This window comes from Saccharibacillus deserti, assembly GCF_013618475.1.
GTDB classification, from domain to species: domain Bacteria; phylum Bacillota; class Bacilli; order Paenibacillales; family Paenibacillaceae; genus Saccharibacillus; species Saccharibacillus deserti.
The window spans coordinates 57672-115342 of record NZ_JABJVN010000006.1; the positions used below are offsets into that span (position 1 = coordinate 57672).

A 57671-nucleotide genomic window follows, 5' to 3' on the forward strand; every position below is an offset into this window, starting at 1 on the left:
GATGGCCGTCGTAGAGAATGGCTTTTTCCGCTTTGTCCGGTGGCCTTCCTGGTTCAGCTCGTTGGCGATCGACTTGAGGCCCCGGCCGCCAGCATACATTTCGAAGATACGACGCACAAGGCTTGCCTCTTCCTCGACAACGACTACTTTTGTATCGCGACCATAAGGATTACCGTGTTCGTCGACTTTCTGGATCTTGTACCCGAGCGGAACCTGCCCGTTGTGCTTGCCGGTCTTGGCGCGCTGCTTGTGGCCCATCTTTACGTTCTCTACGATCGTATTGCGCTCGAGTTCGCCAACGGCTCCCATCATCTGGAGCGCGAAGCGGCCCATCGGAGTGCCGGTCTCGAAGTTTTCCGAGAACGAGCGGAACGCCACGTTGTTCTTCTCCAGCAGATCGACAATGTGAAGCAGGTCGATGTTCTTGCGCGCCAAGCGGTTGAACTTCCAGACGACCACCTCGCTAAAGCGGCGCTCCTTGGCGTCGCTTAGCATTCGCTGAAGTTCGAAGCGGCCGTCCATGCTCTTGCCGCTGACCCCGCGATCCACGTACTCGTCGAAGATGACCTTGTCGTAGAGCTTGCAGTAGTTTCTGAGCGTGTCGAGTTGGGCGTCGATCGAGTAGCCGTGCTCGGCCTGCTCCTCTGTGCTGACGCGGGCGTAGATCGCTACGCCGGCTGTGTTTTCCATACGGACTCACTTCCTTTCTCCGGAATACCTGCGACATTGAGGTTAGCAATCGCGGCCGTTCCGTATAGGGTGGAATTTTTGATCTGGCGATCACTGGGTACCACAATCTTCTCGATTATGGTTTTCAGCAATTGCTTCTGCTGCTCGGGCATGGCTTGGCGGAAAAGAGACCGGAACCGACTCAGCGCGGTTTTTACTTCTTCCAGGTTAGGGCCATCTGAGCGGAGGGAGGAGGTTTGTCGCTCCAGCTCGGCCTTTCGCAATATCAGCGGCTCGGAAGCCTCATCCAGACTGTGCAATTTTTCTTGAAGATCCTCTTTGCTGAGGTAGTCCTCTTCGAACAGCTCGAAGCAGCGCGTTTTTCGCTGTCGAAGTGTTTTCAGCTCCTTCTCCAACTCGGACAGCTCGCGCAGAAGATCGGAAAGATTTTTCTGGTTGTTTTTACCGCGAATCGCTGAGCAGAGCTGGCTTGTGATCTCTTCGCCGGAAACCAGCCTTTCGATCTGCAGGACTACCCAGCGTTCTATTTCGTCCGCCGGAACGTGATTGGCTTTGCAAGCCGCAGCGCCTCGGTTATGGTATCGTCCGCATACATAGTAGTGCCTGACGAGCAGCGCTCCGCTTTGTCGCTGCCGTTTGCTATGGATGGGGATCATTCCGCTGCCGCAGCTCGGACACTTGAGCAGGCCGGGCAGAAGATACACCCGCTCCGTCTTTTTGACCGACGGCTTGGAGCGCTTTTTCAGCTGGAGTTGAACTTGATTCCACAGCTTGTCGGAAATGATAGGAGGGTGTTCGCCTGCTACAACGTGCTCTGTAAGCTTCCCCTTAGATTTTCCCGGCTCCTGAGTTCTGTACTTGATCTGTCCAATGTAGTTCACGTTTCGCAGAATATTGCGTACGCCGTTCACGCTGAACAGCCGACTTTTCTTAGTCCGGGTTCCGGACTTGTTGAGCTTGTTGGTAATGGCCTTGAAGCCGAGTCCCGCAGCGTACCACTCAAAAACCTGCCTGACGACCGAAGCCTCTGCAGGCACGATTTCTGCTCTGGCATTATTTGAGCGGCTACCGACGGCTTCCCAGCGGTAGCCGAGCACGAGGTTGCCGCAGTTCCACTTCCCCTGCTTGCTGCGATGACGTAGACCCAGGCGCACATTCTCCGCCGTCTGCTCGCGCTCGAACTGGTCAGCCGCCCCGCGCATCTGGAGCAGAAAAGTGCCGATCGGCGTATCCGGCGGCATTTCCTCGGTCAGGCTGTGCATCCGAATGCCGAGAGACTGGAACAGTTCGGCCATCTGGAGGAAGTCCTGCAGGTTCCGCGACAAGCGGTTCATCCGCAAGAAGATGATCTGACCAAACGCTCCCTGCTTGGCGTGGTGAAGGAGATCCTGCAGCGCCGGGCGTCCCGTAATCGACTTGCCGGAGATCCCTTCGTCGGCGTACAGCTTGTAGACGGGGATGGCGTGGAGCGTGCAGTATCGGAGCAGCTCCTCGCGCTGAGCCTCCAGGCTGAACCCCTTGACCTGTTCCTCGGAAGATACCCGGATGTACAGTGCGGCGGGAGGCTTGGCTTTCATCGCGTTGTCCATCTAAGCTGCCCTATCGTCGACATCCTCGCTGGAAAGCGTCTCGGGATTGGCCTCGATATACTGGCAGACCATATCGGAGAGAATGTCGACGAAATGGGAAAACTCTGCGTTTGCGGTAGGTGTGTCCATAGGTTGTCTCCTCCTGAGTGGATAGTTTTTTTCTTTACGGTCACATCAAGCCTCGTTCTTTCATGCTGGCAAAGCGGTTCTCGCCGAGTACAAGGTGGTCAAGCAGTTCGATGCCCATCAGCGATCCAGCATCCCGAATCCGCTCGGTCAGCTCGACGTCTTCGCGGCTCGGATCGGGGAGGCCGGACGGATGGTTGTGGCAGGCGATGATTGACGCGGCATTCGCCATGATGGCCAGCTTGAACGTCTCTCTCGGGTGCACGAGGGAAGCGTTCAGCGTTCCCCGTGACACCTCATGCAGAGCGGTGGGCTGGTTCTTGGTATCCAGCGTCATGATGCAGAAGACTTTTCGATCAGAGTCGCCGATGAACTGTCGGAACAGCTCGGCGGCTTCTCTCGGACTGCTGATCTTTCGCTGAGGATACAGAATCGACGGTTTCTCTCGTACCATTTTCAGGCTGAGGCACTGGATGCGCTTGGCGGGTGGTTTCTTAGGGTTGGGCATGTATACTCCTCCGTTTGCTGATCGAATAGGCAGCCGGTTACTCGGGCTGTACGTAGGTATAATATGAGTCCGACTTTTCGTTCAGTTCCTGGAGGAGTCGTGTCACTTATCGGGGCGCTTAGGGTACGAGCGACACCGTATATTTCCTTGAGTTATCTGGGCTCTCCGTCTTTCGGGTCGCTGTGGCGCTTTCTTCGAATCTTTTTTGGCACACTAGGGGGGGAGGGGTTCTCTCTATCTCTTTTTCTATCTTTTTCTTCGAAATAAGTGTCCCAAGCGCCACGGGTTAGACAAGATCCCAGGCAGCCGTTGGGGAAATGGAGTGGCACCTATGCTTTTGAAGTGTCCCGCAAGCGTCCCAAGTGTCCCAGAAAGCCAATAGGTAGTAGCAACTTCTTTATGAGGTTATTCAATATCTTTAATATCTGTAATCGTAGTGAATCCTGTCCGCGAATCCGTTGTCTGCTGCGATAGCTGCTTTAGTCTGACTCCCTCCAGCCCGCGAATGCCTCCCGACTTATAGCGGTTTACGGCTATGTTTTGACCTCGAAGGTTATTTTCGATGGCATTGAGGAGACGCTGGTTATTCATTGGATTGGAGATATTGGCACTTGTGCACCAACTCTGGTAGCGGACCGCCATGTCGCGATTCGGTATCCGATCGTCAGGCTTGCCGACCTCGATGTTGTCCTCGATGAAGCGTTCGATCGGATCGAGGTCCTTTCTGTAGTCGTCCAGCGCTTGTCTGGCAGCTCTGGAATTGGAGAATCGGAACTTGTTTTTCTGCAGGCGTCGAAGCCCTCTCAATGCAAAGTTCAGGATGCCGGGAAGCTCTTTGTTCAGCTTAGCGGCGAGATGAGGATCTTGCTCCTCTTCCCTGAATATGCGATTGAAGGGGAGGACGATCAGGCGCCGTGTAAAGCCGTGGCTCTTGTCTCTGGAATAAGGAAGGTTGTTCAGCGCCAGAACCAACTTGCAGAACGGCTGGTAGGAAAATCCTGGCCCGTACTTAACTTCGACTCGAATACTGTCTCCTGCTACGACGGACTTGAAGAACTGCGTGTTCAGGCCTTTTGAGCCGACCTCGTTCTCCGTAGAGAGGAGAAGCGACTTGTCGACGAGTTCCGAGCGCGCAAATGCTTGGTCCAGGTCACTCAGGGTCAGGTTTGTAACGTTCTTCTTGCCGACGAGCTGCTCCAATACGCCAGCCAATATGCTTTTTCCGTTCGCCCCTTGTCCGTAGAGTACGAAAGCCTTCTGAGCCTCAACTCCTGAGGTGAGGCAGTAGCCAAACATCTCTGCGGTAAGGTCGATCAGTTCCTGATCGTTGTTGTAGATTTGTGCCAGAAACTGATCGAAGCGCGGGCAGGCTACCTTCGGATCATAGTGAATCGGAATGCGAATGGTCGAGTGAAATTCTGGCTTATGCCGATAGAGCTTGAAAGGTCTTCTCTCTGGTTCTCTTCGTTTGTTTCTCAAGCTGAGCATTCCGTTCTCTAGATTGAGCAAATTTCGCCGGCTGTCCATTCTGTCTGCGGTTTCGGCCTCCAATTCCAGAGCTTTTAGGTAAGCTTCCTCCGTTATCGGTCTCCAAAAGTTTGCTACGTAGCCGTTCAGGATGTCGCGCAGCTTACGCCGGAGCTGGTTATCGCTAAGGGCGTTCCAGACTCCGTCGTCGTATAGGTAGAAGCGGTCCCCCTGTGTGTGCACGAGCTTGAGGCGATGTTCGACGACGTGTCGGGCAAAGGCGTTCGGGTTGAGCCCCGTTGGTCTTCCGCTGTTAGGATTCAAGATGAACCCTACAGTGGAAAGGTTTACTGAAGGCAGCGGAGCTGCCTTTTTACGGGGAGTAGCAAGAAATTTGGCCGGGCTGTTTGTGATCTGTCCTTTTTCGTTCTTGCGCACATTATTCCGAAAGCAGAGGCCGATCTGCATATCATCGCAGCCTAAAGTCGTGCAGCGCGTACAGCCTTTCGGAGGATTCGCTGTGATCTCGCTTATACGCCGCTCGCTTCCCGCGTCGTGCTTGCCTGAGGCCCGAGAGAAAGCCAGTGCAGCTTGCGGATTACCTGAGGCGGAAAGCAGGGAGATCCATTTGTGCCACCGCTCTTCCGGAAGTCCGCCCTGCTGCTGGATGCTCCAGTCTTTCGCGAAAAGCGAGCAGGAGGATTGCAGGATGCCCAGTTTAGGATCTTCGGCGGGCACTTTCTTACGCCGGTTCTGGTTTCGATCCAAGTAAGCGGGAAGTTCGGCTAAGCCTTTCGTATGAATTGCGGTGGTTTTATCCATTCGTAGTAGCCTCCGTTTCTGTGTTTGGAAGGGGGAAGAACGGTGCAGCTGTGCTCTCCCAGTAAGAGAAGTTCTGAGTGTTGGGCTTCCGGATTCGGATCTGAAATCGCGTATTTTTGAACGGCATAGTCTTTCGGAGCGGCAAAGAGGTAGCGCATCCCCCCGCCGGGGGTGGAGAACTGCCAGGTGTCGGGCAGTTCTCCTTTGCTGAGCTCTTCTAGCTTCCGGCGTCCGAAATCCCCATCCAGGTCAATGGCTACGAATCCTTGCTGTTGTCCGAGCGCCATTCCGATGTTGGCCTGGGGCCACTTTCTGAACCACTTCTCGATTTCAGCGTCCGAAGGAATGCCGGCGTTTTGCCAGCCTCGGATGAGAGGCCGTTTACCGGGAGAGCGGCAAACTTCGATATGTCTAGCGCTCATGCCGGCGTGATCAGCAGGGCACATTGGAATAATATGGAACCCTGCGTGAGCGTAATCTTTGGCTTGTTCTATCATTGAGCTTGCAGCCCTGTCTGAAGGTCAGGGGATTTTTTCAAGCTATACATAACGTTTTCTTCGAGTCCAAAAAGCTCTAGGTTTTGGTGATGTCTGTATCGTTGCTTCACCGCTTCGTCGCCCATAACCGCAATGTCAGTGAGGTAGTAGAAGTCATCTACACGGCCGATAATGCCCGATTCTTCTAGAAGTCGTTGCTTGATACCCTTACGAATTTTTTTGCGTTGTTTTTTTGTGAAATCCTTCAAACTAACTGTATACGCAAGGTCTCTCATAGAGAATATCTCAGTCTCGTAGACCACGTTCTCTGAGTCATACAGGCCATAATGGCTAGCAAAGCTGTTGAAACGAAGACAAGCTTCGACTTGAGCTTCCTCTCTTGCCGTCAAGTTGTCCATATCTTCGAACTTCTGTCCATCAATGCCCGTAAGCTTAAATTCGAGCGCAAAGCTCAGGTCTACATCGGCTGCCGTTTGTTTCTCGAAACGCTCTCTAGCGGCTACTGCCTGTTCTCTGTAAGCCTCGTTCATTTCGTCGCTGAAGCCGCCTCGTTCCACGAATAATTCTTCTTGATCTGGTCCAAGTAAATTTTTCATTTTTATTTCCTCCATGTGTTATGAGATAGGGGGGCGAGAAGGAAAAGCCTCTCGACCACGCCTTCGCTCCTAGACTTAATCCAGAATATCTAAGCCTAAACACTATTTTTTATCGTATGAAAACAATCATGATAGTTTTCATGGATAGGGGAGCAAGTCCTCGCGGATAGCGTTTTTGATAGAAAAAAAGAAAATTTCATATAATTTTCAGAAAGAAAAAACAAGGCATAGATAGGATTCTATGCCTTGTTTTATTAACTTTATGAGGAATATACTGTAATATCATGCTGTCTATTTTTCTTATACTCCTGTAATCAAGAACTTCTACGTTTCGATAACGCAATAAATCCGAGAACGATGATAACTATTGTGATCGACCAAACGGGATGGGTTTTGATAAAATCGAGTGATAGCGATACAACAAGATAAGCGACTGTAAGGCTACCGGCTGCAGTAGCAAGAATCCCGTAGAGTCCGAAATAAGTGATAGAGAATAAGCGATTTAAAAGAATGAAAAAGACAATCCCTAACACGATGGTTGATACAGTTACCATGTATAAAACTTCCTCTCATGTTTCTTAAGTTTGAATTTATTCAATTCGCAGGCTGCAGAAATTCTTTGTCTACATACTTATAAATTTCGACGAGTCCCTGCGATCCGTAGGGAGCGACCAGTTGGTTACCATCGAGCACGATATAAGATTGAGCGCCAGTGGCCAGGTCCTGAGTCATAGGGTCTACTTTCTCTACGTTTGCAACATCGGTGTAAGAGAACACCCATACGGCTTCGTCGATCAGCGAATCTCCGGCGGCCAGAACCAACTCGTCTACGCCGTCGCCATCGAAGTCGTGAAGGGCGGCTTGGATCGCATAGCCCGTATTCAGCTCGCCGTAATCGTCGAACGCGCCGGAATCTTCCGCGCCGGAAAGGTCCAGCGGTCGAGCAATGGAACCGGACGGGAATAGGAGAAGAACTTTCACGCCGTTCGGGCTGTCCTGGCCCAGAATTAGCTCGGCTTCCGTACTACCGAAACGAACAGGCATCGAAACATCCGGATCGCCCGTTCGCCATTCTATATTCGGAAGCATACTTCCGTCGGCGGCTCGGATCAGGTCGTCGCTCTGCGGGGCATCTCCGGCGACTTCGTCTTCATGGTCTTCCATTTCTTGACGGTTCAGTTCTTCGTTCTGAGGAGGCTCTTCCTCTGTTTCGGTTACTGACGAAGCCGCTCCACTGTCTTTAATCGGCTCCGTACCTTCCAGCGCGTTTTCTTTCTCTGTGGAGGACGCTGCTTCTTCAGATGCACCAGCTGACTCAGTCGTCGTAGGCTTTTCGGAATCCGCTTCTTTGAGAGAGCCAGTTCCTTCTTCCATTTCGTTGGTCTTACTTACAGCAGTAGGGGCGCTGTCGACGGGTTCTTCTTTTCCGCAGGCGGAAACTACTGCCAGAGCGAGCACCGTAGGCAGTAGAAAAAGCTTTTTCATTTTGGGTCTTCCCTTCTTGATTGCGAATTTTGATGCTTGGGAACTGGTTACAATCTCCTATTTTCCTAACTCGTTAGGTAGGATATGCCTATTATAATAACTTAAAATTACTATAACAACAGTTTTTTGTAGTTTGGAAATCTGGTTTCCCTTTTCAAATCTTTACTACGCATAGTGGATAAGAGGGGGTGAGACTTGTCGGATTAGCTCAAACTCATCGGGGCACGGATTAAGCAGATTCGTAACGATCGGGGACTGTCCCAGGCTGGGTTGGCGGAGCTTGCAGGCATGCAGGATTCCTACATAGGCGGGGTGGAGCGTGGAACCCGAAACATCTCGATCAACTCGCTGCATAAGATCATGCCGGCGCTGGACGCCGAGCCCATCGACGCATTCAGGTTCGGAGAACTCGAGCATACAGATTGGGAGCTCGAAAAGCAGCAGGTGTTGGGCATTCACTTGGCGATGCTGCAAGAGCGTAGTTTGTCCGAGGTGAAGCTCGTAGAGCGTATGTCGCGGGACATGTTCCGCACGTATGACGAAGAAGAACAAGAATAGAAAATACGAGGCGAGCAGACGGAGTAATGACCGCTGCTCGCTTTTTTGATCTGCTGCGCTCCATGCTCCTACTCGAGCATCTTGCGGAGCAGGCCTTTCAGCAGTCGACGTTTCTCTCCGCTTCGTCGCGTCGGTACAGCCACGGCTATAGAGAGCGAGAAAGAGCTTTTGTGCTCTTTCTTCTTCTCCATACGAACAAGAACGTTGGATGCGCCCGAGTTCTTTAGTTCGATCTCCTTCCATGTGGCTAACGTCCGTTCGAGCTTGGGAATAAGCATTTCCTCTTCGGGCATTTGGCGCTCCTTTCTAATACAAATTTCTATTGGCTAAGATAACTTTCTATCTATGCGAGCGTTCGGGATAAGTCGATGGTACAGGTCAAGCCTCCTTTCTATATCTAGGGTTGATGCTCACGCTTACGTCACTGTATTTCGCGTAGAAGCGCATATCTCTCGTCGCTTGGTTGGCCTGCTGAGTGAAGCTTTCTCTCAGACTGTCATCCTCGAACTCGAAGAAATCTCTTTTCTTCTGCGTTCCGAACATGGCAATCAGAGCGTAGTGGTAGCTGGCGGGGTTGCAGATGTTGCCGGTTCCCAGTGGAAGGGCACCGACTATTTCGCCTACCGTAAGCGTATCGGGAAGCGGTTCTTTTCGATCTAGCGAAAGCAGCAGGCACGCGAAAAGGACGTCGGCATTAGCTTTGCCCGAGATTTGACTGAGGTCGTAGTTCGTGCAGGCAGCGCTCTCCCAATCAAGGTCAGGAAACTCAGGCTCGACTGTCGGCCCCGATCGCCCAATCACGCGAGAGAGCGTATTACGGTTGCCGTAGGCTTTGAGAAAGCGGCCGAGCTGCAGCGGAGCACGTTCCCCTAGGTTGGTCTGGAGCTTGGGGAGGAGCTGGCGGAAAAACTCGGTGTATCGCTCCAGGTGACCGTAGTCGTAGTTTTCGGAAACTTCTTTCTCGTCGTGCTCGATTTCCGCCAGCAGATCGCTCATGGCGCAGAGACGGTGTGTGTCGACGAGCTCGATCGTTCCGGGGCTTAGCAGGTGGCACAAAAAGGCGGCAACGTCGAAGCCGACGCTGCCGCTGTCTCCAAACTTGTCTTTCCAGAAGTCGAAGATACCGGCCGGATTATCGGGAGGGCTTTCGACAAAATTCGACCAGTTCTGTATAGCGATGATTTCGAGCTTTTTGTGAGCGTAAGGCTTGTCTCTTCGCTGCCAAGCTCCGCACTGCCAGGAAAGCGTGGACTTCAAGTTGGCAGCGTCTACCGACTTCGGATCGGCAAAGGCCGTGCGCCATTCGTTCAGGGGTCTTTCGGGAAAGCGGGCGTAGGGGAAAGGCGAAAGCTGTTCGTCGAGTCGCTCCCAGATCAGCCGGGCCAGAAATTTCTTTTGGTTCTCGTTAAGGGAAAAGGACATGGGAAACTCTCCTCAATAAATGTATTTTGGAACAGGAACGGAAAACGGGTGGCATGGTGCACGTGGAATAGGGACGATTACGGAGTGTTAAGGTGGACGCACGGGTGGTGTAGACGCGGAGGCATGGGCCTAATTGGACGTACGGCTATTCGAGAAACGGATCTTCATACTGCACGTGGAAAGGAGCGGCGAGTTCGCTGACCCAATGGATCGCGGAGGGAAGGTCGCCGCCTTGGAAGATGGGAGTGTCGTTGAACGCCTCGTCTTCCCAGAGAAATTCGGCCTGTTCGAGTTCCCGGTTCACTCGGAAGCAGTAGGTGTTGCCGTCGGTGTATTCGTTCGGTCCGTCGATCAAGTTGTTGGTGCGGAGAACGAGTCGGACCAGGTGAGTGGGTGGGAGCAGAGACAGGGAGAACAGGTCGCTATCGAAGTGGATGTCGCGGGCGTAGGCGGGGAGGAGAGCGGTTAGCGTGTCGGGTGTAAAGGGGAGGACCGATACCAGCATGAGCCAGATGTTGTCGCCTCCATTTTCGAAGCCGAGGTCGGTTTCGTCTTGCTCGAAGAGTTCTTTTAGACGCTTTAGGATGAGATCGTTGTCGGTAGGCGCTAGACCGGCTTTTTGGCGCAGCCACTTTTCGATTGTCTCGTCGTGGGAGCCGGCCATTGTGAAGAAGGTGGTCATGTAAGAGTCGTTGTAGGCGACTCCGATCATGTAGGCCGTGCCGGTCTGATCCGGAAGTTCGATGGCTTGGACGTATTCCGGTGTGCAGCCGAGAAGTCCGCCGTTTTCGCGGCTGAGGCTGACGAAGGAGAGGTCGTGGAGGTTGTCACCAGGTTCTAGAATGATAATCGGACCGTAGTGATCGAGAGTAAAGAGAATGTCTTCTTCTGGGCTTTGGTTGGAATAAAGGTGGTTAAAATGGGTTTGGATACGAGGGAGCAGGGTAGGGAAGAGCTCAGTAGTGGAGAGAGTGAGGATGTCTTGTTGAGTTTGGATAATTTTCATCTAAATTTTAGACCTCCTGTAATAAAATTCACCAAATTATAAACGTTGTATATACAACGTTATCTAAAATGGATATATCTAATTCTTTTTTTAATTTAATTTCTTGAAATAAGGCTGAGTCTGTGCAAAGCCTTTCTTTATAGATTGTGTCTTTGCAATGAATAGAAGTAACAACCAGCCAGTCATCTTGAATTGAAATTTTAAAATCCAATCTACAAGTTGTTAATTCGTTCACTAAATTCTGTTTAACATATCTTGCTACCTCATTAATCAATTTGTCGCTCAAAACTGCTTTTACAGCATCTGTAACTTTCATCTTAGAACTAAAACAAAACATAAATAACTCCTTCCAAAATAAAAAGGCAATTGCATGTAAATGCAACCGCCTTTTGCTTATTTCAAAACATTAAGTTTATCCAAGGTATTCATCATCTTATTCATGATTTCAGACATTTCTTCCTTAAAGTTATACATTCGGTTGTAACCTTCAACAATTTGTTTTTGTTTAAGCAGATCTGGCCTTCCTTCCTGATCAACTGGAATTGTAATAGTAATTCTTTTTACCTTTCCGACATGAGCTTCATTCTCTCTATTAAATCCACCTAACCTGATTAGATTCTCTGCTAAGAAGAACCAAAGGTATTCAATGTCTAGCTCTTCATTTAATACTTCAATGATACCGCGGTTTTCAGTCCCATAAAATGGCGAGTCATGTAAACGTACATCTCTTGCGGCATCACCTTTTATATTCCATGTGATAACCCTTTTAGGAGAGGAAGTTATCTCAGGATTTTCAGTTTCCTCTGTTAGTTCATTCTCAAAAAGGATCGGACGAATTTTCTCATCATACATAAATTCCACTGGCCCACTTACTTGTGAAGAATACAATGGATATTTTCCTTTATGTGTTTTTGCATAACGAATTGTTGGCTGAAATTCAGGAGTATAGATCGAAAAGAAATTTTCATTCCCTAATTCAACTTCAATGCTATTATCTAAAGAAAATAGCTCGCCGAGTGTAAGATTTATATTACTGATTTTTTCTTCAAATGTAGATTTAACTTCTTGTAATTCTCCAATACATTCACTAAAGGATAGCGTTTCATCAACATCGTTATTAAAGACATCAAAAAGCTTCGACCAATTTTTAGACGAATTAAAGTCAATTCTGTTTACGAAAGCACATTTTGGGTCTGTTGATTCGCCAGCCAATCTTTGTTCCCAAGCAGCTTCCATGGAAAAAAGATCATTTTGCTCAATAGGGACTCGAAATTGATCTCTTGATACTCCGATTTCGTCAACTTTATAGAGCATAACTTTAGAATACTGATTTTCAGGAACTTTTCTCTGAAAGATGACAAGGGAAGTTTTCCAACTATTATTTTGAAAAGTTCCTATTGGGAGAGAAACGATTGCTAGAACATCGGCTTTTTCTTTAATAATGTCTCTAGTTTTTGTATTAACATTTCGTAGTATTCCGTCTGGAATAATTACAAACCCCATTCCAGGGTTTCCTTTTTCCACCTGACCTAAAATGTATTTCAAAAAACTGCTTTGGATACCCAATCCTGTGTCATTATAAAATCTATCCATTCCCTCTAAGGCTTGAAGGCTTTTGTTAATTTCAGATACTCCACTGCTAAAGAATGGCACGTTAGCGAAAACATAATCTGCTTCGTGCTTAACAACAAAATTTTGAGGATTGTTTCTATCCTTTTCTAATTCAGAAAGTGTTCCTGTACCATTACGATCTGTATACAGAAAAGAACTATTGATTAAGGTGTTTATAGCGTCAATGTTTGCTGGACTTGTATCTGAAGCTATGACATCAAGCAGGTGAAGAACCATGTTTGCTTTTGCTAAGGTAATCATCTCTTTTGATTTATCGATTCCTAGTCCTTGGAAGGTCTGATGAGAAAAATTAAAAGGAAAATTGAGGCCTTCAAGAACGAAGCCACCTACACCGCAGGCGGGATCAATAATTGTTGCAGTTGGAGATGGATTAGCCATTCTCCAAATACTTTGTATTATATTTCTTGGGGTTAAATGTTGACCATTTTTGATCTTACCTTCGCGGTTCGAGGAGCCAAGAAAAGTCTCCATGACTCTTCTTTTAAAATCAGGATCTAGCTGCCTTTGAGCTATATTTCCAAGTGCATCTAAATCTTGCAAAACAGATTTAAATGTTGTTTCTTGAGCACTAAATGCGAATAACTCCATGTTTATAACGCCGGGCTGCCCATTTCTATGGCTAGGGAAAATATTTTCGGCGATATGCCTTCTGACAGTAGTACGATAGGTATTTAAAGATTGCTCAACGTCAGCTTTTTTTAAAGTTTGAAGTTGATAATCTCTTGGCAGTATACTAGCGTCAGAAATCCCTTTATAGACAAGTAACTCCACAAAAGTAGAAAGGCAATTGTGCGCTTGTTCCCCCGTACAAACAAAAATCTTTTGCCAAAGTTTCTTAATGATATTCGCGTTATCATCAAGCGGGTTATGATAATCAGCTGGGGGACTAATTTCAAATTCGTTATTGGTAGGCTGACGTCCTTCCAAGATAGCTCTAGAAAACACCTGGAGGTCTTCTATTACACTTATATTTTCACCCGATACAACACGCGAACCAAAAATTGATACTGGAAACCCATTTTTTAAAGTATTAATTTCTATTAAAAGGTTTCCATCTGTTTTGAAAAATGTCTTAACTCGTTCTCCAGCACGAGCAATGAAAAAGCGGGTTTCTGGTAAAGCACTAATATAATTATCTTTTATTTGCTGGATGGCTGAATCCATCTGACTATCACGATCTTTATCTTCGATTCCAATTAGGATTTTTTTTGGAACATCTCCAACGGTAATAAGTTGATCGGGTTTCTTTTGGCTACTTAAGCAAGAGAAACCTTCTATTTTTAGATTGTGGAATGAAATATCGTTGCATTTGTATAGACGAATAGATTTTGATTCGTCTACTAAAAGACTTGGTATTCCTTGAGAAATGCTTTCAGCCATTTAAAGTCTCCTTTGTATTTTTAATAAGTTATAAAATAAATCACAGGCATTTATCTTTAGCACAATGCTGTGCTATTTTTATTCTAACTGTTTTAATACATTTGTCAAGCAGGGCACATTTTTGTGCCATTTTAAATATCATAAGATTTAATTCGCTCTATAACCGATACGGTGAACCGTATCATAAGTAGTGCGAAATTTGGGACAATCGCTTAGGGCGTGTCTTCAAATTCAAGCTAACCATAAAACAATGGCAGCCAGCGATAAAAAAGCAGAGAATGAAGTCGCCAATTTATCATAATGTGTCGCCAGCCTGCGATAATTTTTCAGCTTGTTAAACAAGCCTTCGACTAAATGTCGTTCCTTGTACATCCACCAGTCGGTATCTCGTTGAATCGTGCGGTGTTTTCGGCTTGGAATCACGGCGATGGCCTGCTTTTGATCCAGCAGGCTTAAAATCCGATCCGTATCGTATCCGCGATTCGCAAGCACGAGTTTGCCTTGCAGATTTGTAGCGGCCAGCATTTCGTAACCGATGGTGCAATCCGCCTGGTTTCCTGGCGTCAATCGAAAACAAAGCGGATTGCCAAGCGCATCGACGAAGGCATGGATCTTAGTGGTCAATCCACCGCGCGATCGTCCGATGGCTTGCTTGAAGCGCCCCCTTTTGCGCCGACTGCATGTTGATGGACTCGCACATGCGTGGCGTCGATCATTCGGCTTTCTTCATCCGGTTCATCGGCGAGGTGTTCCAAAATCCGGTCAAAAAGTCCACGTTCTTGCCAGCGTCTAAAACGCGTATGGACGGATTTCCAAGAGCCATAACAGGCCGGAAGGTCGCGCCACGGAGCGCCGGAACGATTGATCCAGAGCATGGCGTTCACCTTGCTCCGGTTGTCATGAGCCGGTCTTCCTTTCTTCCCGGTTCGCTCGGGTGGCAGCAGCTGGACAATACGTTCCCATTGGTCGTCACGAAGTTCATATCGATTATTAGTTTCCATACTCGAATCTTACCCAAAGTTACGATGCGTTATTTTGAAGACACGCCCTAGTATTTCAATCTTATTATTTATTGAATCGGATTTTCGAATCATCAATCTTCCCCGGCTATCACCCAACCATATGACTAGACATGCTTTTTTCATATGGCAGGAATCCCTTCCCCTCATGTTATACTCATTAGAATAAAAAGCAGAAGGAGAACCACACTATGATCCCTTTCCGACACGACCATGTAGGCAGCTTTTTGCGTCCGGCGAACTTAACGCAGGCGCGCGAACAATATAAATCGGGCAGCATCACGCATGAGGAATTAAAAGCGGTGGAAGATCAGGAAATTATCCGGATCATCGAAAAGCAGAAGGAAAACGGCGTGCTCGCGGTTACGGATGGCGAACTGCGCCGGAGCTGGTGGCATTTCGACTTCTTGGGCGGTCTGGACGGCGTCGAGCTGTACGAGCAAATCGACGGTCCGAAATTCCACAATATGCAGACACGCAAAGGCGGCATTCGCGTGATCGGCCAAGTCGATTTCTCGACGCATCCTTTTGTAGAGGATTTCAAGTTCGTACAGAAGCATGCAGGCGACGCGGTGGCAAAACAGACTATTCCGAGCCCGAACATGCTTGTGTATCGCTTGGAGAATGGCGCCAATATTTATACGGACCGCGAGCAGTTCCTTCAGGACACGATTGAGGCGTACCAAAAAGCGATTCAAGCTTTCTATGACGCGGGCTGCCGCTACCTGCAGTTGGACGATACCGCCTGGGCGGACCTCTTCTCGGAAGCCGGTCATGACAAGCTGCGCGCCAAAGGTCTGGAACCGGCGGAAGAGCTGAAAACGATGCAGCGCATGATCAACGAATCTTTGGCGAACAAACCGGCCGACCTCGTGGTAACCATGCACATTTGCCGCGGCAACTACAAATCCAACTTTTTCTCGACGGGCGGTTACGACTACGCTTCCGAGGTGATCTTCGGCGGCTTGGACGTAGACGGATTGTTCCTGGAATTCGACGACGAACGCTCCGGCAGTTTCGAGTCGTTGAAGCATGTGAATCGCAAAGATCTGAAGATCGTGCTGGGTCTGCTTACTTCCAAAACGGGCGAGTTGGAAAACAAAGAACAGATCAAAGCCCGGATTGCCGAAGCGGCCGCGTATGTCCCTCTGGAGCAGCTGTGCTTGAGCCCGCAGTGCGGATTCTCGTCGACGGAAGAAGGCAATATTCTGACGGAAGACGAGCAGTGGCGGAAGCTGCGTTACGTGAAGGAAATCGCGGAAGAAGTTTGGAGTTAAAATCGTTTCAAATTAATCATAGGATTACGTTCTTCTGAAACGCGCACGGTTCTAGGGCGATTCAGAAGGACGTAACCTTTCAGCTGTTGAAACGATCAATCCATCTAAATCACGGAGGGGATATAAAATGACCATTCAAGCCAACCAAGAGGCCGTTACCATTGAAGCGTTTATTAACGGTCAGCATGTAGAATCCCTTTCCCAGTCCGCCAAAGAGAATCCGACTAACCCAGCTGAGATCGTCGGCTACTTCCCGGTCACGACCAAAGAGCAGGCCGTCGAAGCGATCGAAGCGGCGGCACAAGCTTTTCAAACGTGGAAAAAAACCGATATCGAAGAGCGCGTGACGAGAATGCGCAGAGCGATCGGGAAGATCAGAGCCGCCGAGAACGAAATCGTGCATCTGCTGTCCCGAGAGCACGGCAAGCCGCTGTATGACGCGCACGGCGAAATTTACGTTTCGTTGATGTGGATGGAGTTTGCCTGCAATGAAGCGGCATCGGCTCTTCAAGCCCAGGTCACCGAACATGAGGGCGGCAAAACGATTCTTGCTTACGATCCGATCGGCGTAGTGGCCGCGATCAGCCCGTGGAACTATCCGATTGCGCTGTCTACGATCAAGATCGCTCCGGCTCTGCTGGCAGGCAACACGATCGTGCTGAAGCCAAGTCCGTATGCGCCGCTGGCGGCAGCGAAGGTGGCCGAGATTATCGCGAGCGAGTTCCCGGCGGGCGTGATCAACGTGATTCATGGCGATGCGGACGTGGGCGTTGAACTGACCACGAATCCTCACGTGACCAAAATCGCTTTTACCGGCGGAACCGAAACAGCCAAGCGTATTATCCGGGCGGCTTCGGACACGATCAAGGATATGACGCTTGAGCTTGGCGGCAATGACGCGGCGATTTTCTTGGAGAGCTTTGACGTCAACGATGAGCGCGCCATGCGCCGGATTGTCGTTTCCAATTTCCTGACGACCGGTCAGATCTGCATGATCGCCAAACGCGTGTATGTGCACCGTTCGATTTATGAGGCGTTTGTGGAAAAATATATCGAGGCGGCTAATCGTTGGATTCGTATCGGCGATCCTTTTGATCCCGACACGACGGTAGGTCCGGTCAACAACCTGAAGCAGAAAGATTACGTGCTGGGTTTGGTCGAAGATGCCAAGCAGCGCGGGGCCAAGGTTATTCCTCTCGGCACAATCTTGGATCAGAAGGTGTTCGACCAAGGATACTACCTGCAGCCTACGCTTGTGTTGGGCTGCGATGTACATGATCCGATCGTCGTGGAAGAACAGTTCGGTCCTACGGTTCCGATTCTACCTTTTGACGACGAAGAGCAGGTGGTTCGTCTCCACAATGAAAGCATCTATGGCTTGACGAGTTCCGTCTGGGGGAACGAAGAGAATGCGATCTCCGTGGCGCGTCAGCTCGAAGCCGGAACGACGATGATCAATACGGCTGCCGTGCAGGGGCTGGACGTCCGCTTTCCGTTTGGCGGCTTCAAGCAGTCCGGGATCGGCCGCGAGTACGGCGCGGAAGGCATCCGCACGTATACCGAACAGCATGTGATCAATGTGCCGAAGATGCTGGATCTTCCTTATATCCCGGAATAAACACGGTAGAGGCTGTTTCGGAATCCTGCTTTTGCAATTCACCTCCACGTCATGTAAAATGACTCGATGGGAAAAATAGGAGAGGAGTGGGGATATGAGTTGGAAACGGAAGACTTGCATGCAGTCGACTTGGACAATTTCATATTTCCATTCCATCAGAACACTAAAGCATTTATTGCTTTAGTGTTTTTATTTTATGGGGGTGTAATCATTGTCCAGGTACAAAAGGGTTCTTGTTAAGCTAAGTGGTGGAGCCGTAGCAGGAAGCTCCGAATTTGGTTTTGAGCCGGAACGATTAAACCATATTGCGGATGAAATCATGTCAGTCGTAAACTTGGGCGTTGAAGTATCGTTAGTTATCGGCGGAGGCAACATCTTCAGAGGGAATATGGCGGAGAGCTGGGGAATCGAGAGGGCGGAAGCCGATAACATCGGGACGCTTGCGACTGTAGTAAACAGTTTAATGCTTCGCGGAGTGCTTAAAGCCAAGACCCAAAAAGAAGTACGGGTCATGACGGCAATACCGGCGACTTCAGTTGCAGAACCCTACATCCGTCTAAGAGCCATCCACCATCTGGAAAAAGGGTATATTGTCATTTTCGCAGGAGGGAACGGTCAACCTTATGTGACGACAGACTACCCTTCGGTTCAAAGAGCCATCGAGGTTAATTGCGACGCTTTACTCGTTGCGAAGCAAGGTATCGACGGGGTTCTGAATGCGGATCCCAAATTTGATAAAGAAGCCAGGAAATTTCGTTCGCTTCATTACAACGACGTTTTACTGCACAACTTAAAGGTCATGGACCAATCCGCTTTTATTTTGGCAAGGGACTACAATCTGCCTATGCATGTGTTCAACTTCGATCAACCGGGTTCGATGAAAGAGATTTGCGAAGGCAAAAATAACGGTACGATTATTAGCAGCGAGTCCGTTTTGGAGTTGGAATGAAATCGATACGGAGCGAAAAGAAAATCCTTCTTTGTAATAAACTCGGTGTTACGCCTGCAATCGAGGGCTTAGATATTATCATTCGCGCTGCGGCGTATCTCGGTGAAGGTCGAACCACTGCAGACAAGGAGTACACATGAACAAAGGATTTCAGATCGATACAGAGGGGAATCGGCGTCAGACGCTGAAGGAAGTAAAACAAGCGGCACTTAAAGCTCTGGGGGCATACGAAGTTGACTGGAATTCGATCCACTTCATTCAATTATCCGAACACGGTACTTTTCGTATAGAAGGAAGCAGTGGCGATAAGTTTCTGCTGCGCATTCACCCGGCGAGCAAACCGCGCGAAGAAGCTCTCTCCGAACTGGAATGGTTGTCGGCACTGCAGCGCAAGGGGCTGGCTTTGTCCGACTCCGTACCGAACCGCGAAGGAGCGTTCATCACGGATGTCGCGATGACCGGCAGGCAGACGTTTTATGCGACGCTGTTGAACTGGACAGAAGGAGATCAGCTAGGAAGAGGAGAACATACCGAGGAATCTATCCGGAAAATGGGAACGATGATGGCTCACCTGCATGCGGGAAGTCTTGATTTTAGTCCATCCGCCGGTTTTTCCCGCCCGACTTGGGACCGCCGGAGCTTTCAGAAAGACTGGGCTCATCTGCAGGCGAATCGCAAGCCTTTTATTTCGGATCCGGATTTTAAGAGGTACACCTTGGCATTCGCCAAAGCGGCAGCACATATCGCGACGTTCGCAATACATGAACACAACTATGGGATCATCCATGCCGACTTACATATGGGCAACGTCATTTTTCAGAATAACGAACCTTATCCGATCGATTTCGGCAGATGCGGGTTCGGCTATCATCTATACGACATAACGCAGGCGATTATGGGGCTGCATCCGCCGCAGAGGGCTTTTTTCATTGAAGGATATAGCGTGGTGAGAAAGTTGGAAGACGACGCCGTTTCGAAACTTGAGAGCTTTCTGGTCATCGCGATCATCGAGGCGTACAGCTTCTATGCGGAGAGTGCGTCGGACACGGAAATGTTAATTGAAGATCAGCCTTTCGCACAAGCGATATTGAAGTCTTATTTGGAGGGCGAGCCCTTTCTGTTCTGCTAAGCAAAAAATTCAAAAACCTCAAAACGCTACTGACATGATGTTGTCAGCAGCGTTTGTTTATGATTGAACCTGTTCCCGCACAACTCATCGATAAAAACAAAGTGTGCCACGGTTGTGCCAAACAGCCGAACTTATCCGCAAATCGCAGAAAGGATGATGGTTTATGAATTTCGCATCTGTACGCATCATCACGGACGATGTAGACGGTCTGGCCGAGTTTTATGAAAAGGTCACGGGAATCGCGGCGGAGCGGCCTGCGCCCGTATTCGCCGAAATCGTTATGCCTTCGGGCACGCTGGCTATCGGTCACTCTCAGACCGCGCAGCTATTCGGAGCCGATTCCGCGGTAGCCGCCTCCAATCGCACGGTGATCATCGAGCTTCGCGTAGAAGACATCGAAGCGGAGTATGCGCGTCTCAAGCCGTGGGTCGATCAATGGGTGCAGGAACCGACGACCATGCCGTGGGGGAACCGGTCGATGCTGCTGCGCGATCCGGACGGCAATCTGATTAATCTGTTCGAGCCGGTCAGCGAGGCCGCGATCGAACGGTTCAGAGACCGGTAACCGGATCATCCACAACGACAATCCTTTCGACAAAAAGTCCGACGGTTTGCAGCAATTTCTAACGCAGCGGATGCCGGACATCCTCTTGTCGCCGAGATCCACGATGCCCGGGATATTAGATTAAACGTTCTCTGCACGTTAAAAGGCACCCGGCCGGGTGCCTTTTAATTTGGCGTTTCACGCCCTACCCTGTTCGTTCAACCTTACTTTTATCTGGGTCAAGGTACTCCCATTACTCCGGCTGCATTTTCGCTGACTTGCCGCCTTTACGTCGGTCACCCAGTACCTTTTCCGTAACATGCACATTGAAAAAATGAATGATCGGTCCGAGTCCGAACATGGACACCAGCGTCCCGAGCCCGATAATGCCTCCGAACAGGAAGCAGATCAGCGCGCAGAGAGCGTCCGTGAACATGCGATGCCAGAAATAGCCGACTCGCGGGAAGCGGTCTCTCATGATCAGCGACAGACAATCGTAAGGCGCGATGCCGACGTTGGACGTCTGATACAGGGACACGCCGAAACTGCAGACGACGACGCCAACCGCTACCGTGATTACGCGCTGCCACAGCAGGTGGGGTTCGCCCGGCATGTCGATCCAGATGTTATAAAAAAACGTAACGATGTAGCCCAGAAATACGGCGTTGACCACGGTGCCGATTCCGATAAACCGTCGTCCCGCGATCAGCTGGATCACGAACAAAGACAGGTTGAGCAGGATCAGAAATCGGGCATATTCGATCCCGCTCGTATCCGCAAGGGCCATCACCATGCCGCTGAAAGGATCGTTCCCCAAGCCGGACAGCTTGAAAATGCTAATTCCCATACCCAGAAAAATATTGCCGACCCACATACTCATCAATCGCCTTGGCTCTGCCAGCGTAGTAAGGAAGCTTTTCATATGAACCGTCCTAAAGTCAGATTGTCGTGCATTGTCATGCTGCCTCGCGCAAACGACGCCGTCATTATAGCACAGTTCGCGCAGTCGGGCTGTGCCTTCCTGTGCACGGACCGAACGCTCAAATCCCGATTCTCTTCTCCACAAACGCCAGATATTTCGGATCGTCTTCCATGAAAACGTCAATCCCGCCGCCCATATAAGCCCGGGTCAGCTCGTCGGCTGCTTTTTCCAAGTCCGCCTGCTCGTAGTAGAGCTGTCCCAGCCGAAGATGGATATACGGATTGCCCAATCCTTTCGGACACTGTACGGCATTGAAGAAGCACTTGAACGCCTTGTCGACATTTTGCGTCCGATAGTGGATATCTCCGATCGCGACATAGATCCAGGTGGCCGCTTCCCATTCCCGAGGAGGGTCGGGCAGTAAGCGGAGAGCGGAGATGTAGCTTTGCTTGGCTGCATCCAGATCGCCTGCCTGCCGCAAATCGTCGCCCTGCCGGCATAGATCCTGAATCGCGGAATATACGGAATCCGGGAGCTGCATCGCCATCCTCCTTTTTGGTACAAGATATAAAAAGTTTAACCGGCTTTCACGTCTATTCCTAGATTGAAGGAGGAAGAGAAATGAAGGATAACAATTATTACGATACCATCACGACGCCGAAGGGCGGCACCCTATACCTTCAACCCATTCCTATTCTCCTACAAACCAATTGTACTTCTTCCCTATCAATGGTACTCTGAAGAGTGGTAAACACAATCCCCAGGCTCAGACAGACCTCCCTAAAAATAATCACCACTTCAGCTATCAAGAAAGGTAACACTATGATAAAAGTTGAAAACTTATCGTTCTCTTTTCCGCAAAAAGAGCTGTACAGCAATATCTCGTTCACGCTCGAAGAAGGTCAGCACTGCGCGTTTATCGGGACAAGCGGCAGCGGCAAAAGCACGCTGATCGAGATCCTGATGGACCCGGAAAAACATTTGTTCGAAGGCAAGCTTGAGATCGATCCGGGCTCTACGATCGGGTATGTAAGCCAGTTCTCGCAGGTGGACAAAAGCCGCCCGATGACCGTGTTCGAATATATCGGCGAAGCGTTCATCAAGGTGCAGGACGAAATCACGGCGATTTATGCGGAGATGGCGACGTCGTCGGATCTCGATGCGCTGATGGAAAAATCCCAATCGGCGTTGGATGCTTTTGAAGCGATGGACGGAGACAATTTCGAGAACACGATCAACAAGCAGCTGAATCTGGCCAATCTCATGAAACTTAGAGATGCGGACGTATCGGCGCTCAGCGGCGGCGAATTCAAGCTCGTGCAGGTCATGAAGGAAATGCTTCTTCGTCCGGACCTGCTGATCATGGACGAACCGGACGTCTTCCTGGATTTCGAGAACCTCAATGCGCTCAAGCAGCTGATCAACGCGCACAAAGGCATGCTGCTCGTGGTGACGCACAACCGCTACCTGCTCAATCACTGCTTCAACAAGATCATCCACCTCGAGAACACGGAACTGCAGGAGTTTGACGGGCGTTATATCGACTACAACTTCTACCTGCTTCAGACCAAGATCGAGCTGCAGGAGATCACGGTGGCCGAAGCGGAGGAAATCGCGCGGTATGACGGTATTATCGACAATCTGCGCGAGATCGCCACGTACAATTCGGAAGCTTCGCGCGGCCGGGCGCTCAAAGCGCGGGTTCGGTTCCAGGAGAGACTGGAAGCGCGCCGTCTCAAAGAGCCGTTCGTCGATATCAAGCAGCCGAATATCCGGTTGGGCATGGACGAAGCGCCGGAAGAGACGGTCTTGGTCAACGTGGAAGACTACAGCGTCTCCTTTGACGAGCTGCTGCTCGAACACGTGACCTTCGAGATCAAATCGACGGACAAGATCGCACTGATCGGGCCGAACGGCACCGGCAAGACAACGCTGCTGCGTGATATTTTCCGTAACGCGAACCCGGCGATTCAGGTCAGCGGCGACGCCAAACCGGCCTATCTCTCCCAGCTGCAGGGCGAGACGCTTCAGGATTCCAATACAATTCTGAACGAATTCATCGAAGCCGGCTTCAAGACGTACGACGAGATCCGGGCGCATCTGCTTGAATACGGATTCGAAGGCGAGATTCTGGAGCAGCAGATACAATCGCTGTCGGGCGGCGAGAAGAACATGCTGCAGTTGGCGAAAGCCGCGGGCAGCCATGCCAATCTGCTGCTGCTGGACGAACCGACAAGCCACCTGGACCTCTATTCGCAGATCGCGCTGGATCAGGCCATTCAGGACTACAAAGGCGCGATCCTCATGATCTCCCACGATTTCTATTCGGTCGTTAACGGGATGGATTACGTGCTGATCATTGACGGCAAAACGATTCGTAAAATGACGATGCGCAAATTCAGACAGATGATCTACAAACGTCATTTCGATCGGGGCTATCTGGAAGCGGAGCAAAGCAAGAAGGCGGTTGAGCTGAAGATCGAACTGGCGTTGAAAAACAAAAACTTCGAACTGGCGAAAAGTCTGGTCGACGAACTGGAAGGTATTATTAAGCTGCTTTAGTCCGGTTCGCGAGGCGCCGGCACATTCCCAGGCACGTGCGGACTTCTGCGGCGAAGCAGGGGGCCGCGACCGGAACATATCCGGGAGCGGATTAGCGTTAAAAAACGTAAGGCGGGACCTCTTATAAAAGAGGTCCCGCCTTCAACGTGTCGAGAAAGTCTAATTCAAAGTGAAGCGAATAGGCGGAAGGAGAAATTCGGTGTAGGAACGATAGTGTTCGCCTTTGAAATCGGAGAAACTCTGCTAAAATTCAATCCTTTTCCCCGATTTCAACACGCGACCGGAACGAATTTCTCCTGCAGCCGTTAGGCTTCTAAAGCGAATAGGACTTTCTCGACAGCCTGAAGGCGAGACCTCTTATAAAAGAGGTCTCGCCTTTTTGATTCATTCTCGAATCCGGTTCGTTCGTTTACTCCAGATGGGCCACGGCGCTTACTTCCACCCACTGCTCCGGAAGAGCCAGATACGTTACTCCGATCATGCTCCCTGCCGGACGGTGTTCCGCGACGTATTCTTTGAAAATCTCGATCGCGTGCTCTCCATGCTCTTGTGCATTGGTCAGATAGATTTCGACATAAGCCAGGTTGGATTTGGTTGCTCCGAATTCTTTTAATACCGTATCCAGGTTCTCCAGCGTCTGCCGCATCTGCGCTTGAATATCGCCCGTTCCGACAAATTCGCCTGCCGCGTTATGCGCGAACTGCCCGGAGATGTACAGCGTATTGCCTGCGCGGTAGCCCTGCGAAATCCCGTGATCCCATAGGCTGTGGTTGTATGTTTGAATAGTTGTCATCATGTTCGCCCCTTTACTTGAAAGTAAGGCTAGTATAAACTGGGCGAAAATAAAAGAGTAGTACGCACAAAGAAGTAGGGTACTATCAGAAAGGGTAGTGTAAGCATGAGCATCTCCGACTTGAAAGGGAAGGAAACGGTCATCGGGGACACGCCGTTCGGCTATACGCTGTCCGTGATCGGCGGAAAGTGGAAGATGGCGATTCTCTACGTGCTGGCAGCCAATCAGCCGGTTCGTTTCAACGAGATGCAGCGGCAGCTCGGGTCGGTCACTTATAAAGTCCTCAGCGCGCAGCTCAAAGAATTGGAAGCGGACGGACTGGTGCAGCGCAAAGAGTATCCGCAGGTTCCGCCCAAAGTGGAGTATTCGTTGATGCCGAAAGGACAGACTCTGCTGCCCGTGCTGGAGCAGCTGTGCGAATGGGGCGTGCAGAATCGATAGCTTCGGCGCAGGCCACAAGAAAAAGACACCGAGATGTATGCCTCGGTGTCTTTTTGCTGCGCGGATTGCTTCGGTCAGATTTGGGCCACGCCGCCATCGACGAACAGTTCGATGCCGTTCACGTAGCTGCTTTCCTCCGAAGCCAGGAACATTGCCGCACTGGCAATCTCCTCCGTCGTGCCCAAGCGGCTCATCGGAACGACATCCTGCACCGATGCCGGGACTCCATCCGGCGCTTCGCCAAACAGATCCGTATACGCGGGAGTATGAACGAAGCTGGGGCTCAGCACATTAAGCCGGATGCCCGTGCCTTTCAGATCCGAGATCCAATTCCTCGCCATCTGACGAAGAGCCGCTTTGGTCCCTCCGTAGACGCTGAATCCCGGATCCCCGAGCGTTCCCGCCGTCGAGCCGGTCAAGATGATGCTTCCGGTCTTCTTCCGTACTAAACTTGTTGGATAATCGGTTGAGAAAATGCAGCACTTTGCCGCGCAGATCTCGATTTTCCTATATCCATAACGTCAGCGGAATTTAAAGGATTGATAAAAAGTTGGGCAAAGGGATGGTGAGTTTTGTCTTTTATACTGGGTTTGTGGGGAAGCACCCAATATACGAAGGGAGCGTTTATCTTGAAAAGAAGTGTATTTGCCTTTTTACAAGGGACGGGCCGCTTTTTTTGTAGGAGAGCCGATCTTCGAAGCCGCAAAGTAAAGTATCACGTTTCCTTTTTTACGGCCGGTTTCCACATAGGTCTGGGCATCCGCAAGCTGCTCCAACGGATAGCGGCGATCAATCACCGCGTTCAGGACTCCCTCTTGCGTAAGCTGCATCAGAAACTCCAAATTCGCTTTGTTTTGCATCAGACCGGCGGTCGCGAAAATAACCTTTCTGCCGGGAAAGAGGGCCGTTCGCAGCATATGCAGCAGGGTGGACGGCTTGAGTGCGGTAGTCAGATATAGGCCCCGTTTCGTCAGTACGCGCCGGCATGCGGAGAAAGAGCTTTTGCCTACCGCATCGAAAATAACATCGTAAACGCGGTCCGTTTTCGTGAAGTCTTCCCGGTGATAATCGATCACCAAGTCCGCTCCCGCTTGCCTGACCAGATCCCCGCTGCCGGCCGAGCAGACTCCGGTGACTTGGGCGCCGTAATATTTCGCCAGCTGCACCGCATAGATGCCTACCGCGCCCGAAGCGCCGTTAATCAGTACGCGTTGTCCTTTTTGCAGGCGGGCCTTGTCTCTTAGAAAGATCAGGGCTGTGGCACCCCCGTCGCAGACGCCAACCGCTTCTTCAAAAGAAACGCTGCCCGGGATAAGCGCGACGGAACTTTTTTCGGCCAGACCTTTGTATTCCGCATACGCGCCGAAATTTCGGGGACTTGTTCCGACTACGCGATCTCCGGCTTTGAAGTGTTCGACTTCAAGGCCGACCGCGGCGACCACGCCGGCCAGTTCCGTTCCGCCTACGGCGAATTTGGGCCGCGACCAGCCGTACATCAGTTTGATTATCCACGGGTCGCCTTGACGGAACGCGCAGTTCGCCGGCCCGACCGTGGCAGCCTGCACATGGATCAGAATTTCTTGGTTTCCGGGTTCGGGAACGTCGAGCTCCTCCAGAACGATCACTTCCGGCGAACCGTACGCATGTTGGACCATGGCTCTCATCGGTGTGCCTCCTACGATTCAGTATCTCCGCCCGTGACTTGAAGCGCTGACTGTAGGATAGCCGGAAAAGGAAGGGATGGCATTGACTTTCATCAAGAGAGGAGGGGAGAGTTTCGATTTATCCCTCTTGCTCTCTATATTTGTACGTACATATTCGGATGAATCCCAGAAAAACACCTTGATTTGAGCAGAAAAGAGGGTGAATAGCTTGGTTTTTGTCTGTTTAGCGAATGATATTGACAGATGTACGTACAAGAAAATATACTAGAGGTATCATTTTGAAACCGTATTCTTTTGTGGATCGGAAGACGTGCGTACAGCAAGCCGCGTGAATAAGAGAGGGGATAGTTGTCATTATGAACCAAGTGGACGTGCAAGCGGCGATCACCGGCGGACAGACTTCGCTCGGTATCGAATTCGGATCGACCCGGATCAAGGCGGTCCTGATCGATTCGAAGTTCGAGACGATCGCTTCGGGAAGTTACGAATGGGAGAATCAGTTGAAGGACGGCTATTGGACGTATGACCGCGAGGTTATTCTGACAGGCCTGCAGACCGCTTATCGCGAGATGAAGCAGGAGGTACAGAAGCAGTACGGAGTGACGCTGAATACGGTGGGTGCGATCGGCTTCTCGGCCATGATGCACGGCTATATGGCGTTCGACCAGGCGGGCGATCTGCTGGTACCGTTCCGGACCTGGCGCAACGCGACGACAGGAGTGGCGGCCAAGGAACTGACGGAGCTGTTCCAATTCAATATTCCCGAGCGCTGGAGTATTGCCCATCTGTATCAGGCGATCTTGAACGGGGAATCCCACGTATCGAATATCGATTACGTGACGACGCTCGCCGGCTATATCCACTGGCTGCTGACCGGCGACAAAGTGATCGGAATCGGCGACGCTTCCGGTGTCTTCCCGATCGAAGAATCAAGCCATACCTACCATCCGGCGATGGTGGAACAGTTCGACGAATTGATCGCGGCCAAGAGCTATCCATGGACGCTCTCGCAGGTGCTGCCGCAGGTGCTGCGCTCCGGCGAACAAGCCGGCGCGCTGACCGCGGAAGGCGCGAAGCTGCTCGACCCGGACGGGGATCTGCAGGCCGGTATTCCGCTCTGTCCGCCGGAAGGCGACGCGGGCACGGGCATGGTGGCGACGAACAGCGTGAAGAAGCGGACGGGCAACGTGTCGGTCGGCACTTCGGTGTTTGCGATGATCGTGCTGGAACGGGAATTGTCCAAGCTCTATCCGGAGATCGACATGGTGACGACGCCGGACGGCAGTCCGGTCGGCATGGTGCATGCCAACAACTGTTCCAGCGATCTCAACGCCTGGATGGGACTGTTCCGCGAGTTTGCCGCGGCGATGGGTTACGAAGCGGATTCCGGCAAGCTGTTCGGCGTCCTGCTGAACAAAGCGCTCGAAGCCGATCCGGACGGAGGCGGCCTGCTGAGCTACGGCTATCTGTCGGGCGAGAATATCACGGGGCTTGAGCAGGGCCGCCCGCTGTTCGTACGTTCGCCGGAAAGTAATTTCACGCTGGCGAACTTCATGCGGACGCATCTGTTTACGGCGTTCGGGGCGCTCAAGCTCGGGATGGACATTCTGACGGAAAACGAACAGGTCGCGATCGACAGCATTCTCGGTCACGGCGGATTGTTTAAGACGCCGGTCGTGGGCCAGCGGATGCTGGCCGCCGCGCTCAACGTGCCGATTTCGGTCATGTCGACCGCCGGCGAAGGCGGAGCATGGGGCATGGCGCTGCTCGCTTCCTACATGACGGACCGCGAAGCGGGAGAGAGCCTGGAGCATTTCCTGGGCGAAAAAGTGTTCAAAAACGTCGAAGGCGAAGAAATTTCGCCGGATGCCTCGGATGTCGAAGGGTTCCGGACGTTCATCAAACGCTATCAGGCCGGTCTTGCTATCGAGCAGGCGGCTGTCGACCATCTTAACTAGAACGGGAGTGACTGACCTTGTTGGAGCAGCTTAAACAGGAAGTATACGAAGCGAATCTGGAACTGCCCAAGCACGGCCTCGTAAAATTCACCTGGGGCAACGCCAGTGCCGTCGACCGCGAGAGCAGTCTGTTCGTCATCAAGCCAAGCGGCGTCAGCTACGAAAGTATGAAGCCGAGCGATATGGTCGTGGTCGATTTTGACGGCAATGTGGTCGAAGGCGAGATGAGACCTTCGTCCGATACGGCGACGCACGCCGTGTTGTACAAGCATTATCCGCAGATCGGCGGCATCGTGCATACGCATTCGACCTGGGCGACCATCTGGGCGCAGGCGGGTCTCGACGTGCCGGTGATGGGCACCACGCATGCGGATACCTTCTACGGAGCCGTTCCGTGTGCGCGCTTCCTCACTCAAGACGAGATCGACCGCGGGTACGAAGCGGAGACGGGCCGCGTCATTATCGAGACGTTCGACAAGCTCGGCGTCGACGTGATGGCGATCCCGGCCGTTCTGCTGCAGGGACACGCGCCGTTCACTTGGGGCAAAAACGTCAAGTCGGCGGTCGTGAACAGCGTCGTGCTGGAAGAAGTGTGCAAGATGAACCTGTACGCGCGCCAACTGAACCATTTTGCCAAAGAACTGCCTCAGGGCATTCTGGACAAGCACTACCTGCGCAAACACGGCAAAGACGCCTATTACGGACAAAAATAATCGATTGACGATAAAAATTTCACTATAAAAATCCAACCCTGAAAAGAGGATGATTTCGATGACGGTAACAGCGGAAAAACAATTTTGGTTTGTCGTCGGTTCGCAGCATTTGTACGGAGAAGAAGCGTTGGGCGAAGTCAAAGCGCATGCGCAGCAGATGACGGACGCGCTCAATGCGAGCGGCTTGCTGCCTTACCCGCTCGTGCTGCAGGATCTGGCCGTAACCGCGGACAAGATCACCAACCTTATGAAAGAAGTGAATTACCGCGACGAAGTCGCCGGCGTCATTACCTGGATGCACACGTTCTCGCCTGCGAAAATGTGGATCCGCGGCACCAAAATGCTGCAAAAGCCGCTGCTCCATCTGGCGACGCAGTACAACGAGAGTATCCCCTGGGCGACGATCGACATGGACTTCATGAACCTGAACCAGGCGGCCCACGGCGACCGCGAATACGGCTTCATTAACGCCCGCCTCAAAAAGCAAAATAAAGTCGTCGTCGGTTATTGGGAGCGTCCGGAAGTGCAGCAGCAGATTGCGGACTGGATGGACGTCGCGGTCGCTTACAACGAAAGCTTCAATATCCGCGTAGCCCGTTTCGGCGACAACATGCGCAACGTCGGCGTGACCGAAGGCGACAAAGTCGAAGCCCAGATTCAATTTGGCTGGACGGTGGACTACTACGGTATCGGCGACCTCGTGGAAGTCGTGAACGCCGTGACGGAGCAGGAAATCGACAAGCTGATGGCCGAATACGCCGATCTGTACGAGTTCGAATACGGCGCCAACAGCAAAGAAGCCTGGGAAGCGAGCGTTCGCGTTCAAGCGGGCTATGAAATCGCGCTCAAGCGTTTCCTCGACGAGAAAGGCTACAACGCCTTCACTTCGAACTTCGAAGACCTGCACGGCATGAAGCAGCTTCCGGGTCTGGCCGTGCAGCGTCTGATGGCGCAGGGCTACGGTTTTGCCGGCGAAGGCGACTGGAAAACGGCGGCGCTCGACCGCCTGATGAAAGTCATGAGCCACAATCAGAACACCGGCTTCATGGAAGATTACACGTACGAGATGGCGGCCGGGCAGGAAGCGATCCTGCAGTCCCATATGCTCGAAGTGGATCCTTCCCTCGCCGGCAGCAAGCCGAAAGTCGTCGTGTCCCCGCTCGGAATCGGCGGCAAAGAAGATCCGGCCCGCCTTGTCTTCGACGGCAAAGCCGGCGACGGCGTCGTCGTCTCGATGGTGGACCTGGGCACGCATTACAAGCTGCTCATCAACGAAGTGACCGCATTCGAGCCGACGGAACCGGCTCCGAACCTGCCGGTTGCCCGCGTCCTGTGGAGCGTGAAGCCGAACTTCCAGGACGGCGTCCGCGCCTGGATCGAGAACGGCGGCGGCCACCATACGGTCGTGTCGCTCAACCTGACGACCGATCAGATCGTGACTTACGCGAAGCTGGTTAACCTGGAATACGTCGTCATCAAGTAATCGCCAGGCTTTATAAAAAGCATAAGAACCGTTATCCGATAAATGGCTCGTTCATTTATCGGAGGCGGTTTTTTTGTGTTTTACGGAAATTTCGCTTCAAAAAGGCCAAAACGCCGTGCTTCGGCAATGGTAGCGTTACCAAATCTCCGGAAAAATAAATGCGTTGACAGGCTTCGTCCAATACGGATAATGTATATAGACCGATTGGTATAATTTCTTTGAAGGAAGTGGCTTTTGTTGGGCGAAAAGTCGAATGCCAGAGAGTCGATTGTCAGCACCGCCGCACGGCTCTTTTTTTCCCAAGGCTATCATGCGACCGGGCTGAATCAGATCATCAAAGAGAGCCACACGCCGAAAGGATCGTTGTATCACTATTTCCCGCACGGCAAAGAAGAGCTCGCGCATGTATGCATTCAGAAGACGAATGAGTATATTCTGCAAAAGTTCGAGGAAACGTTCGCGGCGCACGGAAATACGGCGGACGGCATCCAGCAGTTCGTCCATGATATGGCTTACGAGACGGAAGCGGCCGGCTTCACCGGATTTCTGCCATTCAGCTTCTGGGCAGCCGTCGAGACGTCCTGCATCAGTCAAAGTCTGCGCGTCGCCTGCCAGGGCGTGTTCGCCGACTGGCAGAAGATCATCGCGAAGCATCTGGTTCAGGACGGCATGAGCCAAGCGAGAGCAGACGAAACCGCGCTGCTAGTCGTCTCCCTGATGGAAGGCGCGCTGATCATCAGCCTGACGAATCAGGACAAACAGCCGCTGCTCACGGCCGCCGGTTATCTGGCCGCCGTGACAAAGAATGCCGGAGAAACCCGGTAAAAAGAAGCAAGAAGAAGTGAAAAGAAGCAAGAAGAGAAAGTTCGATATGTTCGAGGAGGATGAGATCGTGAGTGGGTCAAAGAAAGCTGATTCGTTACCGAATCAACCAGAAACGCAGCAGTATAAGGTATTTCCGATTCTGTTCGCCATGCTGCTGAGCGGCTTTATCGGCTTGTTCGGAGAAACGGCATTGAACGTGGCGTTGACGCCGCTTATGGCGATGCTGGAAGTCGGACCGACGACGATTCAATGGTTGACGACGGGATACCTGCTCGTCTTGGGCATCCTGGTTCCGGTATCCGGCCTGCTGCTGCAGTGGTTTACGACAAGACAGTTGTTCACGACGTCGTTGATCTTCTCGATCGCCGGGACACTCGTGGCTGCGCTCGCGCCCAATTTCGAAATTCTGTTGGCGGCTCGCGTTCTGCAGGCGGTCGGTACGGCCCTGCTGCTGCCGCTGATGTTTAATACCATCCTTGTGATTTTCCCGATCGAAAAACGCGGTGCCGCCATGGGCCTGATCGGTCTGGTCATCATGTTCGCGCCGGCAAGCGGCCCGAGCATCTCCGGCTTGATTCTCGCCAATCTGAGCTGGCACTGGATCTTCTGGATCTCCCTGCCGTTCTTCGTCATTTCGTTGATCTGCGGTCTGCTGTTCCTGCCGAATATCTCCAAGCTGACCAAGCCCAAGATCGACATCTTGTCGATCGCGCTGTCTACGCTCGGTTTCGGCGGTATCGTATACGGCTTCAGCAGCGCGGGCGGACACGGGGAATCCGGCAGCGGCTGGACGAGTCCGATCGTGGTCGCGACGCTTGCGATCGGCGTCGTTTCCCTGATCTTGTTCAGTATTCGCCAGCTGAGAATGAAGCAGCCGGTGATGGATCTGCGCGCGTTCAAATACCCGATGTTCACGATCGGCCTGATCCTGATCTTCATCTCCATGATGATGATGCTCTCCTCGATGCTGATCCTGCCGATGTATCTGCAGCAGGGCATGGCGGTTACGGCTCTGACGGCCGGACTCGTGCTGCTGCCGGGCAGCCTGCTCAACGGCCTGCTGTCTCCGGTCATGGGCCGGTTGTTTGACAAATTCGGTCCGAAATGGCTGGTCATTATCGGCCTGTCCATCGTAACGGTCGTGCTGTTCCTGTACACGGGAATCACGCCGACGACGACGCTGACCAAGATCATTACGCTGCATATCTTCATGATGGTCGGCATTTCGATGATCATGATGCCGGCGCAGACCAACGGCCTGAACCAGCTGCCGCGCGAGTATTACCCGCACGGCACGGCGATCATGAACACGCTGCAGCAGGTGTCCGGCGCGATCGGAACCGCCGTTGCGGTCAGCATTCTGAGTGCCGGCCAATCCCGCTTCCTGAGCGGGGTGGCGAATCCGGAAACTCCGGAGAACCAACTGGCCGGCTTTACGTCGGGCGTACAGAATGCGTTCGTATTCGCGCTCGTGCTGTCGATTATCGGTCTGATTACCTCGATCTTTATCAAGCGTGTCCGCGTAGGATCGGCTGCGAAAACGCAGGGACCGACGCATTAATTTCCAGGTTCCTTGCGCGTGAATCAAGCCTGTTCTTGCTTGATTCAAGTCTGTTCGAGAGCGATGTCCCCCGGCGGGATGTCGCTCTTTTTTGCGTCCGGCAGGCAAGCTTGTGAAAGAAGTGGAATACATGATAAAATCTAGTCGATTTCTTCGGCTTATGCGTGATCGGCATTGTAAAACGAACGAATCCAAAGAGGAGGGAAGCCGTGTCCGGAACGATCCTGATTATAGGCGGCGGCATTGCGGGACTGTGTGCGGCGATCGCGCTGCGGCACGCCGGGATGCAGGTAAAGGTATACGAAAAAAGCTCGGGGCCGATGCCCGCCGGAGCCGGGATCCTGATTGCGCCCAATGCTTTGCAGGCGCTTCAGCCCTACGGGATCTCCGGCGAGATGATTCGGCGGGGTTATCCGGGCGACGGATTCCGGCTGCTGTCGGACCGGGGCCGGGCTCTTACCCGGCTTGCGATTCCTTCCGGCTATGGCAGCCAGTATTCGATTCATCGCAAAGATCTGCATGATCTGCTGCTGGCCGCGCTTCCTTCGGATACGGTAGAGTGGGGAAAATCTTTTTCGAGTCTGGAGCAGAATGGGAACGGAGTACGAGCTGCCTTCCTAGACGGCAGCCAGGCGGAAGGCGATCTGCTTGTCGCGGCGGACGGCATCTACTCGGGGGTCCGCAGCCAATTGTTCCCCGGGGAACCCTATCGCTATGCCGGTTATACCTGCTGGCGCGGTGTGGTGCCTGCGGACGACCTTGACGGTCTGACGCCCCATTTTATCGAGACCTGGGGGACCAAAGGCCGCTTCGGTATCGTCCCGCTTCCCGGCCGCAGGGTGTATTGGTACGCGCTGGTCAACGCACGCCAAAACGATCCCCGGCTGGCCGATTATTCCGCAGCGGATCTGCATCGTCTGTTTCGGGATTATCATGCGCCGATCCCGGATCTGCTGCTTCGAACGGGCACAGCCGACATGATCCAACGCGATATTGTGGATATGGCGCCCATGAAATGTTTTTACTCGGATAGGGTGGTCTTTATCGGCGATGCGGCTCACGCGATCACCCCCAATATGGGACAGGGAGCCTGCCAGGCGATGGAGGATGTACGCGTGCTGTCCGATTGCCTTCTGGCCTCGCCGGATCATCGGGAAGCTTTTGCCCATTACCAGGCCCGCCGTCAAAAAAGGATCAGGCAAATCTCCGCCCAATCCCGGAAGATCGGCCGGGTTGCCCAGTCGGAAAGCGTCCTGTTCACCCAGTTCCGCAACCGTTTGATGAAGCATGTCCCCGCGCAATTGTCCCGTCGCCAGGCCGAGCAGCTGTATCGTTTTCAAACCTGAGTTTTTAAAAAGGGCAAGACTATCCGCAAACCCAAAGGTGGAGTTGGAAGATGAGAGTGAAATTGGAAGGCATTACGGTTCTGGCACTCGACGTTCCGAGATTGACCCGTTTTTATCGCGATGTGCTCGGGTTTCGGACCGTTGCGGAAGAAGCCCATTATGCGGAATTTGAAAATGAAGGCGTTCGGCTGGCTATTTTCTCGGGGCCTCTTATGGCCGGCAATACGCACGATCATCCTTCCTTTGCGGAAGCGCGCAGAGGCCAGGCTTTCGAGCTTAATTTCGAGTGTGCCTCACCCGAGGAAGTGTATACGGTATACGACGATTATGTAGCCAAAGGAGCCGTAAGCATCGCGGAGCCAAAAGCGGTTGCCTGGGGACATACGACGGGATTTTTCGCGGACCCGGAAGGCAATATCCATTCGCTGTTTGCGGTCAATCCGGTAGAACCGGTCAGCGGCTGAGCGCTTATCGGTACGGCTTCGCCATCTCCAGCAGATACTCCCGAAACTCTTCGACGTAAGCCTGCGGCTCCGCAATCTCCACGTTCGTCCCGAAGCCGGCCAGAAATTGAAAGCCGATCGGACTTTGCGGCACCTGAATCGTGGCCCGGAATTTTCCGGAGACGTGCGGCTGTACGCTCCGGTGACCGTATCGTTCGATAAACCGGTCTTTGACGCCGGGCGTAACCCACGCTTGGACTTCGGCAAGTTCCGGCTGATACCCGGTCTCCGGTGCGGATTCCGGCAGGACTTCGCGGGGGATAAAGGTCTGCTCCCTCGCGTCCAGCCGGTTGATCCGGGAGAGCTTGAATATCCGCTCGGCCCTGCGCCCCAGACAGAACCCTTTGAGGTACCGGCTGTTCTCGCTGAAATGCAGCTGGTCCGGTTCGACCGTTCGGTGGGTGGCTGTCCCGTCTTTGTCGATATAATCGAAGGCCAGCACCTTTTTGCGGGAGATGGCTTCCTGGCAGCTTTTCAGGATATGGCGAAGTTCGGACCGGCCTGCCCAATTGTGAAAAGACAGCTGAATCGTTCCTGCGGAAGCCGATGGGTTCACCATGGCTTCTATTTTTTTGATCGTAATCTGCACTTCTTCGCGGGGCGGAATTTGTTCCAGATCGGCCTGCAGCGATCCGGCAAAGTCCCGTTACGAAGACCCGCATCGCGTTGACCACGCGGCCGGTCCGTCTTCGTCGGAGAACGTCCCGGTCGGGCCGTCCGCACCGAGCATGGCGAGCCGTACCGATCTCTTCCATCGAAGCCACGGTCAGCAGCCCGCTTGTCGCGCCGCCGCTCGGACACGAATTGCCCGGCCCTCCGGCGTGCGAGATGCCTGCGTTGTTGACGGGGACGTCAAGACGTCCGAATTCGCTGCGGATGCGCGCCGCGGCAGCCGCAATGGAGTGCGCGTCCGTTACATCCAGTTGAAGCGCATGCGCTTCCTGTCCGATCTGCCGTGCGGCCGCTTCGCCGTTCTCCAGGCTTCCGGATCCGATAAGTACGGTGAAGCCCTTCTCCGCCAGCTCTTTGGCGATTTGGGCTCCGATTCCTTTGTTGGCTCCGGTGATCAGCGCAGTGGGTTGATTCGACATGGTCGCAACCTCCTTTTCGGTACGGAATACCGTCTGTTTATTTCCCGTTCGTTATAGGATAATGACATTAAATCGCATTAAATAGAAACTTCAAAGTTCCGGAACTTAAAAGTTTCGAAATATAGGTATAGAAGGAGCCTTTTTATGAGCGAAAACAAACGTAAAAAGTCGGTGCCCGAGGATTTGGCCGAAGCGGCGGCCCCGGCGCCGAAAGTCGGACGCAAAAGGGACCCCTCGCGGGATGAGAAAATCCTCGAAGCGGCAATCGATATTTTGGCCGAATCGAGTTTCGACGGAATGACCATGGACAGCGTCGCCTCAAGAGCCAAGGCGGGCAAAGCCACCGTGTACCGCCGCTGGTCTTCCAAATCGGAATTGGTTCGGGACGCCTTGGCCTGGATGAACCGAAGCCATCTGAATCTGGGGCATCTGCCGGATTCGGGCAGTCTGCGCAAAGATCTGCTGCGCCTCGTGAAGCCGCAGTCGATCGCGGAAGAAGAGAAGAAATTCCGCGTGCTGGCCGGATTGGGTTCTTTCCTGCAGCAGCCGGAATTCGCCGGGGTGGGGATGGCACGGATCTTCGATACCTGGGCCGACGCAAACCGCATACTGATGCAGCGGGCCGCCGAACGCGGCGAGATTGCGGCCGGGGCGGATATCGAAACGGCCTGCCAGGTGATCACATCGACGGCCGCTTTCCGCGGCTTGATCCAGCGCCAGGCTTTCGACAAGACGTTCTTCGCGGCGCTGATCGACGGCATTCTGCTGCCGGCTCTGCGGCATCCGTCCGCGGAATCGGCTCCGCACAGCGATACGGATCGGACGCACCGGGAAAAGGGGACGTCCGAATGAAGCTCACCTTGAACTGGATCACCCTCCGGGTGCGCGACCTCGAAGCTTCAATCGCTTTTTACAACGGAGTCCTCGGCCTGCCGATCCATCGCAGATTCGAGAGCCGGGGCCGCCAGATCGCGATGCTGGGCACGCAGGAACAGCCGAAGATCGAGCTTATTCAGGGCGGCGGCGTCACCGTCGAACCGGGCAGCGGCCTATCGGTCGGGTTCGAAGTGGAATCCCTGGACGCGGCCATGGCGGAACTTGCGGCCAAAGGGATTCCGATCGCACGCGGACCGGTCTCGCCGAATCCGCAGCTGAGCTTTTTCTATATTCGGGATCCCGACGGGTTCGAAGTCCAACTGGCGGAACATCACTGAGCTTTTATTTGCCAACCCGGCTATGCCCGCCTCAGAAACTGGTACCTTGACCGATAATGAGGTTAGGTTACGCCCCTCGAAAACCCGCTTGAACCCTGCGTGTTTCCGATGAACGCAAACCTTAGATTTAATTCGGTCAAGGTATAGTTTATGATAAAACTTAAAAAAAGCGGTACGATCAGGGGGATGAAGTTTTGGAATTCAATGACGTCATACACGGACACCGTTCCATTCGGCAGTACGAAGATCGGGAAGTCAGCCAGGAGGTTCTGGATCAGGTCCTGAACGCCGGTATCCGGGCTTCATCCAGCGGCAATATGCAGTCCTATTCCATCGTCGTCACGAGGGACAAAGAGCTGCGCAGGAAGCTGTACACGCCGCATATGGATCAATCGATGGTGCTGGACGCGCCGGTGCTGCTCACGTTCTGCGCCGACTTCAACCGTATGCGCCGCTGGCTGGAACTGAATGAGGCGCCGGTGCATTTCGACAACTTCATGAGCTTCATGATCGGTGCGATCGACGCGACGCTGGCTTCGCAGAACTGCGCGCTGGCCGCGGAGAATGCCGGCCTCGGCATCTGCTACATGGGTTCGACGCTCGCCAACTGCGACCAGATCGGCGAACTGCTGAATCTGCCGCCGAACGTCGTACCCGTTGTCGGCTATTCGCTGGGGTATCCCGCGGAATCTCCTCCGGTACGCGACCGTCTGCCGCAGCAGGGACTCGTTCATTACGAACAATATGAGGATTATACGGACGAGCGGATTCTGGATATCTACGCCGACCGCAACGAGAAAGGTTGGCAGCGGTACATGGATGTGCCGCAGCTCAAAGAAATGACGGAGCGGCTGGGACTCAAGAATCTGGCCCAGATCTATACGATCGCCAAGTATACGAAGGAATCCCATCTCGGCTATTCGCAGACCGTGCTGGATTACCTGGACAAGCAGAACTTTATGCAGAACGGGGATTCACAGTAGGCCCAGACAGGCCCTCGCCGGACCCGTCCAAGGCCCGGAATCCGTCCAGGATAACGGGTCTCTTTTTTTATGAAAAGGAGCGATGAACATGGATCACAGCGCAGCAAACCGGGCAGCCAACGAAATGCCGGAAGGCACGCAGATGCTGTACGCGGACTTTGCCGAAGGCGGCACTTATTACTCCTGCACCTACCATCCCGATGTCGTGTATGCGACTTACGGCGGCGTGGAGAGAAAGCTGCAGATCATCCGGCCGCAGCAGGAAGGCGCCGTATTCCCGCTGGTGATTTTCGTGCAGGGATCGGCCTGGATGAAGCAAAATGTATATACGGGTATTCCCGATCTGTCGCATATCGCGGCCAAAGGTTACGTGATCGCAAGCGTCGAGATCCGGGATACGGAGATTGCCCGGTTCCCGGCGGCACTCGAAGACGTAAAATGCGCTCTGCACTTTATGCGCGAACATGCCGCCGAATACGCCGTCGATCCCAGGCGTGCAGCCGTTTGGGGCGATTCGTCGGGCGGGCATCTCTCGCTCATGACCGGACTTACGATCGGAGCCTACAACAACGATCGGTACAAGGAACAGTCGGACGACGTGCTGGCGGTGATCGACTATTACGGGATCTCCGATCTGCTCACGCTGGGGCGATATAACGATGTGCTCGACCATGACGCCGCCGATTCTCCGGAAGGTCTGCTGATCGGAGGGCGGGTGCAGGCTCACGTCGAACGGGCCCGGCGGGCAAGCCCGATCCATCAGGATCTGGACCGGGAACTGCCGCCTTTTCTGATCGTACACGGAGACCGCGACCGTATTGTCCACGTCAACCAGAGTATCGAGATGTACAAAGCGCTCCGAGCGCACGGGCAGAATGTCCTGTTCTACAAAGTGGCGGGCGCGGATCACGGAACAGGCGTCTGGAGCCCGCAGGTGCTGGAGGTGACGGCGAAGTTCCTGGCGGCCCATTTGAAGCGGCCGTTTGCGGAGCATCTTCCTTTTCAGCACCAGACCGACTAGAGCTTCGGATCCGCGAGGCGAACTTTGTGGGCAGAGGAGACGGCGTATGGAAAAAGAAGAAGTGTTCACGGTTCACGTAGCGATAAACGGAAGTGTCGAAATGAGGAATGCCGAAGGGAACTCCGTCGTGATGATCTCGTTTACGGGGCACGCGTCGGGGCCGTATTTTGAAGGCCGGGTGCTGGAAGGAGGCGTCGATACGCAGATTATCGGACCCTCCGGAACTCCGCACACGCTGTCGGCCCGCTATATGCTTCGGGGCACGGACCGCGCCGGGCAGCCGGGGTGGAGATCAAGATTTGCCGTCTGCACCCCTAAAGCGGGATTAACGAGGCGGTGCAGGCGGTTAATGGGTGGGAAGAGCGGGTTCCCTACCCGGTTCATCACGATTCCACGCCGAAAGAGAGGCCGCTTTGACCAATGCCCAATACACCAGGTACTCCCGAGCCGCAGTCCTTTTTGCCCGTAGGGTCGGACGACGGCTCCGATATCCTGCTTCCCGTTCCGGCCGAGTTCAGTTTCGAACAAAATTACAATCATCTGGCGACCGCGACCGATGAAGTGCTGTATACGCTGCGAGGCGGCAAAATCTACAAAGCGATCGCGGTGGGGCAGCAGGCGGCGGTCGTCGAGATCGCTCCCGAAGGCCGGACGCATCTGCGGATCCGGTTCCTCGAAGAACCCGACGCCGCTTCGCTGCCGCTGCGCGAAGGCGTCGCCGCCTACGTGCACGACTGGTTCGATCTGGGCACGGACCTGCAGCCTTTTTATAAGATGGCCAAGACCGATCCGCTGCTGAAGCAGGCGGTCGAATCGTTCTACGGACTGCGCAATATGGGCATTCCCGACCTGTACGAAGCGATATGCTGGGGGATTCTCGGCCAGCAGATCAATCTGGGCTTTGCCTACACGTTAAAAAGACGCTATGTCGAGCGGTTCGGTCAGGCGTTGGAGCGCGAAGGCGAGGCGTATTGGCTGTTCCCGACCGCCGAGCGGATCGCCGCGCTGACCGCCGAAGACTTGTCAGCCGCCGGGATGACCACGATCAAGAAATGCGAATATCTGGTCGGCACCGCACGCTTGATCGCGGGCGGCGAGCTGACCAAAGAGCAGCTGCTTGCGGCCGGAAGCGTCAAACAGGCGGAGAAAAGACTGGTGCAGATCCGCGGCATCGGGCCCTGGACCGCCCATTACGTGCTGATGCGCTGCCTGCGGATGCCGGATGCTTTTCCGATCGACGATGTCGGGCTGCATCATTCGATCCGGCATGTGCTCGGCCTTGACGCCAAGCCGAGCAAAGAGCGGATTCTTGAGCTGACCGCCGGCTGGACGATGTGGGAATCGTATGCGACGTTTTATTTGTGGAGGCTGCTGTACTAATAAACGTATGGAGGCGAAGCGATGAGAGCCATCGGACAGACCTGGAAAAAAGCGGCCGGAGCGGTATTGGGCCTGGCGCTGACGGTATCGACAGCGGGTTCAGCCGCGGCGTTATCGTCCGAAGCGGAGAAGCGGGAGGCATTTGAAACGGAAGTGATCGTCCGAACGGTGAACCAGTTCAGGAACGCGGAGGATGTTCGGAGCTTTGTCGACAGCGCGGATCGCCGCGGCGTGGATGTCATCAGCATGAACGTCAAGCAGGACGAAGACGACGAAGTACCGTCCGGCGAAGTGTTCTATCAGAGCCGGATTGCTCCGATTGCCGAAGGCTACGAAGAGTTCGATGCCCTGGACGAAGTGCTGACGCAGGCGCATGCCGCAGGGATCAAGGTGCATGCCTGGATTCCCCAGTTTCACGATCAGGCGGCTTTTCGGGCACATCCCAAATGGCGGATGCAGGCGCTGATCGACGGGGTACGCAAGCCGTTCAAAGGCTCGAACGGCAGTGAATATTTCGTCAATCCGCTGCACCTCGAAGTCCAGCGGTACGAGCGTTCGATCGTGCGCGAAGTGGTCGGGAACTATCCGGTCGACGGCGTGGTCTTGGACTGGCTGCGTTTCGACGATTACAACATGGATGTCAGCGACTACACGATCGCTTTGTATAAAAAGCAGTTCGGCTATTCGCCGCTCAAGATCGACTTCGAGCGGGATTCGCCAAGGCGCAAGCAGTGGACCGAGTGGCGCACGGACCGGATCGCGCGGTACGTCGGCGATGTCCGCCAAGACCTTGCCGCGTCGTCCAATCCTCAGGTGCAGCTTGGCGTGTATATACTGCCGCCGGAATTCGCCGAAGTGGGCCAGGATGCGGCCAAATTCAAGAACGAGATCGATTTTGCCGCGCCCATGGCTTATTTCGACGACTGGGGTTATGACAGCGAATGGGTCTACGGGGCGGAATCCGGTATTCTGAAAGACACCCATGACCGGCTCGCCGGTTCGGGAGCGGACGTTGTGCCGACGCTCGACACGGACTGGACCGACGGGCAGTATCGGGAGATCTACCAGGGAATCCGCGAGGATTATCCGAACGTCGAACGGCTGTCTTTCTTCGCCTACGGCGCCTGGACAGAAGCCGAATTGGCTGCGATCGACGAACGAACGGGCTGGTGAATCCCGGCGGGGCGGCCGATCCGCCGCGCGAGAAAAGGCGCTTCCGCGATAAGCGGAAGCGCCTTTTTGAATGTGGCCGCCGCCAGGGCAGCCAGCTGCTCGATCAGGGACACGATCTCCACGTTCCTGGCGAAATTCCCGCCCTGGAACCTGGCGTAATGGCGGCGGTAATCGTCGGCCGGCAGGTCTTCGAACGTCTTGATTTGCCCCGTCAGGAAGTCGCGGCCGAGCGGGCTGTACGGAACGAGAGCAATGCCCAGCTCGCGGAGGTAACGGGAGGAACAGTCAAAACTATTGACTGTTCGATCAAACAGTTGTAAGATGCTTTTATAAACTAACTGTTCGATCAAACAGTATAGATCGGACCGTCCAAAGGAGCTTCCCGTTATGACCGCTACTCCGTCCACGAAACCGGATGAACGCAAACAAGCCATTATGCAGGCCGCTTATACCCTGTTCGGCCAGATTGGCTATGCCAAAGCTTCCATGAAAGAAATTGCCGCCAAAGCCGGCGTAGCTCAGGGCTTGATCGGCTACCATTTCGGCAGCAAAGAAACGCTGCTGGTCGAGGTCGTGCGGGAATGGATGATCAACCGCGGAATGAAAGAAGCTTTTGCCAAGCTCGACATGCGGGCTTCGCCGGAAGTGATTCTCGGCCAGGGCCTTCTCCATGTCGTCGAATTCCGCAAAGCCAACCCCGAATGGTTCACCCTCCTTATCAGTTTGTGGTCGGAGAGCGTGAACAACGAGAAACTGGCTGCGGAATTGGTCGGCATCTACCGGGAAATGAGAGCCGGCGTGGTCCAGGTGATCGACCGCCTGGAACTGCCGCTCGGGCCGGAAGAGAAAGAAAATCTGGCGGGGCTCATTCAAGCCGTATTCGACGGATTGACGCTCCAGGCACCGACTTTGCTGTCCGCCCAGCCGCTGTCGCACGATCAGGTCTCGCAGGGAATCAACTGGATGCTGCAGGGCATCAGAACCGCATCGCGGGAAAAAGGAGAATAACGCCATGACCAAAAAATTGATCCACCTCGAAGGGCTGCTCGCTTTTGTCATGGGGACTTATCTGTATTTTGCAAACGGCTACGGCTGGCTCGCGTTCCTGCTCCTGCTGTTCGTCCCGGATCTCTCCATGATCGGCTACGCCATTAATACGAAATTCGGCGCTTATCTGTACAACGCCGCCCATACCTATGTTCTGCCGTTCCTGTTGATCCTGGCCAGTTTTGCCTTCCCGGCCGATTGGCCGCTTATGATCGGCTTGATCTGGAGCGCGCATATCGGCCTCGACCGGATGATGGGCTACGGACTCAAGTACGAGACCGGCTTCCGGGATACGCATCTGCAGAAGCTGTAACGCTGCGATTTTTCTATAAAAAAGCGTCTTTCGCTCCCGGCCGGTTACGCGGCCGCGGGAACGGAAGACGCTTTTTGCCGCGGAAACTTCGGTACGGCCCGGCCTGCATCCGTCCGCGGTCTACGGCTGAAGCGCATTCGCCTCCGCCAGCACGTCGCGGCCGCCCGCTTCCATAAATTCGCGCACGAATCCTTCGAATTCCGCAAGCGGACGCTCGCCGGTAATGAACGACAGATACGCTTTGTCTTTGAGCCGGATCAGCTCGCCGCCGCTGCGTGCAAGCGACGGCGTCGAGACTTCCAGAGCGTTGTAGATGCCGTCTTTCTCCAATCCGAGCGTCGACGCCCATTGTTCGCGGCGGCCGGTCGGCGGATACGGAACGGACATGCCGAGATTGGCGCCGATCACGTTCAGATAATCGGGCATATCTGCGTAAGGCGGCAGGGTAACGATCTCTTTCTTGGACTCGTCGGCCCAGGTCCAGTGTTTGCCGATCACCCCGTTCTTGAGCGCCGCGCGTTCATCCGGGTCCGGATTGGCGCTGACATCGTCCAGAATCTGCAGGATCTTCTCCAGTTTTCCCGGTTCTTCGGTGACGTTCGCCCCGATTGCGGCGAAGCTCATCAGCCGGTCGTACGCTTTGGAACCGCGCTTGCCTTCGGGTCCGCTGAACGGACGTCCGAACGATACGCGCGCTTCCGGATTTTTGGCGTTCAGTTCTTTGACGTTGTACGTCGGCCCGACCGGAATCTCCCGGCTGCCGCCCCGGCCGTCCACCGTCCAGGCCTGATAGTCGCCTCCGCCGATCCAATGGTAGTAGTTGCCCATGGAGGTCATGCCGATTCTTCCGTTGATAAAAGCATGCGACAAATGTTTGTAGCCGCCTTTGTTCTCTCCCGTAATAAACTCCGGATCGATCACGCCGTCCGCGTACCATTTGCGCAGATAGCGCAGCGCTTCTTCCATCTCCGGTTCCAGCGCCCCCACGACCAACCGCCCGTCTTTTTCCGCAAAATACAGCTGGTCCGCAAACACGATCTGTCCGAACGCGCCGAATACGACGTTCATGCCTTCGCGCGACAGCCCATACGTATCTTTGACCCCGTTGCCGTCCGGATCTTCGTTGGCGAACGCATAGATCACCCGCTCGAATTCGGCCAGCGTCTGCGGGACCTCGAGCCCCAGCTTGTCCAGCCAATCCTGCCGGTAGACGACCGGAATCCGATAAATGTTGGTCGGACTGATCGCGGGGATTCCGTAGATTCGGCCGTCGATCCGTCCGTAATCCGCATAGTCCGGCGCATACCGGCGGATTGCGGCCATCAGGTTGGGCGCGTGCCGATTTAGCGTTTCCTCGGGAATCTCCGCCAGCAGCCCCTGCTGCCGGTACTTCAGCAGATCCTGGGGCTGGCGGATGCGCAGCAGATCCGGAGCGCCTTCGCGGGCCAGCTTCAGATCGAGCAGCGATTCGTAACGGTTGTTCTCGAGGTTCCAGATCTCAAGATCCACGTTGTGTTTCTCTTCCACATACTGCAGCATTTCGGCCTCTTCGGGCACGCTCTGGTTCTGGTGCAGCGTCCAGGAAATTTTGTATTCGGGAGCGAGGGGGACAGAAGCCGGCGCAGCAGCGCCCGAATACGACTCGCAGCCGGCGATTCCCAGAATCGGGGCAGCGGCCAGCACGAGGACGGCCCACCGCCGCTTCAACGTTTTTTTCATCGTACGCCTCCTGCTTCTCTTCACGAAGAATGCGCCTGTTTTGCCTGTTCCCGCAAATAATTGCCGGGTGTACAGCCGTAGGCTTCCTTGAATTTTTTGATAAAATACGCCGGAGTGCCGTAGCCGACCGCGGCCGCGACCTGCTCGATCGTCAGACTGCCGAGTTCGACCAGACTTCTCGCCGTTTCCATCCGCCGGGCGGTCACATATTCGGTGTAGGTGACGCCCAGCTCTTCTTTGAACAGCCGGCTCAAGTATTTGGCACTGATAAACACGCTTGATGATACCGCTTCCAGAGATAAATCGCCGGAGAGATTCTCCGCAATATAACGCTTGGCCGACTCCAGCGTATCCGTGGCCCTTTCGCCGTTTCTTTTCTCCGTTTCGATCAGGAACAGGCTGACCGACTCCATCAGCCAGACGCGGAACTCCAGGATATGCGGCAGTTCGACATATTGGCGGTGCAGATCGGGATGCCCGCCGTTCGGCTGTTTATAGCGGATACTTTTGAGATGGTCGGAGTAGAGGAAGACGATATTGGCGAGCACGAAATGACCGTAATCCGCCGAATACGAGCCGGTTCGGACCGCTTCGATCAGATCGTCGACCGCCGCTTCGATCTCGGCGTGCTGCCGGGCCGCCAGCTTATCACGGAAGCGCGACAGCATGGCCTGCGGGATTTCTTCCGTACTGCGTTCGCGTTCCAGCAGACCGGCATCCTGCAGGATAGAGCGTTCGGGCAGGAAATAAGCGTATTTCAGGCGGCTCTCCGCTTCGCCGAGACTGAGCGGAAGCCGCCCGGGCCGATCGACCGAACGTCCCCAGGCCAGCTGAATCCGCAGATCGAGCCGCTGCCTGCATGCTTCGGCGAACCGCTGCGCGAAATCGGGCATCGTCCGTTCACCCGGATCTTCGCTGCCGAAAAAGTCTTCTCCCGCCTGCGGGCCAGCTTCGCCTGGAGTGTCCGCCAGAATCGCCACGAGGCGCCGGCTGGACAGCTCTTCGGTTACGATGCGGCTGCCCGGAGTGTTTTGGGATTCCAGCAGCGCAGCGATTTCGCCAAGAATGCCGTCCGCCGCTTCGGAATCCGTTCCTGCGGGCAAGCTTCCGATATCCAGCACCAGGCAGCGCAGACGGGAATGTCCGCCGAACCATTCGCCCGGCAGACGGGTTTCCTGGAGCGTCGGTTCGATCGCCTCGCCCCGGAGCAGCTTGAGCAGCGTCTCCCGTTTGACGAGGGGGCGTGCCGCATGCAGCGTTTCTTCGAGACTGACGACCCGGCCGCTCAAATGCTCCAGCGCCGTATCGATCATCCCGTATTCGTTGGCTCCGGCAGCGTCCGACTGGCCCGCCAAATGCCGGATTTTGCCGACCAGCGCCTTGAGCGGACTGTAGATCAGCCGCGTCATCACGCCCGACAGCAGCAGTCCGATCACGATCGCAAGCGCGCACACGCCGAGCATCAGCTTGAGCACCGCCGATGACTGCTCCCGGTACAGACTGTGCGCGGTGGCACTGTAGAGCGTCCAACCGGCCGAAGGAAGCGGTTCACGGAAGACCGTATACGACTCGCTGTCGACCCAGCCGCCGACTTCCCCGCCGTTCGCCGCCGAACCGTCGGTCTCGTCGATCAGCCGGAGCACGGGAGAAAAGGAATCGCCTGCTTGCTCATCCGCTGTTTCCGGACCGAGCATAAGCGAGCCCGAATCGCTTCGCAGCCAGGTCTCTTCGTATTGAAAAGGCAGCATGTTGCGCAGGATGCCCCGAATCGCTTCTTCCTTGATATCGACCGCCAGAATCAGCTGGCTGTCCGCTCCGGTCGACTGGAACGGATAAGTGTGCGCGTAGGTAATCAGCCGCTGCCCGCTCCCGCCCGGAATCTGCGAAAAAGGATCTTTGGGCACGACCCGTGCCGGGGTCCAAAAATGGCGCTCCCCGGACGTCAGCATCCCGTCGATCCAGTCGGAAGGCAGGGACGCGGCCGCTTCCCGGCTTGCGGCGTCCACCAGTCCGTACAGCGAAGACAGCATGGCGCCGCTTGACGGTTCGTACAGATGGATCGCTTCGATCAGCTCGGGGCTGCCGGACACTTCCGACTGCAGCAGCTCCTGGAGTTCGACCAGTTTGGCGGGGTGCGTCTGCCAGGAGCCGCCCCGGAACTGCCGCAGGTCCGTATTTTTGTCCAGAGCCAGCCCGAGAGCGGTCTGCTGCACGCGCTGGAACACTTCGGAATCGAGTGTCCGCGCCGTGTTTTCGAGTGTCATCTTGCTGCGGCTGCGCATTTGGCCTCGGTCGCGGTCGGAATAATACAAATAGAAAACCGAGCAGAGCGAGAGCACGATGACAAGCACGATTGCTATGTAAGACACGGCCAGACGGGCCAGAACGGAATTCCATTTTCGCATGATGTACTCTCCTCCCGCCGGGATTATACAAAGCGCGATCCATTCTTATTCGCGACTTTTGTTAAACATACGTTAAATTCGGAATAATGAACACAATTCGGGCACAAACCTCCCAAAACGATACTAAGGGGAAATCGTTGCATTGCCGAAATTCGCTGCGGGATGCTACATTTTCAGCGATTCGAATCGACAAGCCGTCCCGATCAACATCCATCCAACCCGAAGAGGAGCAACCCTAACGTGAAAAAAAGACCGATGAAACAAATGCTCGCCGCTGCGCTGGGCTTCGCCATTCTGTCGAATACGGCCATGATTCACCCCGCGATTGCCGCACCCGATTCCTATACGATCGAAATGCCGGCCGCGCCGGCATGGGGTTATTTTACCGACAAATACAAGACCAACCAGAACGAATTCACGACCGTTGACACGAATGCGGCTTACGGCACACTGTCCGAGTTCCTCAAGCTGTGGACACCGGGGAGTTCGTGGGACCAGGGCACGAAGCTTCGGCCGGATGTGCTGGACTATAACATTCAATACGTGGTGAACCTCGCCGCTACCCGGACTCCGGCCGACGAAGAAATGGCTTATCTGGTCGACCGCCGCGGACAAACGTACGGCGCGACCGAAGGTCTCGGCGCGCTGGCCGACACGTACCGGACGCTGAGCGGCACGACAACCGTGATCAAAGACGTCGCGGCCGATGCGACGACCGTCAAATACGACGATGTCGGCAGCACGAACAAAGGCGGCGACTCCGACTCGCAGCTCGGCAAAATGGTCGATCTGGTCGGCATCGTGCGCGGCAATTACGCTTCGACCAACCCGTCCAAAAACTTTTTCCAATATATGCGTCCTTACCGTTGGGTGAACCAGCAGGAAAACAGCCAGGCGAACCGGATCGTAGTTCCGACGCTTGTGCCTGCGATCAGCAAGACACCGGCCACGGACGGCGGATTCCCGAGCGGTCACACCAACGCCTCGTACCTGGCTTCGCTGTCGCTGGCTTATGCCGTGCCGGAGCGTTACCAGGAGATGCTGACCCGCGCTTCGGAAATGGGCGACAGCCGGATCGTATCCGGGATGCACTCGCCGCTTGACGTGATGGGCGGGCGCGTTCTGGCAACAGCCCTGGCAGCGGCGGCTTTGTCCGATCCGGCCAACGCCGAGCTGAAGAAGCAGGCGTACGACCAAGCTCATGACATTCTGCTCAAGCAGCCGCTCGGCACTTCGGAAGACCGGTTCGGCAATTACGAGAAGAACAAGGCGGATTACTTCAAACGTCTGACCTACGGCTTCCAGCCGATCGGCGACACCACCAAACAAATGGTTGTACCGAAGAATGCCGAAGTGCTGCTGGAGACCCGTCTGCCGTACCTGAGCGCTTCGCAGCGCCGCGCGGTACTCGCGACGACAGGACTGCCGTCCGGTTATCCGCTGCTGGACGATCCGGAAGGCTGGGGCCGCCTGAATCTGTTCGAAGCGGCTAACGGATATGGCGCATTGGACGGCACCGTGACCGTCGGCATGGATTCGGCACTGGGCGGATTCCATGCGCAAGATCATTGGCGGAATGCGATTTCCGGCACCGGCCGTCTCGTCAAGGAAGGCAGCGGCTGGTTGAAGCTGTCCGGCGCCAACACCTACAGCGGCGGAACGGAAATCAACGGCGGGACGCTCGAAGCCTTGTCGGCTAAGGCTTTCGGCAGCGGCAGCGTAGTGAACAACGGCGGCACCGTGACGGAGAATGTCTACGGCGGCGGTACCGTCACGGCGCAGGTCTACGGAGGAGGCGGAGGCCTTGTGATCGGCGGCGATTTCAAGCAGTCTGCGAACGGTACTCTGGAACTGAATGTTGCCGCACCTGGCGATACGCTTGAAGTTGCGGGAAGCGTGCAGGCCGGCGGGACCCTGAAAGTGAACTTTGCCAACGGTTATGCGCCGACTGCAGGCGACTTCACCGTGATTACCCATGCGGCGGGAACCGCGTCCGGCATGTTCAACAATCTGCAGGTTGACGGTCTGCCTTCGAATTACGGAGCCGTTCTCGGCTACCGCGACGGCCGCATCGTGCTGACACTGGCGGAGACGAATCCGGGCAGCCCGAACCCGGGGACGACCCATCCTCCTTCCGGTGGAGGAGGCTCCGTGACTCCGCCTCCGACAGCCCCGGTTCCGACGACACCGGCTCCGCAGCCGACGACTCCGCCGATTGCCGTACCGGTTACGCCGTCGGCACCGGCTCAGCCGGGTACACCCGGCACGCCGGCTCCGCTGCCGACGAGCCCGTTCCGTTCCGGGATCGTGGACGCTGCCGCGCTGCTTCAATCGCTGACGCAGAAAGCCGCAGCCGCACCGGCTTCCGCCGGAACGTTCTCCGACCTGCCTGCCGGCCACTGGAGCGGCGGCTCCGTATCCAAAGCGGCCAAGCTCGGCATCGTGAGCGGCTACGCAAACGGCACGTTCCGTCCGAATGCGCCGGTGACTCGCGCCGAGTTCAGCGCCATGATCGCGCGTGCCTTCGGTATTGAACCGGCCGTGTCTTCGGCTTCGTTCGGCGATACCCGTTCAAGCTGGGCCGCCGGATATATCGGCGCCCTGTCGGATCTTGGCGTAGTTGCCGGCTACAGCGACAACAGCTTTAAGCCGAACGCGAAGATCTCGCGGGCCGAGATGGCAGTCATGATCGCCCGTGTTATCAATCTGAGCGAACTGCCTGCCGCGGCGGCACCGGCAAGCTTCAGCGATGTGGGCAGCGATCACTGGGCAGCGGGCGTCATTGATCAGGCGGTTTCCGCCGGTCTGCTGAACGGCGCATCCGCATCGTCTTTCGCTCCGGACAAAAACGCCAGCCGCGCCGAAGCGATTACTCTGATTGTGCGCACGCTTGCGAGCGACGCGTCCGTGAAGTCGCTGCTGGAAGGGCTGTAAATCCGGCCAAAAGCCCGTCGGATCGACGGGCTTTATAGGCCTATCTCCACACCCGGTTCTCCAAGCGAGAACCGGGTGTTTTTGTTCGTCAAAGAAGGAAATAGAGACAGAGGGAGGGGCGCTGAGCCTTTAACGGCCTGTCGACCGTTAAAGGCTCAGCGAGTAGGGAGGGCTGTTCAATAGATGCCGTACAGCACCTATTTTGCGAAAAAGGAGACTGGCAGTGAAGATTCGGCCTATTCGCAGCGACCGGTACAGTGTATGCTTCAGATATCCTTCCTGTCCGTTATCGCATTCCACTATTCCCACACAAAAACCCCGGCGTCTCCGCCGGGGTTGAAGTCGTCCAAAAATCTATTGTCAAAATCCGATTTCCCATGCTACGATGGGGGAACCGCCATGATTATTTATGAAAGGATAAAGTTATCGCATCTTATCTACAACTTAATCTTATCATGGGCAGCGGGGGGCTGTCAAACGGTTTTTCGCCAAAGTCGAATTTCCAAATCGAACAAGGGAGTGGTCCGGGAATGATCGAAAGCGAAGAGTTGAAGAAAGAACAAAGCAGGCTGGAAGACGTATCGGGCAAACTGAGTGCCAGAATCGCGGAACTTGAGCCGGAGGTGGAAGGGCTGCAGGAGCAGGCGGCCGATCTTCGCAGACGCTTCTGGGAAGAAGTGAGCGTCAGCACCGCCACCAACGAAGACTTCGAGGAAAGCGTCTACAGCATCGAGCAGCAGGAAGCGCTGCTGTCCGAACGCGAGCGCAGCCACCGGCAGAAGATCATGCAGTATCGCAAACTCAACAAGCTGCTGGAGTCGCCTTATTTCGGCCGAATCGACTTCCGCGAAGACGGGACCAGATTCACGGAATCGATTTATATTGGCGTCTCTTCGTTTGTCGACAAGGACGGTCTCGAGTTCCTGATCTACGACTGGCGGACTCCCCTTGCAAGCCTGTATTACGATCATTCGCCCGGACCGGCCGGGTACGATACGCCAATGGGGCCGATCTCCGGACACATGGAGCTGAAGCGGCAGTACCGGATTCAGGGCGGCGAGATTCTCGGCGTGTTCGATACGAGCGAGACGATCGGGGACGAACTGCTGCAGCAGGTGCTCGGCGGGGGGGCCGACAACCGGATGAAGACCATCGTCTCCACGATTCAAAAAGAGCAGAATGCGATCATCCGCGAAGATAAAAGCGCCATGCTGATCGTCCAGGGCGCGGCCGGCAGCGGCAAGACATCGGCGGCGCTGCAGCGAGTGGCCTATCTGCTGTACAGCAATCGCGACCGGCTCACCGCCGATCAGATCGTTCTTTTTTCGCCCAATCCGATGTTCAACGGCTATGTCTCGACCGTACTGCCGGAGCTGGGCGAAGAGAATATGAAGCAGACCACGTTCCAGGAGTATCTCGACAGCCGCCTCGGCCGGACGTTTGCGCTGGAAGATCCGTTCGATCAGATGGAATACGTCTTGTCGCCGCCGGACGAACCGGGGTACGATGCCAGATTGAGCGGCATCCGGTACAAAGCGTCGGAGCGCTTTCTGGAAGATCTGCAGCACTACGCGCAGAGTCTGGAGCAGGAAGGGATGAAGTTCGCCGATCTGACTTTCCGGGGAAGGAAGCTGATTGCGGCGGAGCGGATGAAGGCGGAATTCTACGGCTATGATTCTTCGCTGCGTATCGCAAACCGTACGGCGAAGCTGCAGGAATGGCTGCTTGGCGAACTTAAACGGCTGGAACGCGAAGAATGCGCAGCGGACTGGGTGGAAGAAGCGATGAATTTCGCCGACGGCGAACTGTACGAAGAAGCGTACCGGGAGCTGCACCAGGACCGGAACGTGTTCGATTTTTCGGAGGAGTATGCGGCTGCGCGTGCCCGGATCGAAGGCCGGCGACGTCCGGACGAAGGCGATTTCGACTTCGGACAGCGGGAAGAAGAATGGATCCGCCGCCGCCTCGTGAGTGAAGCGTTCAAGCCGGTCAAACGCGGCGTGAAGCGCATGTCTTTTGTCGATATGGCGGGACTGTACGCACGGTTCTTCGAGTCGGAACAGCCGCCTTCCGGATACGGCTCCGCGCCGGAGTCACAGCCGGGTCGGGACTGGAACGAGATCGGCCGCCGGACTTGTGCGAGACTCGAGCGGGGCGAACTGTTCTGCGAGGACGCGACGCCGTATCTCTATCTCAAAGAACTAATCGAAGGGCAGCGGAGCCGCCCGGAGATCCGGCATGTGTTTATCGACGAAGGGCAGGATTATTCGGCCTTCCAGTACGCTTTTCTCAAAAAGATGTTCCCGCGCGCCCGCATGACCGTGCTCGGCGATTTCAGTCAGGCGATCTTCACGCAGTCGACCGAGCTGTCCGCTTCCGATTCGCCACTGGTTCGTCTGTACGGCGAAGCCGATACGCGGGTGTTCCGTCTGACGCGCAGCTACCGTTCGACGCGGGAGATCGTCGAGTTTGCCAAGGCGCTGCTGCCGGAAGCCGCCGATATCGAACCGTTCGAACGAAGCGGCGGCAGGCCGCTGCTGATCCGTTCCGAGCGGCCCGAGCATCACGCGGCGGAGATCGCGGCTCATCTGCACCGCCTTCGCGCGGAAGGATTCGAGTCGGTCGGGATCGTCACCCGTACCGCCGCCGAAGCCCGTGAAGCTTTTGAAAGTCTCGCCTCGGCCGGCTGCGCCGGCCTGAAGGAAGTGACCAAGACCACGCCCGAATTCGAGAAAGGCACGCTGGTGCTTCCCGTTTATCTGGCCAAAGGCGTCGAGTTCGACGCCGTGCTGATCTACGACGCTTCCGAACGGGTCTACCGCCGCGAAAGCGAGCGCAAGCTGTTCTACACCGCCTGCACCCGCGCGATGCACCGGCTGGCGCTGTTTTCTCCCGGCGAATGGAGTCCGTTCGTCGCGAATCTCGATACCGCCCTGTACGAAACGGGCGAAAGTTTGGCACAATGAACCGATAGGGGCGCAAGCCGCCTATCCAATCCGGAACCACGGGGAAAAGAGGAATTTGATGCCGACATCGCGACGTGGGCATTCCGGGAACAGCTGAACGAGAACCTGCGGCTTCCGATGCTGTACTTCGGAGAGGACGCTGCCCGGATCTACAAAAGTCTGCCGGCCGAAGAAGCGGATGCGTTCGTCTCGGGTATGCAGCAGCTGGGCACGTACCATGTCCGTATCTATGAATCGAAAGACCGTTTCCATGCATACGGAGAGCTCAACGGAGAGTCGTCCGTCGTCATCACGCCGGAACAGATTGACCGGGTGCTGGCGGGCGAACAGGTCCAGAACAATCCGAACGGGCTGACGGTGACGCTGGTGGGACTGCCTTTTTCGACGGATACGGGCAGAAAAGCCATCTTTGTCGAGCCGATCGGTTCGCCTTCCGCGGTATTTATCGTGAAATGGCTGCTGAGCTTTTCCGCTTACGCGCTGGCCGCCGGCTGTATCGTTATTTTGGTGGCGGCCTTCTTCCTGGTGCGGCCGATTCAGAAGCTGACTACGGCGACGAGGCGTATTGCGGAAGGCAACTTCGACGTCAAACTGGATATCCGGCAAAAAGGCGAACTGGGGACGCTCGCGCGCAGCTTCGAGCAGATGATCCGCGAACTGCGGCAGGCGGAGACGATGCGCAGAGATTTTGTCTCGAACGTCTCGCACGAGGTGCAGTCGCCGCTGACCTCGATCTCCGGCTACGCGGTAGCGCTCAAGCAGGTCAAGCTGAGCGAGGAGCAGCGGGTCCGCTATCTCGACATCATTATCGAAGAAGCGGGGCGTATCTCCAATATGAGCAGCGGGCTGCTGAAACTAAGTGCGCTCGAAGCTCCGTCCCCGCACTTTCGCCGCGAACCGCTCCAGCTCGACGAGCAGATTCGCCGCGTGGCGATCGCACTTCAGCCGCACTGGGCGGCGCGCCGCATCGGATTCGAGCTGGATCTGCCGGATATCCGGCTGACGGGCGACCGGGATCAGCTCGAGCAGGTATGGACGAATCTGATCGGGAACGCGATCAAGTTTTCTCCGGACGGCGGACAGATTGCGGTGCGGATGACAGCGGACGAAGACCATATAACGGTGCGTGTGGAGAATCAGGGAATCGGCATCGCGCCGGAAGACCGGGAACGCGTCTTCGAACGCTTTTTCAAAGCCGACCGTTCCCGCAGCCGCAGGTATGAAGGAAGCGGCTTGGGACTTGCCATCGTCAAGCAGATCGTCACGCTGCAGGGCGGGGAGATCTACGTGGAGAGCGGGCCGGGCCACGGAGCGGCTTTTGTCGTGGGTCTGCCGCGGGAACCGCAAAATTAATTCTCCTGTGCATCCTGCGTTCATATTCCCGTCATGAAGGGTCCATCCTTGCCCGCTATGCTGGGTCTATCGGCAGCTTGAGCGGGCCGGCATACAGAAGCGGAAACGGGAGTGGATCGGCATGCGAAGAAATCGGAACGGGAACAGCGAGGCAGAAGCGGGACCCGTCAAAAAAAAGCGGAAGCCGCTTCGAATCATAAGAAATATTCTGGGCGTTCTCGCCGGCATCATCGTGCTGTTCTTCGCGATTGTGTTCGTGACGGACAAAGTGGCCGGCAGTATGGAAAAAGACCGGATCGAGCCGTACGGCCAGTTCGTCGAAGTGGACGGCAAACAGATGAACGTGCGGATCGACGGGGACGGGGCAGAGACGGTCGTGCTGCTGCCGGGTTACGGAACAGCGGCGCCGGGTCTGGACTTCGAGCCTTTGATCCGGGAGCTGGAAAAGGATTATCGGGTCGTGACCGTCGAGCCTTTCGGCTACGGACTCAGCGACGGGACCGACAAAGAGCGGACAACGGCAAATATCGTCGGCGAAGTGCACGAAGCCGTGCAGCGGTTGGGCTTGAAGCGTTACGTCTTGATGGGCCATTCCATCGCGGGGCTGTACGGCCTGGAATATGCGAATCAATATCCGGACGAAGTGATCGCATTTGCCGGTATCGACACCAGTGTTCCGGCGCAGGGAGGCATGGATCAAGAGCTGCCGGTCGGCACCTTCAAATTCCTGCGCCAGTCGGGCCTGATGCGCCTGTTGACCAAAGTCAGCGGCGCTCCCTATGCGGGCTTGGATTACGATGCGCAGACCAAAGAGCAGATTCGCATGGTTACGAACCGCGGAGGCAATAATGGAACGCTGCTCAACGAGATGAGCCATATCGCTTCCAATTTCAAGCAGGCGCGCGAAGCCGGAGCGGCGTTCCCGCAGAGCCTTCCGCTTGTTCTGTTCATCCGGCAAAACAATGCCGAAGTGCCGGACTGGACGGCCATGCACGAAGAACAGGCCGAACATTCGGCGCACGGCCAGGTGATCCCGATGAACGGCGGGCATTATCTGCACCATGCGCTGTCCCCGGAGATTGCGGCGGACTTTAAGGCCTTCATGAACGGACTTGAAAAGAACTCCTAACTTGCACGCAAAAAACCCCCGATCGTGCGCTGCCGCGCAGACCGGGGGGTTTTTTCTAACCCTTACCCTGGAACCGAGCGGGCTCGAAGCTTAGAGCGCCGCCCTTGTCTCCATATGATGCCGTCCTTTGGGCACCACCATGGGGCTGCCGGAGACGGGATCGTCGATCACTTCGCAGTCCAGACCGAATACGTCTTTGATCCGCCTGCTGGTGATAACTTCGGACGGCGTGCCTTCGGCAACCAAACGTCCTTCCTGCAGCGCGAAGATATGATCGGCGTAGCGCGCCGACAGATTGATATCGTGCAGCACCATGACGATGGTCGTCCCGTGTTTGCGGTTGAGATCGGTCAGCAGGTCGAGGATCTCGACCTGATACGTGATATCGAGAAACGTCGTCGGTTCGTCGAGGAACAGGATATCCGTCTGCTGGGCCATTGCCATGGCAATCCAGACGCGCTGGCGCTGTCCGCCCGACAATTCGTCGATGTTGTGGTTGGCAAACTGCGTGATATCCATCAGCTCCATCGCTTCCGCGACGGCTTCGTAGTCTTTTTTGGACCAGCCGCCGAGCAGCGGCTGGTGCGGGAAGCGTCCGCGGCCGACCAGATCGGCGACCGAGATGCCTTCCGGAACGATCGGGGACTGCGGCAGCAGCCCGATGATCCGGGCCAGCTGTTTGGAAGGATACTTGGCGATCGGTTTGCCGTCGAGCGTAATACGGCCGGAAGTCGGCTTGATCAGCCGGGCCAGCGCTTTGAGCAGCGTGGACTTGCCGCAGCCGTTGGAACCGATAATGACGCTGATCCGGCTGCTCGGGATCGTCAGGTCCACGCCGTTGATGACCGTCTTCTGTTCGTAGCCGGCGACAATCTGCTCGGCTTGGAAGATATGGTTCGGCTTCATCACAATTCCCCCTTCTGGTTCATGCGGATTAACAGGAAGATCAAATACGGCGCTCCGAGCAACCCGGTAATGACCCCCACGGGGTATCGGTGAACGAAAGCGAACTGTCCGATCAGATCGGCGGCTAATACGAGGTTGATCCCGACGAGACCTGCCGGAATAAGGCTGTGAAATCCGGTGCCGACCAGTCTTTTGGCAATCGGGCCGGCCAGGAACGAGACGAAGGCGACCGGCCCTGTCGTGGCGGTCGCGATCGAGACGACGAACACCGCGCAGACGATCAGGGCGATCCGCGTCTTGTCGGTGCTGACGCCAAGCGAGGAGGCCGTCTGTTCGCCGAGCTCCAGCGTATGCAGATGCTTGCCCATCACTATCAGGATCGGCGTGCAGATCAAGGTGATCGCAACCAGGGGCGGCAGCTCGCTCATCTTCGAACCGTTCAGGCTGCCGGACAGCCAGCGGATTGCCGCCGGCACGTCTTTCTCGGAGCTGATCAGCAGCAGATAAGAAATGACGGCATCCAGCATGGCCTGGATCCCGATTCCGATCAGGATCAGGCGGCCGATCGAGAAGATTTTGCCCCGGGCCAGAATGTAGATTACGATGACTGTCGCCAGTCCGGCCGCAACCGAAACGGCGGATGTTACCGCGCCGCCGGCCTGGAGTACCGTCAGGCAGAAGACGGCCGCCGCGCTGGAACCGGACGTCACCCCGATGACGTTGGGGTTCGCGAGCGGATTGCGCAGCAGCGTCTGGAACGTGTAGCCGGCGATGCCGAACGCGAATCCCGCGAACAATCCCGCCAGCATGCGCGGCAGGCGCAGCGTACTGACGGCGAACGAGACGCCTTTGATCTTCTCGCCGGACAAGGCGCGGACGACCTGGTCAAGCGGATAGATCGTATTGCCGAGCATAAGCATGGCCGCGCACAGAACCAGAGCCAGCAGGGCCA

General features: G+C 54.8%; 52 protein-coding genes and 2 pseudogenes (2 of these 54 cut by a window edge). 28 read left to right on the top strand and 26 right to left on the bottom strand.

All coding sequences use genetic code 11. The annotated features are described in order from the left end of the window. The 8 genes from HOP44_RS15485 to HOP44_RS15515 form a co-directional block, all read right to left on the bottom strand. On the bottom strand, positions 1 to 690 hold the 5' portion of the coding sequence (locus HOP44_RS15485) for a recombinase family protein (protein ID WP_172254908.1). Its footprint begins 195 nt before the window's first position; the window shows 690 of its 885 coding nt (coding positions 1–690); its start codon is at positions 688 to 690; its stop codon lies beyond the left edge, outside the window. Then, positions 669 to 2279 carry a recombinase family protein gene (locus tag HOP44_RS15490; protein ID WP_172254910.1) on the bottom strand — a complete coding sequence of 537 codons (1611 nt, stop codon included), beginning with the start codon at positions 2277 to 2279 and terminating at the stop codon, positions 669 to 671. Before HOP44_RS15490 ends, HOP44_RS15485 begins: the two co-directional genes overlap by 22 nt. Further along, positions 2280 to 2408, bottom strand: coding sequence for a hypothetical protein (locus HOP44_RS23015; protein WP_281367805.1), 129 nt, complete (start codon positions 2406 to 2408; stop codon positions 2280 to 2282). 40 nt (positions 2409 to 2448) lie between these two features. Then, positions 2449 to 2913 (bottom strand): RadC family protein, encoded by a 465-nt coding sequence (gene radC, locus HOP44_RS15495; protein WP_172254912.1) that lies wholly within the window; start codon positions 2911 to 2913, stop codon positions 2449 to 2451. Between the two features lie 405 nt (positions 2914 to 3318). Further along, positions 3319 to 5202 carry a DNA primase family protein gene (locus HOP44_RS15500; RefSeq protein WP_172254914.1) on the bottom strand — a complete coding sequence of 628 codons (1884 nt, stop codon included), beginning with the start codon at positions 5200 to 5202 and terminating at the stop codon, positions 3319 to 3321. Then, positions 5166 to 5699, bottom strand: a complete 534-nt coding sequence (locus HOP44_RS15505) for a bifunctional DNA primase/polymerase (RefSeq protein WP_172254916.1) — start codon at positions 5697 to 5699, stop codon at positions 5166 to 5168. The genes HOP44_RS15500 and HOP44_RS15505 overlap by 37 nt, the downstream gene beginning before the upstream one ends. After that, positions 5696 to 6295, bottom strand: a complete 600-nt coding sequence (locus tag HOP44_RS15510) for a hypothetical protein (RefSeq protein WP_172254918.1) — start codon at positions 6293 to 6295, stop codon at positions 5696 to 5698. Before HOP44_RS15510 ends, HOP44_RS15505 begins: the two co-directional genes overlap by 4 nt. A 594-nt stretch (positions 6296 to 6889) precedes the next feature. Continuing rightward, on the bottom strand, positions 6890 to 7780 hold the full coding sequence (locus HOP44_RS15515; protein WP_172254920.1) for a prolipoprotein diacylglyceryl transferase: 891 nt from the start codon (positions 7778 to 7780) through the stop codon (positions 6890 to 6892). 228 nt (positions 7781 to 8008) lie between these two features. Here HOP44_RS15515 and HOP44_RS15520 point away from each other — a divergent pair, with 228 nt between their 5' ends. Then, positions 8009 to 8338: a helix-turn-helix domain-containing protein gene (locus tag HOP44_RS15520; RefSeq protein WP_343059934.1), complete on the top strand. Its 330-nt coding sequence runs from the start codon at positions 8009 to 8011 to the stop codon at positions 8336 to 8338. Between the two features lie 68 nt (positions 8339 to 8406). On the opposite strand, the gene HOP44_RS15525 is transcribed toward HOP44_RS15520, so the two are convergent. The 6 genes from HOP44_RS15525 to HOP44_RS15550 all read right to left on the bottom strand — a co-directional run bounded on the left by HOP44_RS15525 (position 8407) and on the right by HOP44_RS15550 (position 14779). After that, entirely contained in the window at positions 8407 to 8631 is a 225-nt protein-coding gene (locus HOP44_RS15525) for a hypothetical protein (RefSeq protein ID WP_172254922.1), read from the bottom strand. An 85-nt stretch (positions 8632 to 8716) separates the two neighbouring features. Beyond that, entirely contained in the window at positions 8717 to 9760 is a 1044-nt protein-coding gene (locus tag HOP44_RS15530; protein ID WP_172254924.1) for a hypothetical protein, read from the bottom strand. A 145-nt stretch (positions 9761 to 9905) separates the two neighbouring features. Next, positions 9906 to 10766, bottom strand: coding sequence for a hypothetical protein (locus tag HOP44_RS15535; RefSeq protein WP_172254926.1), 861 nt, complete (start codon positions 10764 to 10766; stop codon positions 9906 to 9908). Between the two features lie 28 nt (positions 10767 to 10794). After that, a complete protein-coding gene (locus HOP44_RS15540; protein WP_172254928.1) occupies positions 10795 to 11103 on the bottom strand; it encodes a hypothetical protein in 309 nt (102 codons plus the stop codon). 56 nt (positions 11104 to 11159) lie between these two features. Further along, on the bottom strand, positions 11160 to 13778 hold the full coding sequence (locus HOP44_RS15545; RefSeq protein WP_172254930.1) for an N-6 DNA methylase: 2619 nt from the start codon (positions 13776 to 13778) through the stop codon (positions 11160 to 11162). Between the two features lie 231 nt (positions 13779 to 14009). Then, a protein-coding gene (locus tag HOP44_RS15550) for an IS5 family transposase (protein ID WP_246369853.1) occupies positions 14010 to 14779 on the bottom strand; the annotation gives its coding sequence in 2 pieces (ribosomal slippage) (positions 14010 to 14429 and positions 14432 to 14779; 768 coding nt in all). Positions 14780 to 14988: 209 nt separating this feature from the next. Between HOP44_RS15550 and HOP44_RS15555 the strand changes: the two genes are divergently transcribed. The 5 genes from HOP44_RS15555 (at position 14989) to HOP44_RS15575 (ending at position 20335) form a co-directional block, all read left to right on the top strand. After that, positions 14989 to 16074 carry a 5-methyltetrahydropteroyltriglutamate--homocysteine S-methyltransferase gene (locus HOP44_RS15555; protein WP_172254934.1) on the top strand — a complete coding sequence of 362 codons (1086 nt, stop codon included), beginning with the start codon at positions 14989 to 14991 and terminating at the stop codon, positions 16072 to 16074. Positions 16075 to 16201: 127 nt separating this feature from the next. Continuing rightward, positions 16202 to 17692, top strand: coding sequence for an aldehyde dehydrogenase family protein (locus tag HOP44_RS15560; protein WP_172254936.1), 1491 nt, complete (start codon positions 16202 to 16204; stop codon positions 17690 to 17692). A gap of 211 nt (positions 17693 to 17903) precedes the next feature. Next, entirely contained in the window at positions 17904 to 18641 is a 738-nt protein-coding gene (pyrH, locus tag HOP44_RS15565) for a UMP kinase (protein ID WP_172254938.1), read from the top strand. Positions 18642 to 18777: 136 nt separating this feature from the next. Then, entirely contained in the window at positions 18778 to 19770 is a 993-nt protein-coding gene (locus HOP44_RS15570; RefSeq protein WP_172254940.1) for a phosphotransferase enzyme family protein, read from the top strand. Positions 19771 to 19933: 163 nt separating this feature from the next. Further along, positions 19934 to 20335: a VOC family protein gene (locus tag HOP44_RS15575; protein ID WP_172254942.1), complete on the top strand. Its 402-nt coding sequence runs from the start codon at positions 19934 to 19936 to the stop codon at positions 20333 to 20335. 232 nt (positions 20336 to 20567) lie between these two features. Here HOP44_RS15575 and HOP44_RS15580 read toward each other — a convergent pair whose 3' ends face one another. Then, positions 20568 to 21236 (bottom strand): YczE/YyaS/YitT family protein, encoded by a 669-nt coding sequence (locus tag HOP44_RS15580; protein WP_172254944.1) that lies wholly within the window; start codon positions 21234 to 21236, stop codon positions 20568 to 20570. Positions 21237 to 21354: 118 nt separating this feature from the next. After that, positions 21355 to 21777: a tetratricopeptide repeat protein gene (locus HOP44_RS15585; protein WP_172254946.1), complete on the bottom strand. Its 423-nt coding sequence runs from the start codon at positions 21775 to 21777 to the stop codon at positions 21355 to 21357. A gap of 281 nt (positions 21778 to 22058) precedes the next feature. Here HOP44_RS15585 and HOP44_RS15590 point away from each other — a divergent pair, with 281 nt between their 5' ends. Next, positions 22059 to 23798, top strand: coding sequence for an ABC-F family ATP-binding cassette domain-containing protein (locus HOP44_RS15590; protein WP_172254948.1), 1740 nt, complete (start codon positions 22059 to 22061; stop codon positions 23796 to 23798). 409 nt (positions 23799 to 24207) lie between these two features. On the opposite strand, the gene HOP44_RS15595 is transcribed toward HOP44_RS15590, so the two are convergent. Further along, entirely contained in the window at positions 24208 to 24591 is a 384-nt protein-coding gene (locus tag HOP44_RS15595) for a RidA family protein (protein ID WP_172254950.1), read from the bottom strand. Between the two features lie 105 nt (positions 24592 to 24696). Between HOP44_RS15595 and HOP44_RS15600 the strand changes: the two genes are divergently transcribed. Further along, positions 24697 to 25032 carry a winged helix-turn-helix transcriptional regulator gene (locus HOP44_RS15600; protein WP_172254952.1) on the top strand — a complete coding sequence of 112 codons (336 nt, stop codon included), beginning with the start codon at positions 24697 to 24699 and terminating at the stop codon, positions 25030 to 25032. A 74-nt stretch (positions 25033 to 25106) separates the two neighbouring features. On the opposite strand, the gene HOP44_RS15605 is transcribed toward HOP44_RS15600, so the two are convergent. Together HOP44_RS15605 and HOP44_RS15610 are read right to left on the bottom strand one after the other, a co-directional pair. Then, positions 25107 to 25451 (bottom strand): SDR family oxidoreductase, encoded by a 345-nt coding sequence (locus tag HOP44_RS15605; protein ID WP_425501884.1) that lies wholly within the window; start codon positions 25449 to 25451, stop codon positions 25107 to 25109. 234 nt (positions 25452 to 25685) lie between these two features. Beyond that, a complete protein-coding gene (locus HOP44_RS15610; protein ID WP_172254954.1) occupies positions 25686 to 26696 on the bottom strand; it encodes an NAD(P)-dependent alcohol dehydrogenase in 1011 nt (336 codons plus the stop codon). Positions 26697 to 27052: 356 nt separating this feature from the next. Between HOP44_RS15610 and HOP44_RS15615 the strand changes: the two genes are divergently transcribed. The 7 genes from HOP44_RS15615 (at position 27053) to HOP44_RS15645 (ending at position 35046) form a co-directional block, all read left to right on the top strand. Continuing rightward, entirely contained in the window at positions 27053 to 28654 is a 1602-nt protein-coding gene (locus HOP44_RS15615) for a xylulokinase (RefSeq protein WP_172254956.1), read from the top strand. A 17-nt stretch (positions 28655 to 28671) separates the two neighbouring features. Continuing rightward, on the top strand, positions 28672 to 29367 hold the full coding sequence (locus HOP44_RS15620) for an L-ribulose-5-phosphate 4-epimerase (RefSeq protein WP_172254958.1): 696 nt from the start codon (positions 28672 to 28674) through the stop codon (positions 29365 to 29367). A gap of 58 nt (positions 29368 to 29425) precedes the next feature. Further along, complete coding sequence (araA, locus tag HOP44_RS15625) at positions 29426 to 30850, top strand: L-arabinose isomerase (protein WP_172254960.1); 1425 nt, start codon at positions 29426 to 29428, stop codon at positions 30848 to 30850. 237 nt (positions 30851 to 31087) lie between these two features. Further along, the gene (locus HOP44_RS15630) at positions 31088 to 31675 is read left to right on the top strand and encodes a TetR/AcrR family transcriptional regulator (RefSeq protein ID WP_172254962.1); all 588 of its coding nucleotides are present in this window, start codon (positions 31088 to 31090) and stop codon (positions 31673 to 31675) included. 148 nt (positions 31676 to 31823) lie between these two features. Continuing rightward, entirely contained in the window at positions 31824 to 33236 is a 1413-nt protein-coding gene (locus tag HOP44_RS15635; protein WP_246369879.1) for a DHA2 family efflux MFS transporter permease subunit, read from the top strand. 209 nt (positions 33237 to 33445) lie between these two features. Continuing rightward, a complete protein-coding gene (locus HOP44_RS15640; RefSeq protein ID WP_172254966.1) occupies positions 33446 to 34582 on the top strand; it encodes an FAD-dependent monooxygenase in 1137 nt (378 codons plus the stop codon). A 50-nt stretch (positions 34583 to 34632) separates the two neighbouring features. Next, on the top strand, positions 34633 to 35046 hold the full coding sequence (locus HOP44_RS15645; protein WP_172254968.1) for a VOC family protein: 414 nt from the start codon (positions 34633 to 34635) through the stop codon (positions 35044 to 35046). A 4-nt stretch (positions 35047 to 35050) separates the two neighbouring features. Here the strand turns inward: HOP44_RS15645 and HOP44_RS15650 are convergent, their stop codons facing one another. Further along, entirely contained in the window at positions 35051 to 35644 is a 594-nt protein-coding gene (locus tag HOP44_RS15650; protein WP_172254970.1) for a helix-turn-helix transcriptional regulator, read from the bottom strand. A gap of 316 nt (positions 35645 to 35960) precedes the next feature. Further along, positions 35961 to 36176: pseudogene (locus tag HOP44_RS15655) on the bottom strand (SDR family NAD(P)-dependent oxidoreductase); the annotation flags it as partial. Between the two features lie 144 nt (positions 36177 to 36320). Between HOP44_RS15655 and HOP44_RS15660 the strand changes: the two are divergent. The 7 genes from HOP44_RS15660 (at position 36321) to HOP44_RS15690 (ending at position 41947) form a co-directional block, all read left to right on the top strand. After that, positions 36321 to 37028, top strand: coding sequence for a TetR/AcrR family transcriptional regulator (locus tag HOP44_RS15660; RefSeq protein ID WP_172254972.1), 708 nt, complete (start codon positions 36321 to 36323; stop codon positions 37026 to 37028). Continuing rightward, positions 37025 to 37390: a VOC family protein gene (locus HOP44_RS15665; RefSeq protein WP_172254973.1), complete on the top strand. Its 366-nt coding sequence runs from the start codon at positions 37025 to 37027 to the stop codon at positions 37388 to 37390. Before HOP44_RS15660 ends, HOP44_RS15665 begins: the two co-directional genes overlap by 4 nt. Positions 37391 to 37584: 194 nt before the next feature. Further along, a complete protein-coding gene (locus tag HOP44_RS15670; RefSeq protein WP_172254974.1) occupies positions 37585 to 38373 on the top strand; it encodes a nitroreductase family protein in 789 nt (262 codons plus the stop codon). A gap of 88 nt (positions 38374 to 38461) precedes the next feature. Next, on the top strand, positions 38462 to 39394 hold the full coding sequence (locus HOP44_RS15675; protein WP_172254975.1) for an alpha/beta hydrolase: 933 nt from the start codon (positions 38462 to 38464) through the stop codon (positions 39392 to 39394). Between the two features lie 46 nt (positions 39395 to 39440). After that, the gene (locus tag HOP44_RS15680; RefSeq protein ID WP_172254976.1) at positions 39441 to 39863 is read left to right on the top strand and encodes a DUF3237 family protein; all 423 of its coding nucleotides are present in this window, start codon (positions 39441 to 39443) and stop codon (positions 39861 to 39863) included. Next, positions 39815 to 40774, top strand: coding sequence for a DNA-3-methyladenine glycosylase family protein (locus HOP44_RS15685; protein ID WP_172254977.1), 960 nt, complete (start codon positions 39815 to 39817; stop codon positions 40772 to 40774). The genes HOP44_RS15680 and HOP44_RS15685 overlap by 49 nt, the downstream gene beginning before the upstream one ends. A gap of 21 nt (positions 40775 to 40795) precedes the next feature. Next, entirely contained in the window at positions 40796 to 41947 is a 1152-nt protein-coding gene (locus tag HOP44_RS15690; RefSeq protein WP_172254978.1) for a family 10 glycosylhydrolase, read from the top strand. Positions 41948 to 42033: 86 nt separating this feature from the next. On the opposite strand, the pseudogene HOP44_RS15695 reads toward HOP44_RS15690, so the two are convergent. Further along, positions 42034 to 42213 (bottom strand): annotated as a pseudogene (locus HOP44_RS15695) (aldo/keto reductase); the annotation flags it as partial. A gap of 121 nt (positions 42214 to 42334) precedes the next feature. On the opposite strand from HOP44_RS15695, the gene HOP44_RS15700 reads away from it, so the two are divergent. Further along, the gene (locus HOP44_RS15700) at positions 42335 to 42955 is read left to right on the top strand and encodes a TetR/AcrR family transcriptional regulator (protein ID WP_172254979.1); all 621 of its coding nucleotides are present in this window, start codon (positions 42335 to 42337) and stop codon (positions 42953 to 42955) included. A gap of 4 nt (positions 42956 to 42959) precedes the next feature. Further along, a complete protein-coding gene (locus HOP44_RS15705; protein WP_172254981.1) occupies positions 42960 to 43307 on the top strand; it encodes a DUF4260 domain-containing protein in 348 nt (115 codons plus the stop codon). Positions 43308 to 43427: 120 nt separating this feature from the next. Here HOP44_RS15705 and HOP44_RS15710 read toward each other — a convergent pair whose 3' ends face one another. Continuing rightward, the gene (locus HOP44_RS15710; protein ID WP_172254983.1) at positions 43428 to 45026 is read right to left on the bottom strand and encodes an extracellular solute-binding protein; all 1599 of its coding nucleotides are present in this window, start codon (positions 45024 to 45026) and stop codon (positions 43428 to 43430) included. A gap of 20 nt (positions 45027 to 45046) precedes the next feature. After that, entirely contained in the window at positions 45047 to 47431 is a 2385-nt protein-coding gene (locus HOP44_RS15715) for a helix-turn-helix domain-containing protein (RefSeq protein WP_172254985.1), read from the bottom strand. A gap of 255 nt (positions 47432 to 47686) precedes the next feature. Between HOP44_RS15715 and HOP44_RS15720 the strand changes: the two genes are divergently transcribed. From HOP44_RS15720 to HOP44_RS15735, 4 genes are all read left to right on the top strand, one after another. After that, the gene (locus HOP44_RS15720; RefSeq protein ID WP_172255308.1) at positions 47687 to 50365 is read left to right on the top strand and encodes an S-layer homology domain-containing protein; all 2679 of its coding nucleotides are present in this window, start codon (positions 47687 to 47689) and stop codon (positions 50363 to 50365) included. Positions 50366 to 50895: 530 nt separating this feature from the next. Continuing rightward, on the top strand, positions 50896 to 53331 hold the full coding sequence (helD, locus tag HOP44_RS15725; RefSeq protein WP_172254986.1) for an RNA polymerase recycling motor HelD: 2436 nt from the start codon (positions 50896 to 50898) through the stop codon (positions 53329 to 53331). 117 nt (positions 53332 to 53448) lie between these two features. Continuing rightward, positions 53449 to 54684, top strand: a complete 1236-nt coding sequence (locus HOP44_RS15730; protein ID WP_216667609.1) for a sensor histidine kinase — start codon at positions 53449 to 53451, stop codon at positions 54682 to 54684. Between the two features lie 121 nt (positions 54685 to 54805). Then, positions 54806 to 55813, top strand: a complete 1008-nt coding sequence (locus tag HOP44_RS15735) for an alpha/beta hydrolase (protein WP_172254987.1) — start codon at positions 54806 to 54808, stop codon at positions 55811 to 55813. A gap of 90 nt (positions 55814 to 55903) precedes the next feature. On the opposite strand, the gene HOP44_RS15740 is transcribed toward HOP44_RS15735, so the two are convergent. Together HOP44_RS15740 and HOP44_RS15745 are read right to left on the bottom strand one after the other, a co-directional pair. Beyond that, complete coding sequence (locus HOP44_RS15740; protein ID WP_172254988.1) at positions 55904 to 56719, bottom strand: ABC transporter ATP-binding protein; 816 nt, start codon at positions 56717 to 56719, stop codon at positions 55904 to 55906. After that, on the bottom strand, positions 56719 to 57671 hold the 3' portion of the coding sequence (locus HOP44_RS15745; protein WP_172254989.1) for a FecCD family ABC transporter permease. Its footprint extends 103 nt past the window's final position; 953 of the gene's 1056 nt are visible here — the last part of the coding sequence; its start codon lies off the right edge, out of view; its stop codon occupies positions 56719 to 56721. Before HOP44_RS15745 ends, HOP44_RS15740 begins: the two co-directional genes overlap by 1 nt.

What these genes read in the sequence shown, in the direction of transcription:
- HOP44_RS15490 (WP_172254910.1), bottom strand. Translation starts at nt 2,279, where the DNA reads ATGGACAACGCGATGAAAGCCAAGCCTCCCGCCGCACTGTACATCCGG.
- HOP44_RS23015 (WP_281367805.1), bottom strand. Translation starts at nt 2,408, where the DNA reads ATGGACACACCTACCGCAAACGCAGAGTTTTCCCATTTCGTCGACATT.
- radC (WP_172254912.1), bottom strand. Translation starts at nt 2,913, where the DNA reads ATGCCCAACCCTAAGAAACCACCCGCCAAGCGCATCCAGTGCCTCAGC.
- HOP44_RS15500 (WP_172254914.1), bottom strand. Translation starts at nt 5,202, where the DNA reads ATGGATAAAACCACCGCAATTCATACGAAAGGCTTAGCCGAACTTCCC.
- HOP44_RS15505 (WP_172254916.1), bottom strand. Translation starts at nt 5,699, where the DNA reads ATGATAGAACAAGCCAAAGATTACGCTCACGCAGGGTTCCATATTATT.
- HOP44_RS15510 (WP_172254918.1), bottom strand. Translation starts at nt 6,295, where the DNA reads ATGAAAAATTTACTTGGACCAGATCAAGAAGAATTATTCGTGGAACGA.
- HOP44_RS15515 (WP_172254920.1), bottom strand. Translation starts at nt 7,780, where the DNA reads ATGAAAAAGCTTTTTCTACTGCCTACGGTGCTCGCTCTGGCAGTAGTT.
- HOP44_RS15525 (WP_172254922.1), bottom strand. Translation starts at nt 8,631, where the DNA reads ATGCCCGAAGAGGAAATGCTTATTCCCAAGCTCGAACGGACGTTAGCC.
- HOP44_RS15530 (WP_172254924.1), bottom strand. Translation starts at nt 9,760, where the DNA reads ATGTCCTTTTCCCTTAACGAGAACCAAAAGAAATTTCTGGCCCGGCTG.
- HOP44_RS15535 (WP_172254926.1), bottom strand. Translation starts at nt 10,766, where the DNA reads ATGAAAATTATCCAAACTCAACAAGACATCCTCACTCTCTCCACTACT.
- HOP44_RS15540 (WP_172254928.1), bottom strand. Translation starts at nt 11,103, where the DNA reads ATGTTTTGTTTTAGTTCTAAGATGAAAGTTACAGATGCTGTAAAAGCA.
- HOP44_RS15545 (WP_172254930.1), bottom strand. Translation starts at nt 13,778, where the DNA reads ATGGCTGAAAGCATTTCTCAAGGAATACCAAGTCTTTTAGTAGACGAA.
- HOP44_RS15555 (WP_172254934.1), top strand. Translation starts at nt 14,989, where the DNA reads ATGATCCCTTTCCGACACGACCATGTAGGCAGCTTTTTGCGTCCGGCG.
- HOP44_RS15560 (WP_172254936.1), top strand. Translation starts at nt 16,202, where the DNA reads ATGACCATTCAAGCCAACCAAGAGGCCGTTACCATTGAAGCGTTTATT.
- HOP44_RS15570 (WP_172254940.1), top strand. Translation starts at nt 18,778, where the DNA reads ATGAACAAAGGATTTCAGATCGATACAGAGGGGAATCGGCGTCAGACG.
- HOP44_RS15575 (WP_172254942.1), top strand. Translation starts at nt 19,934, where the DNA reads ATGAATTTCGCATCTGTACGCATCATCACGGACGATGTAGACGGTCTG.
- HOP44_RS15580 (WP_172254944.1), bottom strand. Translation starts at nt 21,236, where the DNA reads ATGAAAAGCTTCCTTACTACGCTGGCAGAGCCAAGGCGATTGATGAGT.
- HOP44_RS15585 (WP_172254946.1), bottom strand. Translation starts at nt 21,777, where the DNA reads ATGCAGCTCCCGGATTCCGTATATTCCGCGATTCAGGATCTATGCCGG.
- HOP44_RS15590 (WP_172254948.1), top strand. Translation starts at nt 22,059, where the DNA reads ATGATAAAAGTTGAAAACTTATCGTTCTCTTTTCCGCAAAAAGAGCTG.
- HOP44_RS15595 (WP_172254950.1), bottom strand. Translation starts at nt 24,591, where the DNA reads ATGACAACTATTCAAACATACAACCACAGCCTATGGGATCACGGGATT.
- HOP44_RS15600 (WP_172254952.1), top strand. Translation starts at nt 24,697, where the DNA reads ATGAGCATCTCCGACTTGAAAGGGAAGGAAACGGTCATCGGGGACACG.
- HOP44_RS15610 (WP_172254954.1), bottom strand. Translation starts at nt 26,696, where the DNA reads ATGAGAGCCATGGTCCAACATGCGTACGGTTCGCCGGAAGTGATCGTT.
- HOP44_RS15615 (WP_172254956.1), top strand. Translation starts at nt 27,053, where the DNA reads ATGAACCAAGTGGACGTGCAAGCGGCGATCACCGGCGGACAGACTTCG.
- araA (WP_172254960.1), top strand. Translation starts at nt 29,426, where the DNA reads ATGACGGTAACAGCGGAAAAACAATTTTGGTTTGTCGTCGGTTCGCAG.
- HOP44_RS15635 (WP_246369879.1), top strand. Translation starts at nt 31,824, where the DNA reads ATGCTGCTGAGCGGCTTTATCGGCTTGTTCGGAGAAACGGCATTGAAC.
- HOP44_RS15645 (WP_172254968.1), top strand. Translation starts at nt 34,633, where the DNA reads ATGAGAGTGAAATTGGAAGGCATTACGGTTCTGGCACTCGACGTTCCG.
- HOP44_RS15650 (WP_172254970.1), bottom strand. Translation starts at nt 35,644, where the DNA reads ATGGTGAACCCATCGGCTTCCGCAGGAACGATTCAGCTGTCTTTTCAC.
- HOP44_RS15660 (WP_172254972.1), top strand. Translation starts at nt 36,321, where the DNA reads ATGAGCGAAAACAAACGTAAAAAGTCGGTGCCCGAGGATTTGGCCGAA.
- HOP44_RS15665 (WP_172254973.1), top strand. Translation starts at nt 37,025, where the DNA reads ATGAAGCTCACCTTGAACTGGATCACCCTCCGGGTGCGCGACCTCGAA.
- HOP44_RS15675 (WP_172254975.1), top strand. Translation starts at nt 38,462, where the DNA reads ATGGATCACAGCGCAGCAAACCGGGCAGCCAACGAAATGCCGGAAGGC.
- HOP44_RS15680 (WP_172254976.1), top strand. Translation starts at nt 39,441, where the DNA reads ATGGAAAAAGAAGAAGTGTTCACGGTTCACGTAGCGATAAACGGAAGT.
- HOP44_RS15685 (WP_172254977.1), top strand. Translation starts at nt 39,815, where the DNA reads ATGCCCAATACACCAGGTACTCCCGAGCCGCAGTCCTTTTTGCCCGTA.
- HOP44_RS15690 (WP_172254978.1), top strand. Translation starts at nt 40,796, where the DNA reads ATGAGAGCCATCGGACAGACCTGGAAAAAAGCGGCCGGAGCGGTATTG.
- HOP44_RS15700 (WP_172254979.1), top strand. Translation starts at nt 42,335, where the DNA reads ATGACCGCTACTCCGTCCACGAAACCGGATGAACGCAAACAAGCCATT.
- HOP44_RS15705 (WP_172254981.1), top strand. Translation starts at nt 42,960, where the DNA reads ATGACCAAAAAATTGATCCACCTCGAAGGGCTGCTCGCTTTTGTCATG.
- HOP44_RS15710 (WP_172254983.1), bottom strand. Translation starts at nt 45,026, where the DNA reads ATGAAAAAAACGTTGAAGCGGCGGTGGGCCGTCCTCGTGCTGGCCGCT.
- HOP44_RS15715 (WP_172254985.1), bottom strand. Translation starts at nt 47,431, where the DNA reads ATGCGAAAATGGAATTCCGTTCTGGCCCGTCTGGCCGTGTCTTACATA.
- HOP44_RS15720 (WP_172255308.1), top strand. Translation starts at nt 47,687, where the DNA reads ATGAAACAAATGCTCGCCGCTGCGCTGGGCTTCGCCATTCTGTCGAAT.
- helD (WP_172254986.1), top strand. Translation starts at nt 50,896, where the DNA reads ATGATCGAAAGCGAAGAGTTGAAGAAAGAACAAAGCAGGCTGGAAGAC.
- HOP44_RS15730 (WP_216667609.1), top strand. Translation starts at nt 53,449, where the DNA reads ATGCTGTACTTCGGAGAGGACGCTGCCCGGATCTACAAAAGTCTGCCG.
- HOP44_RS15735 (WP_172254987.1), top strand. Translation starts at nt 54,806, where the DNA reads ATGCGAAGAAATCGGAACGGGAACAGCGAGGCAGAAGCGGGACCCGTC.
- HOP44_RS15740 (WP_172254988.1), bottom strand. Translation starts at nt 56,719, where the DNA reads ATGAAGCCGAACCATATCTTCCAAGCCGAGCAGATTGTCGCCGGCTAC.